The organism is Caballeronia pedi, assembly GCF_001544915.2.
Classification (GTDB): domain Bacteria; phylum Pseudomonadota; class Gammaproteobacteria; order Burkholderiales; family Burkholderiaceae; genus Caballeronia; species Caballeronia pedi.
The window spans coordinates 1-56,255 of sequence record NZ_FCOE02000042.1 but is presented as its reverse complement, the minus strand read 5'-3'; the positions used below and the strand labels follow the sequence as shown (position 1 = coordinate 56,255).

Sequence of the window (56,255 nt, the reverse complement as noted above, 5' to 3'; positions counted from 1 at the left end):
CGCGATCAGGCGGCGTGACGTTGAGGCGCAAGCGCCTCGTCCGCATAGACGCCTTCAGGCATGTTCGCCAGTTCCTGCTTCAATTCGGCCGGCACGCGCATGCGCGAAGTCATCAGCGCATAGAGCGATTCGCCCGCCGGCCCGAACAACTGCGTCATGACGCGCAACAGCACACCCGATTCGTGCCACGTCTTGAAGCGCCGATGACACGTCTGATACGACGGATATTTGCGCGGCAGCGTGGACCACGACGCGCCGCTGTACATCACCCAGAGCACACCGTTGAGCACGGCGCGGGTATTGGCGAGGGGGCGGCCACGCAGTTCCGAACGCGGGCGCAGTTCGGGAAGCAGCGGAGCGACCATCTGCCATTCTTCGTCGGACATGTCGCGGTAGGGCTTCACGGTAATTTCTCCAATTTTGCTGACTGAAAACTGGTACCGACGATACCGAGTCCCCGAAAGCCGGCAAATCAGAGAGGTCCGAATCTTGAAAAAGCCGCAAAAGCCTTATGCCGATTGGCTGATCACAGAATTTTGATTCTCGTATTAGGTCAGCGAAATATCCGTGACGCGCCGTGGCGCTTCCAGATACTCCTTGGACTGCATCTCGACGATCCGCGAAACAGTGCGCGCGAACTCGTTGGCCATCGGCCCTTCGACGTACAGCTCCTCCGCAGGCACGGCCGCCGACATCAGCAGCTTGACCTTATGGTCGTAGAACACGTCGATGAGCCAGGTGAAGCGGCGCGCCTCGGACGCCATGCGCGGCGTCATCTGCGGCACGTCGGACAGGATCACCGCGTGAAAGCGGTTCGCCAGTTCGAGATAGTCGTTCTGCGAGCGCGGGCCGCCGCACAGCGTGGCGAAGTCGAACCACACCACGCCGTCGGCACGGCGCAACGCCTTGATCTCGCGCTTTTCGATATGCAGGATCGGGCTTTCGTCCGGCACGGCGGCGAGCTTCGCGTAATCCGCGCGCAAGGCCTTGTCGGCGGCTGCGCCGAGCGGCGTGTGGTAAGCCTTCACCTGCGACAGCGTGCGCTTGCGATAGTCGGTGCCGGAATCGACGTTGAGCACGTCGAGATGCTGCTTGATGAGCTCGATCGCGGGCAGCAGACGATCGCGATGCAGCCCTTCCGGATAGAGCGTGTCCGGCTGGTAATTGGACGTCATCACGAACTGCACGCCGTTCTTGAAAAGCCGGTCGAGCAGGCGATAGAGAATCATCGCATCGGCGATATCGGAGACGTGGAACTCGTCGAAACAGATCAGCCGGAAGCGTTTGGCGATGCGTTTGGCGAGTTCGTCGAGCGGATCGGCTTGGCCCTTCAGCTCTTCCAGCTCGCGATGCACTTCGCGCATGAACTCGTGAAAATGCAGGCGCGTCTTGCGCTGCACGGGCACGATCGCGTAGAAGCTGTCCATCAGAAAGCTCTTGCCGCGCCCGACGCCGCCCCACATGTAGACACCGCGCGGCAAGTCCGGACGTACGAGAAACTTCTTCAGCGCATTGGAGCGGCGCGCCTTGTACGCGACCCATTCCTCATAGCAGCGCTGCAGGCGCGCGACCGCCGCGAGCTGCGCCTCGTCCGATTGATAACCCCGCGTGCGCAGTTCGTTTTCGTAGTATTCGGTGACGTTCATCTTCTGCCGTATGAAGTGACGAAGGCGAGCGGTTTGATCCGCTCGCCTTCGTGTGCGATGCCTTACTGCCCGAAGCCGAGCTTCTTACATATTCAGCGCGCGCTTGTCGACGGCGAGCGCCGCTTCACGCATCACTTCCGACAGCGACGGATGCGGATGGCAAATGCGGCCGATATCTTCCGACGCCGCCTTGAACTCCATCGCAACAACCGCTTCCGCGATCAGATCCGATGCGTCCGCCGCGATCACGTGCACGCCGAGGATTTCGTCGGTCTTCGCGTCGGCGATCATCTTGACGAAGCCTTCTGCCTTGCCGATACCCAGCGCGCGGCCGTTGGCCATCATCGGGAACTGGCCGGTCTTGATCTCGCGGCCCTCGGCCTTGAGCTGCTGTTCGGTCTTGCCGACCCACGCGATTTCCGGTTCCGTGTAGATGACCCACGGCACGCAGTTGTAGTCGATGTGCGGCTTCTGACCGTCGATGATCTCAGCCACCGCCACGCCTTCGTCTTCCGCCTTGTGCGCGAGCATCGGGCCGCGAACGACGTCGCCGATTGCGTACACGTTCGGCACGCTCGTCGCGCAATGGTCGTCGACGTCGATGAAACCGCGCTCGTTGGCCTTCAGGCCGATGCTTTCCAGGCCGAGGTTGTCGGTGTTCGGCACGCGGCCGATCGACACGATCAGGCGATCCGCTTCCAGCGTCTGCGCGTTGCCCGTGCTGTCCGTATAAGCGATCGACACGCCTTCGTCCGACGTCTTCACTTCGCCGATCTTCACGCCGAGGTGAATGTCCAGACCTTGCTTCTTGAACTGCTTCGCGGCTTCCTTCGCGAGCGACTCATCCGCCGCGCCGAGGAATTGCGGCAGCGCTTCGAGCACGGTCACTTCCGCGCCCAGACGACGCCACACCGAGCCGAGTTCCAGACCGATCACGCCCGCGCCGATCACGGCGAGCTTCTTCGGCACGGCTTCGAACGACAGCGCGCCTTCGTTGTCCGCAACGATCTTGTTGTCGACCGGAATGTTCGGCAGATGACGCGCCTTCGAGCCCGTCGCGATGATCACGTTCTTCGCCGTGACGACTTCGGTTTCGCCTTCGCCCGACACTTCGATCTGCACGCCCGCGCCGTTCTTGCCGGTGAACTTGCCGTGGCCCTTGAGCCACGTGATCTTGTTCTTGCGGAACAGAAACTCGATGCCCTTCGTCATCTTCTCGACGATGCCGTCCTTGCGAGCCAGCATCTTCGACACATCGAGCTTCACATCCGACGCGCTGATGCCGTGGTCGGCCAGATGCTTCGACGCATTTTCGAATTCTTCCGACGACGCGAGCAGCGCCTTCGACGGAATGCAGCCCACGTTCAGGCACGTGCCGCCGAGCTTCAACGCGCCGGCCGGGTTCTTCCACTTCTCGATACACGCAACCGTCTTGCCGAGCTGCGCTGCGCGAATCGCCGCGATATAACCGCCCGGGCCCGCGCCGATCACGACGACATCAAATTCCTTGGACATGACTTTCCTTTGGGGTCTATCTCCGCTCATGCGGAGCAGCCTCGTGCGGTGCGCGCGAGCCTATCGCGCGCACCGAGGCGAATTGCTTTTCTTACAGGTCCAGCAGCAGACGGGCCGGATCTTCCAGCGCGTCCTTCATCGCGACCAGCGACAGCACGGCTTCGCGGCCGTCGATGATGCGGTGGTCGTACGACAGCGCAAGGTAGTTCATCGGACGGATCACGATCTGGCCGTTCTCGACGACCGCGCGTTCCTTCGTCGCATGCACGCCGAGAATCGCGGACTGCGGCGGGTTGATGATCGGCGTCGACAGCATCGAGCCGAACACGCCGCCGTTCGAGATGGAGAACGTGCCGCCGGTCATGTCTTCGATCGACAGCTTGCCGTCCTTCGCCTTCTGGCCGAATTCGGCGATCTTCTTTTCGATGTCGGCGAGGCTCATCTGATCCGCGTTGCGCAGGATCGGCACGACCAGACCGCGCGGCGAACCGACCGCGATACCGATGTCGAAGTAGCCGTGATAGACGATGTCGTTACCGTCGATCGACGCGTTCACGAGCGGGAATTTCTTCAGCGCGTGGACAGCCGCCTTCACGAAGAACGACATGAAGCCGAGCTTCACGCCGTGTTCCTTCTCGAAGCGGTCCTTGTACTTGTTGCGCAGATCCATGACCGGCGCCATGTTGACTTCGTTGAACGTCGTCAGGATGGCGTTGGTTTGCTGCGATTCGAGCAGACGCTCGGCGATACGCGCACGCAGACGCGACATCGGCACGCGCTGTTCCGGGCGATCCTTCAGCCACTGATCAGCCGATGCCGGCGCGCTGACTTGCGGCAGCGCGGGCTTCGCGGCGCGCGCGGGCGCGGCGGCCGGAGCCGGTGCAGCAGCCTTGGCAGGCGCCGGAGCCGATGCCGAAGCGGCGAGCGCGTCGCCCTTCGTGATGCGGCCGTCGCGGCCCGAACCCGAAACCTGATCCGCCGACACGCCCTTCTCGGCCAGAATCTTCGTCGCGGCCGGCGATGCTGCGCCACCCGTCGACGCTTGCGCAGCAGCCGGAGCAGCGGCGGCAGTCGTTTCCGCGACCGGCGCGGGTTTCACTTCGGCGTCGCCCGCAGCGGCGACGGCGGCGGGCGCTTCGCCCGCTTTCGCTTCGGTGTCGATCTTCGCGATGAGCTCGTCGGCGGTGACGATATCGCCGTCGTGCTTGATGACTTGCGCCAGCACGCCAGCGGAGGGCGCGGGCACTTCGAGCACGACCTTGTCGGTCTCGATCTCAATCAGGATTTCGTCCTGGGCGACAGCCTCGCCCGGCTTCTTCTTCCATTGCAGCATGGTCGCTTCCGAGACCGACTCGGAAAGCTGGGGAACCTTGACTTCTACGATAGCCATTTCTGTATTGTCCTAATGCGTGTCTGTGTGTTCGAGCGAGAGACCGGGGAGCCGCCGTTACGCAAGCGGCTGAGCCGGTCCCATCGAGCAATGCTTACTTCGCGATGACTTGCGCGCCTTTCAGGCGGCCGAACGCGCCTTCCACGAGCGCCTTCTGCTGCTCGTAGTGCTTCGCGTAGTAGCCGACCGCCGGCGATGCCGAAGCCGGACGGCCGCTGTAGGCCAGCTTCATGCCTTCGCGCATGCCTTCGCGCAGATGGTGCTCCACATAGAACCAGGCGCCCTGATTCTGCGGCTCGTCCTGCACCCAGACCACTTCGGTCGCGTTTTCGAACCTCTTGATTTCCGCGTCGAACTGCTTGTGCGCGAACGGATACAACTGCTCGATACGCACGATGGCGACGTCGTTGCTCTTCGCTTCGCGGCGATGCGCGACGATGTCGTAATACACGCGGCCCGAACACACGATCACGCGCTTGACCTTCTTCGGCTCGATCGCTTCATCGACTTCGCCGATGACCGGCTGGAACGAGCCCTTCGCCAGTTCCGACAGATCCGACACGGCTTCCTTGTGACGCAGCAGCGACTTCGGCGTGGCGATGATCAGCGGCTTGCGGAACAGGCGGATCATCTGACGGCGCAACAGATGGAAGATCTGCGCCGGCGTGGTCGGCTGGACCACTTGCATGTTGTGGTCCGCGCACAGTTGCAGGAAACGCTCGATGCGCGCCGACGAGTGCTCCGGACCCTGGCCTTCGTAGCCGTGCGGCAGCATCATCGTGAGACCGGAGACGCGGCCCCATTTCACTTCGCCCGACGAAATGAACTGGTCGATCACGACCTGCGCGCCGTTCACGAAGTCGCCGAACTGCGCTTCCCACGCGACGAACGTATTCGGCTCGGCCGTCGAATAGCCGTACTCGAAACCGAGCACCGCTTCTTCCGACAGCACGGAGTCGATCACCGTGAACTTGGCCTGGCCTTCCGCGATGTTCTGCAGCGGAATGTAGGTGCCGTCGTTCCAGCGCTCGCGGTTCTGATCGTGCAGAACGGCGTGGCGGTGCGTGAACGTGCCGCGGCCCGAATCCTGACCGGTCAGACGCACGGCGTAGCCCGACGCCACCAGCGATGCGAACGCGAGGTGCTCGCCCATGCCCCAGTCGAGCTTGGATTCGCCCAGACCCATCGCGCGGCGGTCGTTGATCACGCGCTCGACGAGCGGATGAACCTTGAAGTTCTCGGGAATCGTCGTGAGGCGCTCGGCGAGACGCTTGAGTTCGGCGAGCGGAACCGCCGTGTCAGCCGCGTCGGTCCACTTGCGGTTCAGGAACGGCACCCAGTCGACCGCGTACTTGCTCTTGTAGTTCGAGAGCACCGGATCGATCGTGTGGTGGCCTTCGTCCATCGCCTGGCGATATTCCTTGACGAAGTTGTCCGCGTCTTCCGCCGTGATCACGCCTTGCTGCACGAGCCTCTCAGCGTAGACGGCGCGCGTGCCCGGGTGCTTCGCGATGGTCTTGTACATCAGCGGCTGCGTGACGGCCGGCGTGTCTTGCTCGTTGTGGCCGAGCTTGCGGAAGCAGATGATGTCGACGACCACGTCCTTGTGGAACTTCATGCGGAAGTCGATTGCGAGTTGCGTCGCGAGCACGACGGCTTCGGGATCGTCGCCGTTCACGTGCAGCACCGGCGCCTCGATCATCTTGACGACGTCCGAGCAGTACAGCGTCGAGCGCGCATCGCGCGGGTCCGACGTCGTGAAGCCGATCTGGTTGTTGATGACGATATGCAGCGTGCCGTGCGTGCCGTAACCGCGCGTCTGCGCGAGGTTCAGCGTTTCCATCACGACGCCCTGGCCCGCGAAGGCCGCGTCGCCGTGCACTTGCACCGGCAGCACTTGCAGGCCTTCTTCGTCGCCGCGGCGATCCATACGCGCCTTGGCCGAGCCTTCGACCACCGGATTGACGATTTCCAGGTGCGACGGGTTGAACGCGAGCGACAGGTGAACCGGGCCGCCTTCGGTCGAGACGTCCGACGAGAAGCCCTTGTGATACTTCACGTCGCCGGCCGGCAGGTCATCGACGTGCTTGCCTTCGAATTCGGCGAAGAGGTCCGCCGGCATCTTGCCGAGCGTATTGACCAGCACGTTGAGACGCCCTCGGTGCGCCATGCCGATGACGATTTCCTGCACGCCGCTCGCGCCGCCGTGACGGACGACTTCGTCCATCGACGCGATGAAGCTCTCGCCGCCTTCCAGCGAGAAACGCTTCTGGCCGACGTACTTGGTGTGCAGGAAACGCTCGAGGCCTTCGGCGGCCGTCAGGCGATTCAGGATGTGCTTTTTCTTTTCGTTCGAGAAGTTCGGCGTCGAGCGGATCGACTCGAGCTTCTCCTTCCACCAGCGCTTCTGCTCGGGATCGCTGATGTACATGAACTCGGCGCCGATCGTGCCGCAGTACGTGTCGCGCAGCGCCTTGACGATGTCGCGCAGCGACGCCTGCTCGAAACCGAAGTACAGGTTGTTCGCGTTGAACACCTGGTCCATGTCGGCTTCGGTGAAGTCGTAGAAACCGGGTTCGAGTTCGGGAATCGCGGGACGCTCGCGGCGCTTGAGCGGGTCGAGGTTCGCCCACTGCGTGCCGAGGAATCGATACGCGCCAATCAGCGATTGAACGTAGACCTGCTTGCGCGCGGTGGTGAGGTCGCCCGTGCTTTCACGCGGCAGAAAGGCGTTCGCCTTCGCGCGCTGGGCGAAAGATTCGACGATGGGGCCGTGGGCCACGTCGTTGTGAGCCGTGCCGTCGGATGCGGGCACGTTCTGCAACGCGTCGAAATAGGCGCGCCAGGTCTCGGGCACTGACGCGGGATTATCGAGATATTGCTCGTACAACTCTTCGACGTACGGAGCATTACCGCCGAACAGATAAGAGTTCGACTGGAATTGCTTCATCATTTTACGCTCACCTTTCTTCGAGTTTCTCGAGGAAGTGCGGGTTACGAAACCTTCCGCGCCACGGCCTGACCGTTTAGCGGATTGCGCGAATCAAGTCTGCTTGGAAGGACCTAATAGCGACAGCTAATCCGAGAAGCATAGCACAGAACGAATAGTCATATGACGGAACGCCGCATGTGCCCTGCCCTCGTCATCCTTTGCGCAACAAGCATGTGCGGGCCTTTGTGAGATACGCAAGGGTCTCATCCACGGCTTCGCACAAAGACAAAAGCCGCCCGAAGGCGGCTTTTGTTCTGGCGATGCGAACCGATTCCGGATACTTACTCGGCGTTGGCTTCGCGGCTCGCGCGGCGACGCTCGTGTTCCTTCAGATGACGCTTGCGCAGACGGATGGACTGCGGCGTGACTTCGACGAGTTCGTCGTCGTCGATGAACTCGACCGCGTATTCGAGCGAGAGCTGGATCGGCGGCACGAGGCGCACGGCTTCGTCGGTGCCCGACGCGCGCACGTTAGTCAGCTGCTTGCCCTTGATCGGGTTCACGACGAGGTCGTTGTCGCGGCTGTGAATGCCGATGATCATGCCTTCATAGAGCGCGTCGCCCGGCGACACGAACATGCGGCCGCGATCCTGCAGCTTCCACAGCGCATACGCCACGGCACCGCCATCGTCCTGCGAGATCAGCACGCCGTTGCGACGCTCGCCGATCGAACCTTCCTTCACCGGCGCATACGAATCGAACGTGTGGCTCATCAGGCCCGTGCCGCGCGTGAGCGTCAGAAACTCGCCCTGGAAGCCGATCAGGCCGCGCGCCGAAATCTTGTACTCGAGACGCGTGCGGCCACGGCCGTCCGACGTCATGTCGAGCATTTCGCCCTTGCGGCGGCCGAGTTCTTCCATCACGCCGCCCTGATGCTGGTCTTCGATATCGACCGTCAGGTTTTCATACGGCTCGCACTTCACGCCGTCGATTTCCTGCAGCACCACGCGCGGACGCGACACCGCGAGTTCGTAACCTTCACGGCGCATGTTTTCGACGAGAATCGTCAGATGCAATTCACCCCGGCCCGACACTTCGAACGTGGTTTCGTCGCCGGTGTCTTTCACGCGCAGCGCCACGTTGTGGTTCAGTTCCTTCGTGAGGCGATCGCGAATCTGGCGGCTCGTCACGAACTTGCCTTCCTTGCCCGCGAGCGGCGACGAGTTCACGAGGAAGTTCATCGTGAGCGTCGGTTCGTCGACGGTGATCATCGGCAGCGCTTCGGGATTGTCCGGCGAGCAGATCGTCACGCCGATACCGATTTCCTCGATACCGTTGATGAGCACGATATCGCCCGCTTGCGCTTCTTCGACCTGCACGCGCTCGAGGCCGTGGAACGACAGCACCTGATTGATCTTGCGATTGATGATCGCGCCGTCCGGACCCGAGCGCACCGCGACCTGCATGCCGGGGCGAATGCGACCGCGCGCGACGCGGCCCACACCGATACGGCCGACATACGAGTTGTAGTCGAGCGACGTGATCTGCAGTTGCAGGGGACCGTCCGGATCGGCCGGGCGCACCGGCACGTGTTCGAGAATGGCTTCGAAGAGCGGGCGCATCGTGCCTTCGCGCACTTCGGGTTCGAGACCGGCGTAGCCGTTCAGACCCGACGCATAGACGATCGGGAAGTCGAGCTGCTCTTCGGTCGCGCCGAGCTTGTCGAACAGATCGAAGGTCTGGTTGATCACCCAGTCGATGCGCGCGCCCGGACGGTCCACCTTGTTGATGACGACGATCGGCTTGAGACCGAGCGCGAGCGCCTTCTTCGTGACGAAGCGCGTTTGCGGCATCGGGCCTTCGACGGCGTCCACGAGCAGCAGCACGGAGTCGACCATCGACAGCACGCGCTCCACTTCACCGCCGAAGTCCGCGTGTCCCGGCGTATCGACGATATTGATGTGCGTGCCTTCGTATTCGACGGCGCAGTTCTTCGCCAGGATCGTGATGCCACGTTCCTTTTCGATGTCGTTCGAGTCCATGACCCGCTCGGCGACCTGCTGGTTTTCCCGGAACGTGCCCGACTGGCGGAGCAACTGGTCGACGAGCGTGGTCTTGCCGTGGTCGACGTGGGCAATGATGGCGATATTGCGGAGGGCGCGAGTCATATAGAGATGTCTTGGTTGTGCGCCGTCGGAGCAGCCTCTTCAGCGAGACTTCATGGCTCGGCAAGCCCCCCTTGAAACCGTCATGCAAGCATGACTACGCGGGCCCGGCGCGGTGAGAACCGTAAATTATAGCACGCACGGATGTCCTTTCCTCGCAATAGGACGCAACCCGTAAATCGGGCCAGCTAAGCGTGGCGTGGCGTCGCCCGGCGAATTGTTAAGCGGTTTCAGAAAAGATCCTTGCAGCGTCCGTAACGCACACCTATAATCCTGCCTAGTCAACTATTGCAATCGCATAAATATTTCCATGAGCGACGCTCCCAAATCCGCGGCGATCGGCGACTATGTGCTCGCCGAGAGCGTCGGCTACCTGATGAGCCGGGTGCGCTCGACCATGTGGAACATGGTCACCCAGCACACGACTTCCGAACTGGGCATCACGAGCACGCAGGCCAGCATTCTGTTCATGCTGGCGGTCGGCAAGTGCCTGACGGCGGCGGATATCGCCCGCGAATACGGCATCGATGCGAGCGCGGTGACGCGCCTCATCGACCGGCTGGAGAAGCGTGGCCTGCTCTCGCGCGTGCGCAGCGAGGAAGACCGGCGCGTGGTGCGTCTCGCGCTCACCGACGAAGGTCAGGCGATCGCCGAGAAGATTCCCGCTATTTTCACGCGCGTTCTGGACAACCTGCTCGCGGGCTTCACGCCCGAGGAAGTGGGCTTTCTGAAGAGCATGCTGCGGCGGATTCTCGCGAATTCCTGCGATCCGTCCATGGCGTCTCTGCTCGCCGGCAATGATAAGCCTGGTACGTCATTGCGATGACAAGCAAATTGGTCATCGCAAGCCTACAAATTGATTGCAGCGTCCATCTTTAATTCTCTTCTCAAGAGACGAGATATGAAACACCTCTCCCTGTCCGCGTTTCGCGGCGAAAGCCGTGTGAAGAGCGCAGTCGCCGTTGCGGTGGCCGCGCTCGCGCTCGCCGGTTGTGCGAACTACGCGGGCATTTCGAGCGACAAGCAGATTGCCGCGCCCGACAACTTCGAGGCCACGCAAAGCGTGCAGGGCCAGGGCGGCCAGTGGCCTGCGCTCGACTGGGCGAAGCAGTTCGGCGATCCGCAACTGCCGCAACTGATCGACGAGGCGCTCGCCGACAATCCGTCCATCGCGCAGGCGCAGGCGCGCATCGCGAAGGCGTCGTCGTATATCGAGACGTCGCGCTCGGCGCTTTATCCGAAGGTCAACGGGTCGTATTCGTGGACCCGCGAACTGTATTCGGCCAACGCCCTCTTCCCGCCGCCGTATGGCGGCACCTGGTTCAGCGAGAACAACGCGCTCGCGAGCGCGTCGTGGGAACTGGATCTGTGGGGCAAGAATCGTTCGCGGCTCAACATGGCGGTGTCGCAGCAGAAGGCCGCCGAAGCCGACATGCAGCAGGCGCGCGTCTCGCTCGCAACGTCGGTTGCGCGCACCTACAACCAGCTCGCGCTGCTCTATGCGCTGCGTGAAGTCTCCCAGCGCGAGATCGCGAACCGGCAGGACGTCGGGCGCATCACGAACGGACGCGTCGCCGCCGGCCTCGACACCAACGTCGAGCGGCGCACGGCGGAAGGCAATGTCGCGACGAGCCAGACGAACTCGACCGAACTCGACGGACAGATCGAAACCGTCCGCTATCAGCTCGCCGCGCTGCTCGGCAAGGGCCCGGACCGCGGTCTGCAGATCGCGAAGCCCGTGATCAAGCCGGACGTCAGCGTGACGCTGCCCGACAACGTGCCCGCCGATCTCGTCGCGCGCCGCCCGGATATCGTCGCCGCGCGCTGGCAGGTCGAAGCCGCGACGCACAACATCAAGGAAGCGAAGGCCGAGTTCTTCCCGGACATCAACCTCGCGGCGGCCTTCGGCTTCGACGCGTTCGGCTGGAGCCGCTTCCTGCAGGCGAGCAGCCGGCAGATCCAGATCGGGCCGGCCGTGCATCTGCCGATCTTCGACGCAGGCGCCTTGCGCGCCCAGTTGAAGGGCCGTTACGCCGATTTCGAAGGCGATGTGGCGAACTACAATCAGACGCTCATCAATGCACTGAGCGACGTCGCGACCAATATTTCCGCGATCCGCTCGCTCGACAAGCAGATGGCCGACGCCCAGCGCGCCCTCACGGCGGCGTCGAGCGCGTATCAGCTCGCGGTGATCCGCTACAAGGCCGGGCTGTCGCCGCAATTGCAGGTGCTCAACGCCGACGAAAACCGCCTCGCCAACGAGCAGACCGTGACGAATCTGCGCCTGAAGCGCACCGATCTGCAAATCGCGCTGATCAAATCGCTCGGCGGCGGCTTCGACGCGACGAGCACGAATCTCGCGGTCGACGGCAGCGGGCAGCAACAGGCGAGCGCGCAGCCGGCCAATCAGGCCGCGCCGGCGAAATAAGCCGCGCACAAGAATACGCATCAAGACCAAAACGGAATATTCGGAGTCTTTCATGAGCGACCCTCAACAAACCGCCGCCGCCGCGCCCGCGCCGAAGCAGAGCAACGGCAAACGCCGCCGGCTGATGACGCTGATCGTGCTCGTCATCGTCATCGCCGCCGTCGCGTACGGGCTGTACTACTTCCTCGTCGCGCGCTTCCACGAAGCCACCGACGACGCCTACGTGAACGGCAATGTCGTGCAGATCACGCCGCAGGTCGTCGGCACGGTCATCTCCGTGAACGCCGACGACACGCAGACCGTGAAGGTCGGCGATCCGCTCGTCGTGCTCGATCCGGCCGATTCGAAGGTCGCGCTCGATCAGGCCGAAGCGAATCTCGCCCAGACCGTGCGTCAGGTGCGCACGTTCTTCGTGAACAACAACCAGTACGAAGCGCAGATCGCGCTGCGCCGCTCGGACCTGTCGCGCGCGCAGGACGATCTGAAGCGCCGCATGACGGTCGCGCAAACCGGCGCGGTGTCGCAGGAAGAAATCTCGCATGCGCGCGACGCGGTGCGCGGCGCGCAGGCCGCACTCGACGCCGCCGAGCAGGAACTCGCGTCGAACCGCTCGCTCACCGCCAACACGACGATCGCCGATCACCCGAACGTGCTGGCGGCCGCCGCGAAGGTGCGCGATTCGTACATCAACTACGCGCGCAACACGCTGCCGGCGCCGGTGACGGGTTATGTCGCCAAGCGCTCGGTGCAGGTCGGCCAGCGCGTGTCGCCGGGCAATCCGCTGATGGCGATCGTGCCGCTCAACGCCGTCTGGGTCGACGCGAACTTCAAGGAAGTCCAACTCAAGCATATGCGCATCGGCCAGCCGGTCGAGCTGACGGCCGATCTGTACGGTTCGAGCGTCGTGTATCACGGCAAGGTCATCGGTTTCTCGGCCGGTACGGGCTCGGCGTTCTCGCTGCTGCCCGCGCAGAACGCGACGGGCAACTGGATCAAGGTCGTGCAGCGCCTGCCGGTGCGTATCCAGCTCGATCCGAAGGAACTGGAACAGCATCCGCTGCGTATCGGTCTGTCGATGAACGCCGACGTGACGATCAAGGACGAAGGCGGCGGCCAGCTCGGCAACGCGCAGAACACGGTCTATCAGACCAATGTGTTCGACAACTACGGCGCGCAGGCCGATCAGGAAATCGCGCGCATCATCCAGCAGAACGCGGGCACGGGCGCGGGCGCGCCGGCGTCGAGCACGTCGTCTGCACACGGCCGTGCGACGAAGTCCGCATCGGCCGCGAAGCTGATGTAAGCGGATTCGCCACATGTCTTCGCAAAACGTCGTCCATCCGCCGCTGTCGGGCGGAAAGCTCGTCATCGGGACGATCGCCGTGTCGCTCGCGGTGTTCATGAACGTGCTCGACACGTCGATCGCGAACGTCTCGATTCCGTCGATCTCCGGCGACCTCGGCGTGTCGTCGGATCAGGGCACGTGGGTCATCACGTCGTTCGCGGTCGCCAACGCGATCTCGGTGCCGCTCACCGGCTGGCTCACGCAGCGCGTCGGCCAGGTGCGACTCTTTCTCGGCTCGATCATCCTGTTCGTGCTCGCGTCGTGGCTCTGCGGCCTCGCGCCGACGCTGCCGTTCCTGCTCGCCGCGCGCGTGCTGCAGGGCGCGGTCGCCGGCCCGATGATCCCGCTGTCGCAAACACTGCTGCTCGCGAGCTATCCACGCGAAAAGGCGCCGATGGCGCTCTCGATGTGGTCGATGACCACGCTCATCGCGCCGGTCGCGGGCCCGGTGCTCGGCGGCTGGATCTCCGACAACATCTCGTGGCCGTGGATTTTCTACGTGAACATTCCGGTCGGCATCGCGGCGGCGCTCGCCACGTTCGCCATCTTCCGCGACCGCGACTCGGCGATCCGCAAGGCGCCGATCGATACCGTCGGGCTCGGGCTGCTCGTCGTCTGGGTCGGCTCGCTGCAGATCATGCTCGACAAGGGCAAGGATCTCGACTGGTTCAACTCGACGACGATCGTCGTGCTCGCGCTGATCGCGGTGATCTCGTTCGCGTTCTTCATCGTGTGGGAGCTGACGGCGGAGCATCCGGTCGTCGATCTGTCGCTGTTCGAGCTGCGCAATTTCACGGGCGGCACGATCGCGCTGTCGATCGGCTACGGGCTCTACTTCGGCAATCTCGTGCTGTTGCCGCTGTGGCTGCAGACCGACATCGGCTATACGGCGACGAACGCCGGTCTCGTGATGGCGCCGGTCGGGCTGTTCGCGATCCTGCTCTCGCCGATCACCGGCAAGTTCCTGCCGCGCACCGATCCGCGCTACATCGCGACTGCGGCGTTTCTCGTGTTCGCGCTGTGCTTCTGGATGCGCTCGCGCTATACCACCGGCGTCGATACCTGGGCGCTCACGGTGCCGACCGTGATTCAGGGCATCGGCATGGCGGGCTTCTTCATTCCGCTCGTGTCGATCACGCTGTCGGGCTTGCCGGGACATCGGATTCCGGCGGCCTCGGGCTTGTCGAACTTCGTGCGGATCATGTGCGGCGGTATCGGCACGTCGATCTTCTCGACGGCGTGGGAGCATCGGTCGATCGTGCATCACGCGCAACTGGTCGAAGGCGCGAATTCGTATAACCCGGTGTTCGCCAACTCGATGCAGCAGATGCACGCGCTCGGCTTCTCGCAAGAGCAGACCGTCGGCCTCTACAACAGCATGGCCACGCAGCAGGCCGCGCAGCTCGGCGTGAACGACATGTTCTATATCTCGGCGGGGATTTTCGTCGCGCTGATCGTGCTGATCTGGATCACGCGGCCGGAACGTTCGGGCGGCGGAGATTCGGCGGCGGCCGCATCGGCGGCGCATTGATCGACTTGCCGCCTGCGAAAAGCCAAGAGCCCGGTTGAATCAAACCGGGCTCTTTTTCATTGCTCGGTGACGATCAGCCGTTCGGGCGCGAGTACGCCCTCGCCCGCGCGCGCGACGCCGAGCAGGCGTCCGCCCTCTTGCGCATAGACGCGCACGCGGCCTGCTTCGAGACGCGATTCCACGATATCCGCGAGCCGCAGACGCTGCCCATGCAGAAAGCGGCGCGTCGCTTCGTCGTTCAACTGCACGGCGGGAAAAGTGGACAAGAGCGCATCGACGGGCTGAAGGCGTTCGTCGCGCTCGGCTTCGCTCAGACTGCCGAGTTGATCGAGCGTCACCGCGTGTTCGAGCGTCAACGCGCCGACGCCCGTGCGCCGCAACGCCGTCAGATGCGCGCCGCAACCCAGCATCTCGCCGATGTCCTCGGCCAGCGTGCGCACATACGTGCCCTTGCTGCACGTCACGCGAAACGTGACGAGCGGCAATGCGCATGCGATCAACTGCAACGCGTGAATCGTCACCGGGCGACCTTCGCGTTCCACCGTCTGCCCTGCGCGCGCGTATTCGTAGAGCGGCTTGCCATCGCGTTTGAGCGCGGAATACATCGGCGGGATCTGCACGATGTCGCCCAGGAACTTCGTCAGCGCTTCGGCAACGGCCGCTTCGTCGCACGTGACATCGCGTGTGTCGATGGCTTCGCCTTCGGCATCGCCGGTCGTCGTGCGTACGCCCAGACGCATCGTCGCTTCGTAGGATTTATCGGCGTCGAGCAGATCCTGCGAAAACTTCGTCGCTTCGCCGAAACACAGCGGCAGCAAGCCTGTCGCGAGCGGGTCGAGCGTGCCCGTGTGGCCCGCCTTCTTCGCCAGATAAAGCCGCTTCGCCTTGATCAGCGCATCGTTGCTCGACAGCCCGAGCGGCTTGTCCAGCAGCAGCACGCCATCCAGCGCGCGGCGCGGGATCTTCGGCCGCGCTTCTTTCTTCGGACCGCCCATCGCTCAGGCGCCTTCCTTGTCGTCGTCCGCATCCTTCGCGCGCGACGCGTTCGCTTCGTCGATCAGGCGCGACATCTCGACGGCCTTCTCGATCGTCTGGTCGTAGTGGAAATGCAGCGTCGGGACCGTGTGGATGTGCAGGCGCTTGAACAGCATATTGTGCAGATGCCCCGCCGCGTGATTCAGACCTTGCTCGGTCTGCTTCGGATCGCCGGTGAGCGTCGTGAAATACACCTTCGCGTGCGCGTAGTCGGGCGTCAGCTCGACGCTCTGAATCGTCACGAGACCCACGCGCGGGTCCTTGACCTCGCGCATGAGTTCCGAAAGGTCGCGTTGAATCTGATCCGCGATCTGCACGTTGCGGTTCGCGGATGTCCGTCTTTTAGCCATGATGTCGTTTCCGTATTTCTTTTTCCGCCGCCCGATACAAAAAGGGCGGAGCGAGCCGCCAGGCTCACCCCGCCCTTTTATCAGCGGCTAGCGCATTACAGCGTGCGAGCCACTTCCGTCACTTCGAAGACTTCGAACTGATCGCCTTCCACGATGTCGCTGAAGTTCTTGACCGACATACCGCACTCGAAGCCCTGACGCACTTCCTTGACGTCGTCCTTGAAGCGCTTGAGCGAATCCAGCTCGCCCGTATGGATCACGACGTTGTTGCGGATCACGCGCACCGACGAGGAACGCTTGACCACGCCGTCCGTCACCATACAACCCGCGATGAGACCGACCTTCGGCACGCGAATCACCTGACGCACCTCCACCATGCCCGTCACCGTTTCGCGTTTCTCCGGCGCGAGCATGCCGGACATCGCCGCCTTCACCTCATCCACGGCGTCGTAGATGATGTTGTAGTAGCGGATGTCGATGCCGTTCGACTCGGCCAGCTTGCGGGCTTGCGCATCCGCACGCGTGTTGAAGCCGATGATGACCGCCTTCGACGCCGTCGCCAGGTTGACGTCCGACTCGCTGATCGCGCCGACCGCGCTGTGCACGATCTGCACGCGCACTTCGTTGGTCGAAAGCTTCTGCAGCGATTGCACGAGCGCTTCCTGCGAGCCCTGCACGTCCGCCTTGACGATGAGCGGCAGGTTCTGCACTTCGCCTTCGCCCATCTGCTCGAGCATGTTTTCGAGCTTCGCGGCCTGCTGCTTGGCCAGCTTGACGTCGCGGAACTTGCCCTGACGGAACAGCGCGATTTCGCGCGCCTTGCGCTCGTCCGGCAGCACGATCACTTCCTCGCCCGCCGCCGGCACTTCCGACAGACCCTGGATTTCCACCGGGATCGACGGACCCGCCGACTTGGTCGGCTTGCCGGTTTCGTCCAGCATCGCGCGAACGCGGCCGTAGGCGCTGCCCGCGAGAACCACGTCGCCGCGGTTCAGCGTGCCCGACTGCACCAGAATGGTCGCGACCGGGCCCTTGCCCTTGTCGAGCTTGGCTTCGATCACGAGGCCCTTGGCGCCGGCGTCGACCGGTGCGGTCAGTTCCATCACTTCAGCCTGCAGCGACACGTTTTCCAGCAGATCGTCGATGCCCTTGCCTGTCTTCGCCGACACTTCGAGGAACGGCGAATCGCCGCCGTACTCTTCCGGCACCACGCCTTCCGCGACGAGTTCCTGCTTGACGCGGTCCGGATTGGCATCCGGCTTGTCAATCTTGTTGATCGCGACGACGATCGGCACGCCACCCGCCTTCGCGTGGGCGATCGCTTCCTTCGTCTGCGGCATCACGCCGTCATCGGCCGCAACGACCAGAATGACGATGTCGGTTGCTTTCGCACCGCGCGCACGCATGGCCGTAAAGGCTTCGTGACCCGGCGTATCGAGGAAGGTGATGACGCCGCGCGGCGTTTCGACGTGATACGCGCCGATATGCTGCGTGATGCCGCCCGCTTCGCCCGCTGCCACTTTCGCGCGACGGATGTAATCCAGCAGCGAGGTCTTGCCGTGGTCGACGTGACCCATGACGGTGACGACCGGCGGACGCGGCAGCTTCTCCGCCGTGTCCTCGGTGGCTTCGCCTTCGACGAGCAGCGCTTCCGGATCGTCCAGCTTCGCCGCGACCGCGCGATGGCCGAGTTCCTCGACGACGATCATCGCCGTTTCCTGGTCCAGCACCTGGTTGATCGTGACCATCTGGCCGAGCTTCATCATCACCTTGATGACTTCCGAAGCCTTCACCGACATCTTGTGCGCGAGGTCCGCCACCGAAATGGTTTCCGGCACGTGCACTTCACGGATGATCGGTTCGGTCGGCGCCTGGAACGTGGTCTGTTCCTGATGCTTGCCACGACCCTTCGGGCCGCCGCGCCAGCCGCGATCGACACCGCCGCTGCTGTCGCCGCGCGTCTTGATGCCGCGCCGCTTCGATGCGTCGTCCTGCTGCCAGCCGCCCTTGCCGCCGGCCTTCTTCTTGTCGCCGGCGCCAGCCGGAGCCGTCGATGCGGGCGCAGCCGCGCCTGCAGCCGGCTTCTTCGCTGCGGGACGTGCCGCCTGCGCGCCTTCCGGCTTCGCGGGCTTGTGCAGCGTGCCCTTCGCTTCCGCGGCCTTCGCCGCTTCCGCCGGCTTCGGTGCGGGCGCCGGTTCCGGCGCCTTCACCTGCGCCTTGCGCGGCGTGTTCATCATTTCGCGGATCGCGCGTGCTTCGGCCTCGGCGGCCGCACGGCGCTTCGCGATGGCTTCCTGTTCGAGGCGTGCCTTTTCGGTCGCCGCTCGCGCGTCTTCCTCCGCCTTTTTGGCGGCTTCGCGTTGCGCTGCACGCTCGCTCGCAGCTTTTTCTTCCGCTGCCTTTTCGGCGGCTTCGCGCCGCGCGTCGTCGTTCTGCTTCGTGTCCTGCTTGGCTTCCGCAGTGACCTGGGCGCGCACTTCCTGTCGCGCGGCCTGTGCCGCACGCGAGATTTCCGCCGCCTGGGCCTGGGCCGCCGCACGGCGCGCCGCTTCTTCTTCCTGCTTGCGACGTTCGGCTTCGGCCGCCTCCTCGCGCGAACGGCGCTCGGCTTCCTCGGCTTCGAGACGCGCCTGACGCTCCTTCAGCTCGCGCTCTTCGCGCTCGAGCTGTTCGGCGGCATGACGCGCTTCTTCCTCGCGGCGCTGCAGTTCGGCCTCGTCGACTTCCGGCTCTTCGACGTGATTCGGCGCCGCTTCGGCCTGTTCCACACCGGCTTCGTCGCGCTTCACGAACACACGCTTTTTGCGCACCTCGACCTGAATGGTGCGAGCCTTACCCGTTGCGTCAGATTGCTTGATTTCCGACGTATGCCGGCGGGTCAAAGTGATCTTGCGCTTGTCGGCGTCGGCGGAACCGTGCGACTTGCGCAAATGATCGAGCAGACGCGCCTTGTCCGTTTCAGACAGGTCGTCATTCGCGCTCGCTTTCTGGACGCCAGCCGCCTGCAACTGCTCGAGCAGGACGCCCGCAGGCATTTTGAGTTCCGCGGCAAATTGGGCTACGTTGTTACTCGCCATTCATTCCTCTTGATGCAAGGACAGATCCTTGCGGTTAGATCGGGGTCACGCGGCCAGACAGGCCGCCAAATATCAGTGCGCCATGGTCATTTCTCACTGGAACCAGTGTTCACGTGCTTTCATGATCAACGCCTTAGCGGCATCCTCTTCCATACCGGTCATTTCGACCACTTCATCGACTGCCAGCTCCGCGAGGTCGTCGCGGGTCTGAATCTGGTGCTCCGCGAGCTTGGCCAGCAGCTCGTTGTCCATGCCGTCGAGGCTCTTCAGATCGAGCGCGACGCCTTCCACTTTCTCTTCGTTTGCGATCGCCATCGTGAGCAGCGCGTCGCGCGAGCGGTTACGCAGCTCGTGCACGGTGTCTTCGTCGAAGGCTTCGATTTCGAGCATTTCGTTGAGCGGCACGTAGGCGATTTCTTCGAGGCTCGTGAAGCCTTCGTCGATCAGGATGTCGGCGACTTCCTCGTCGACATCCAGACGCGCCATGAACAGTTCGCGCAACTTGCCGCGCTCTTCGTTTTGCTTTAGCGCAGACTCGTCCGGCGTCATGATGTTGATCTGCCAGCCGGTGAGTTCGGAGGCGAGCCTCACGTTCTGGCCGGCACGGCCGATGGCGACGGCGAGTTCGTTTTCGTCCACGACGACGTCCATCGCATGCTTTTCTTCATCGACGACGATCGACTGGACGGCTGCCGGCGCGAGGGCGCCGATCACGAACTGCGCGGGGTCTTCCGACCATAGCACGATGTCGACGTTCTCGCCACCGAGCTCGTTGCGCACGGCCTGCACGCGCGAGCCGCGGATGCCGACGCACGTGCCGATCGGGTCGATGCGCTTGTCGTAGGCAATCACACCGATTTTCGCACGCACGCCGGGATCGCGCGCGGCTGCCTTGATTTCCAGCAGACCTTGTTCGATTTCCGGCACTTCCAGCTCGAACAGCTTCATCAGGAACTCGGGCGCGGTGCGCGAGAGTTCGATCTGCGGGCCGCGCGCGGTGCGGTCGACCTTCGCGATATACGCGCGCACGCGGTCGCCCACGCGCAGGTTTTCCTTCGGGATCAGCTGGTCGCGGCGCAGCAGCGCCTCGACGCGGCCCGATTCGACGATGAAGTTGCCCTTGTCCAGGCGCTTCACCGAGCCGGTCATGATCTTTTCGCCGCGCTCGAGGAAGTCGTTCAGGATCTGCTCGCGCTCGGCGTCGCGCACCTTCTGCAGGATCACCTGCTTGGCGGCCTGCGCGCCGATACGGCCGAATTCGATCGACGGAATCGGCTCCTCGATGAAGTCGTCCACCTCGGCGTCCGGCTTCTGTTCCTTCGCTTCGAACAACAGGATTTCCTGATCCGGCTCTTGCAGGCCGGCCTCGTCCGGCACGACACGCCAGCGTCGGAAGGTTTCATGCTCGCCGCTCTCACGGTCGATGGCGACGCGGATATCCACGTCTTCCTCGAAGAGCTTCTTCGTTGCGGAAGCAAGCGCAGCTTCCAGCGCTGCGTACACGACGTCCTTGTTGACGTTCTTTTCGCGTGCCAGCGCATCCGCCAGCATCAATACTTCGCGACTCATTGTTTGCGGCTCCTAAAATCAACCTTGGGAACGAGACGTGCCTTATCGAGGTCCGCGAGCGTGAAATCGAGCATCGCGGCGCCGTCCTTCCCTTCAAATTCCAAACCGATCTTTTCGCCGTCCGGCGCGTGCAAGATGCCACGGAACGACTTGCGCCCGTCCAGCGGCTTTTTCAACGTGATGGAGACTTCGCTCCCCGCGAAGCGCTCGAAATGCGCCAGTTTCCTGAGCGGACGATCGAGTCCCGGCGACGATACTTCGAGCCGGTCGTAATCGATATTTTCGACTTCGAGCAAGTATTGGAGCTGACGTGTGACCTTCTCGCAGTCTTCGATGGCGATACCAGCCGGCTGGTCGATATATATACGCAGCATGCCGCCTCCCGAACGCTCGAGATCGACAAGCTCGTAGCCCAGGCCCGAGACCGTGGTTTCTATCAATTCCGTCAGTTGCACAGTAACTCCAAGGTGTTCGCGCGCTCCACGCCGAAACACCTGCGGGCGAGCGCCTTCATGCGGGCGCGCACCCCTGCTCCCGAGATGCCGAACCGAAAAGCCAAAAAAAAATGGGCGCAACGCCCATCTTCTTCAACCGAGGCCGCACTTGGGGCAGAAAAAACTACGTGCCCAGCGACTTCATGATTTTAGCCATTTTTCAGGATAAACGCAAACGTACCACGCGCTTTCGGGTCCGTTGTGACCGATTTCACGTCGTTTCGATTGCGCTATCCCGAGGCGCGCAGCGCGTGTTTTTCGTCGCCGGCAGCAGGTCCGATGCCTCGCACCCGCGCGCCCGCGACGTCTTTACATTTCTCTGCGCTTTTCTCGCGATCAGCGTCCGCGCGAGCGATTGCGCGTGCCACGGTTGGCGCCGCCTCCAGCCTTGCCTTGCCCGGCGCCCTGCTGTGCACCGCCCTGGCGATTGCCGCGCGGTGCGTTGCCGCCGCCCGCGGCGCGCTTGCCCGCGCCGCCCACGCCCTGCGGCGCGCCTTGCGGACGAGGACCGCGCGGACCCGGACGGGCGCCGTTCGCACGATTGCCGTTCGGCTCGTTGCCGACGCGGTTGCCGTTCGCCTCGCGACCGCCGCGGCGGCCCATGCCGCCGGCATTGCCGGCGCCCGCGTTGCCGCCGAATCCACCCGTGCCGCCGAGTCCGAAACCGCCGGCCACACCGCCCGGCTGACCGCGCCTCCCGCCACGTCCCCCCGGCGTCTGCTGCTGCGTCATGCGCGAGTGCGAACTCAGCACCGGCTCGCGCGTGATGAAGCCCATCGACGTCTGCATCGGGTCGGGTTGCACACGCGGCGCGGAACTGCGTGCGCCCTTCTCGGCCGTCGGCAGCTTCAGACCGACCGACTCCATCAGGCTGCGCACCTGATTGTCCTCGAGCTCTTCCCAGCGGCCACGCTTCAGGCCTCGCGGCAGCGCGATCGGGCCGTGACGCGTACGGATCAGACGGCTCACCATCAGACCGGCCGCCTCGAACATGCGACGCACCTCGCGGTTGCGACCTTCGGCCAGCGCGACGTGATACCAGTGATTCGTGCCTTCGCCGCCGCCGTCCTGAATGCGCAGGAAGTTGGCGGGACCGTCATCGAGTTCGACGCCCTTCAGGAGCTTCTGCTTCATCCCCTCCGACAACTGGCCGACCACGCGCACCGCGTATTCACGCTCGACGCTGTAGCGCGGGTGCATGAAGCGGTTCGCCAGATCGCCCGAGGTCGTGAGCAGCAGCAGGCCTTCCGTGTTGAAGTCGAGGCGCCCGACCGCGAGCCACTTGGCCGTTTTCATCGACGGCAGTTTATCGAACACGGACGGACGGCCTTCCGGGTCCGCGTGGCTGACGATCTCGCCCGTCGGCTTGTGATAGAGCAGGATGCGCGGCGGCTTGCTCGCGAGCTTGCGCTTGAGCGGCTTGCCGTTGATGCGCACCTGATCCGACGGCATGATGCGCTGGCCGATGTGGGCCGGCTCGCCGTTCACCGAGACGCGCCCGGCGATGATCAGTTCTTCCATGTCGCGGCGCGAGCCCATGCCCGCGTCGGCGAGCACCTTGTGCAGCTTCGGTGCGTCGTCGTCCGGTTCCAGCACGCGCTTCTGCTGCGGGGCGTTGCGGCCGCGTCGCAGCATCGGAGCGCGCACGCCGCCCGAGCCGTTGTCGGCGTCGAAGGCCGGCGAGGTCACGTAGGCGAAGACGTCGTCGACGGCGGCAGCGGCCGCGCTCTCGACCGTCGCGGGGCCCGCGTCGTTGCGCTTGCCGCGCTTGGGCTGCTGCGGGCTCTTGCGTCGGCCGCCTTCACGCGGCGCGGGCGCGGCGGCTTGCGGCACGGCTTCATCGGTTGCTTCGACGGGGATCTCGCCAGCCTCGGCGGCGCGCGCGTTCTTGCGGCCGCGCGGATTCGCCCCTTCGCTCTTGCGCGGCCTCGCGGCCGGGTCCTTGCGCGGTGCGCGCACCGGCGCGGCGACGACGCCATCGGGCGGCGTCTCGTCGACGGCGGCCGGCGCGCCTTCGGCACCCTTGGTCTTCGCGACAGCGCGACGCCGTGCGATCAGACTGCGCGGCCCGCGGCGCAGTCCGCGGCGCGGACGGTCGTCGCCCTCGCCGCCTTCATCGGCGCGATCGGTGCGCGTGCGTTCGCCGGCGTCGGCCGACTCAGGTGCGTCCGCGGCGTGCACGGGGCGCGCGGATTCAGGCGAATCGCTGTCGTGGGAGTGTGTCAAAACAACCTCAAATGTCGAATCGCGCGCCCGTCGCGGGCGCGTCTAAAAATCCGCTGATCGCTCCGGCTGGTCGTCTCGAAATGATCTTTATGGAGAGCCGGGTTGCGAAATCAGGGGCCATGCAATTTGCGTCAGGCGCGGCGCGCCGTCGGTTCTTCGGAGTCGTCGTCCAGTTCGGCGTCGTTCGATGGACTCGCTGCTGCTTCCTCTTCACGCGGCATCGGCACGGGCGCGGCGTGCGTCTCGTGCGCGGCGCTCAGCGGCTGCGCGTGAATCCCGGACGGCGATGCGACGCGCTCATCGCGCGCGTGCACATGTTCCGTTCCGAGTCTGTCTTGCGGTTCTTCTGTTGCTTCTGGCTCCGCGGGCACGCCGGCGGCGCTCTCATCGCTGCCGGATGCTTCGGTTTGCGCCGGTTCCACCGCCGCATCGGCGTTGACCTGCGCTGCGGCATCGTGTTCCCCGGCGTTCGGCGCTTTCGCGTCGCCAGCGACGCTATCGGGAAAGTCGATCGAATGCTGCGCGAGCAGCGACGCCTCGAATTGCGCCGACGGATTGTCCAGCGCCGGCAGTTCGTCGAGCGCGGTCAGGCCGAGGTCGTCGAGGAACTGCTTGGTCGTCGCGTACAGCGCCGGGCGGCCCGGCACGTCGCGATGTCCGATCACCTCGATCCAGCTACGGTCCTCCAGCTGCTTCACGACCTGCGTGTTGACCGTCACGCCGCGAATCTCTTCGATATCGCCCCGCGTCACCGGTTGACGATACGCAATGATCGCCAACGTTTCGAGTACGGCCCGCGAATACTTGGGCGGCTTCTCCGGATGCAGCCGGTCGAGATAGGTCCGCATCGCGGGCTTGCTTTGAAAACGCCAGCCCGAAGCGAGCGTCACCAGTTCCACGCCGCGGCCCGACCAGTCGGTCTTGAGCGCTTCGAGCAACGTGCGAACGGTGTCCGCCGAGATGTCATCGGCGAACAGCTTGCGCAATTCATTCAGCCTCAGCGGTTCCTGCGCGCAAATCAAGGCAGTCTCGAGGACGATCTTCGCCTCTTGGGTATTCATGCAGCTTGGGTCAACCCTGTATGGTCAATGATTCAATTCAAATCGAGCTTGCGCGCGACCGAACGCTACCAAAATGGTGCGAACGATAAAACTGGACGCGGAGTTTCAAGACGCGCTCGCCCGATTGTAATCGGTCATATTGATTGGGAGCACGCACCGGGGAGAGGCAGATTCGGGCGACCGGTGAGCGATCGCCGGGCCATCCCAGCCGGACGAGGTGGCGCTTTCATAGGCGAAAGCGCGTGACTGAGCGCCATATTACGCAAAAACAACCGGGGCGTAAAGGTGAACGCTTCATTGCGTTCGAACTCACTTGACGCCCACACGGCTCAAGCGACGCCGCGCGCCGCCAGGAAACGCTGCAACCGCTCGACGCCCGCGTCGAGCCGCACGGGATCGCACGCATAACACCAGCGCACGAACCCTTCGCCTTCCGGTCCGAACGCGCTGCCCGGCGCAAGCCCGAGGCCAGCCTCGCGCACGAGCGACTTGCACAGCGCCAGGCTGCTCCGCGCGCCCGGCAGCGAAAAGAACAGATACATCGCGCCGTCGGGCGCACGCACGTCGACGCCTTCGACCGCCTGCAAGGCCGCGACCAGATGATCGCGGCTCGCGCGCAGATCGGCGACGAGCGCCTGGGTGAAGCGCTCGCCCTCGTCCACCGCGACGACGCCCGCCTGCTGCACGAACGACGGCGCGCACGACGTGTTGTATTCCACCAGCTTGCCGAGATCGTCCATCAGTTGCGTCGGCGCGACGAGCCAGCCGAGCCGCCAGCCCGTCATGAGCCATGCCTTCGAGAACGAGTTCACCGCGATCACGCGTTCGTCGCGTGCGGCGAGATCGAGAAACGACGGCGCCGCCTGCCCGGGCGCGCCATTTCCGTAATACAGACGCTCGTAGACTTCGTCGGCGACGATCCAGATGCCGTGACGCCGGCAATGCTCCAGTACGGTGCGCTGCTGCTCGCGGGTCATCGTCCAGCCGGTCGGATTGTTCGGCGAGTTGATCATCAGCATCCGCGTGCCCGGGGTGAGCGTCGCGAGCAGGCGATCCAGATCGAGCGTCCAGCCGCGCGCGCCGTAGTCCAGCGCAACGGTATCGACGCTCGCACCGAGGATCTTCGGAATCTCGACGAGGTTCGGCCACAGCGGCGTCACGGCGACGACGCGATCGCCCGCGCCGACGACGAGTTGCGCCGCCAGCATCAGCGCATTCACGCCGGCGCTCGTCACGGCGATGTGCGCGGGCGTGGTCGGGCCGTGCAGCGCGCTCACGTAGCGGCTGAGCGATTCGCGCAGCGGCGCGATGCCGAGGTTGTGCGTGTAGAACGTGGCGCCGTCGGCGAGCGCGCGGCTCGCGGCGTCGCGGATGAATTCGGGTGTCACGCGATCCGATTCGCCGAACCAGAACGGCAGCACGTCCGCGACGCCGAAGCCGGCGTTCGCGACCTCGCGGATCTGCGACGGCCTCAGCGCCCGCACGGCGTCCCGCGCATTGGGCGCACCGAACCCGTGCGCGCCTGCCAGCTGGCTCAGTTCGCTGACCACCGCTCCTTCCGATTCGCTCATCGCCTGCCCCGTCGTCTTGTCTTAAAAATAGAGTCTAACGCGCGCGCCGTATCTTTCGGGACGCGCTGCGGCGTCATTCGAGGTCTTCCGCACGCGCGGGCAGCGACGCGATCAGCGACCAGACCGATTCCGCCGCGGGCGACAGCGAACGGTCGCGCCGCCGCACCAGCTCCACGGTCCGTTCGGCGCGCGGCACGAGCGGCAACGCGACCAGCGACGAATCCGCCGGCAGCGGCAGCGCGAGCCACGGCAGCACGCTCACGCCGACGCCCGCCTCGACGAGCCCGAATACCGTCGCCGAGTGGCCGAGCTCCTGCACCACATGCGCCTCGACGCCATGCTCCTGCATCACCGCGTCTATGATCGGCCGGCTCCCGGATGCGTAGTCGAGCATCACGAGCCGCTCGCCGGCGAGTGCTTCCCACTGCACCGCGGCCTCACGCCCGAGTCGATGATCGCGCCGCACGACAAGACAGAAGGAGTCGGTCATCACGGGCTCGCCGTGCAGCTCATCCGACGAAAACGGACCGATCACTACACCAAAGTCGACCTCGCCGGACTTGACCTTGCGCAGCACATCGGACTGGACATCGTCGCGCAGACTCAGATTGATCAGAGGAAACTGCCGCAGACATGACGCGATTACACGCGGCATCAACCGGCACGCAACGGTCGGGCTCGCCGCGACGATCACGCGCCCGCGGCGCTGCTGCCCGAGATCGCGGACTTCGCGCAGCGCTTCGTCGAGATCCGCCAGCAGGCGCGACACGGTGCCGACGAGATTCACGCCGACATCCGTCAACTGGACTTCGCGCGTGGTCCGGTCGATCAGCTTGAGGCCGATTTCGCCTTCCAGTTCGCGGACGCAGCGGCTGACCGCCGATTGCGTCAGACCAATCTCATCGCCCGCGCGGCTGAAGCTGCGCAGTCTCGATACCTCGATGAAGACGCGCAGCTGCCGCAACGTCACGTTCAAAGGCGCGCTCATTCCGAATGCTCATCAATGACCCTGTTTCATGCGGAATTATAGACCGTCATTGGTGTGATTTCATGCGCGAACGTACGTTTCGCTGCGGTGCAGCAAATTGCGCAAACGCACGTCTGCTGGGCCTATTGCACTTGATTGGTGATTGTCCCGATTTCTTAATCAGTCTGTTTCGGGTCTGATACGGGCCATGCTGACATCGCGTCAGCCTACTGCCATGCGGGTTTCCCGGATTTCGCAACATGCATGGCACGGTTCTCGCATTTCATTGCGCACAGAGGTCGGAGTCATTACGCGGTTATATCGAAACATCGTCCGCCGCAACCGCTCCGGCCTTCCCAGGTATTCGTTCATCGGATTCCGACCAGAGTGCGCGGCGCGGGGCAGCGCACCGGGGTTAGCTTCGCTGAGGTGAGATATGGTGCTGTTCGACGATTTGAGAGATAACGAGTGGGCGCTGGTTGAGGCGTTGTTCTGTTCCGAGCCGGCGCGTAGCGAACGGCGCGGACGGCCGCGCGTCGAGGCGCGAGCCGTGGTCAACGCGGTGTTGTGGGTGCTGTCGACGGGCGAAGGCTGGTCGAAGCTGCCCGGACGCTATCCGTCCCCGCCGACCTGCCGCCGTCGCTTCGACGAATGGCAGGCGGACGGCACGCTGGCCGAGATCGTGAAGCGCCTTTCCAGCAACGGACGTGAAGTGTCGTTGCGCGGACGTATCGGTTCGAGCGCCGCGAAGCCGCCGGCGCCGCCGAGCCGCGATCGCCTGCGCGGCGCATTCTGGACGAACCCGGAATCGTGGCGCGCGCCGGCCAAGATGGCCTGAGTATCTTTGTTCCCGCCGGGAGCCGGCGCTCGCTGGCTTCACTGAGACAATTCACCCGCTCGCGCAGACCACGCCCTGCGCGAGCTTCCTCTTCGCCGAAATCAGCGCCTCGGGCTATGAGCCGTTGCGCGCTATGATCTGCTGCGCAGCCGCCGATGTTACGTCGTAACACGGACAAGCCGCACACGGCCTACGGCGAAACAACTCTTTACTATTCCTTACAGCGCTCCGGCGGCTCGAAGCATAGCTTGGTGAATAATCGAACAAGCCTCACGAAGGCTTCGAGGATTCCCACCATGAAGGCATCGACTCTGCTCGTCCACGGCGCTTTCATCGCCCTCACGAGCACTGCGGCGATGAGCCAGGCCCAACCTCCGCCTTCGGCTTCCGATTTCCATGTGAGCACGAAGGCTTCGATGGCCGCGTCGCAAAACGCCGGCCGCAATCGCGATGCTTCTCCTCCCGCGCCGCGTGGCGATCTCCGGGGAGACATCGCGAGTAACGTGCGCGCTCGTCCTGATCCGGAGCGCGAGTCGCGCTCGCAACACCATTGATGTTTGCGTGACGATATCGAACGATCTTGTGCGTGCACGGAACCACTCCGGCGCGCGCTAGTCACATCCAATGCCATGAACAGCGTGGCAACAGTGAGATCCGGTCTGCCCGTGTCCTTCGCGATACGGGCATTTTTTTGGCGGCTATCTGTCAGCCTTTCTGTCAGCCTTTTTCGTTCGACGACAATGTGCCCTCGACCCAAACGTCGACTGTCGACCGCGTCCGGACGTGCCCGGCAGTCCCCTAGACTCGCGCTTCCAGAACCGCTTCCTGACCACCGAACGTATAACGCTCCGCGCGGCGCAAATCCCAGTCGCTGGAGCGCTCGTCGCGGCAAAGCCGGGAAAACTCATGCTTGCCGCGATCGGTGACCACCGCGATGTCGACCGGTGCATGAAATCCCGGCGCGGGCGCCACGGTGCGCTGCCGTGCGAGTTCGAGCAAGCCGAGCGCGCGCAAGAGATCGAAAACGTTGGGGCGTTTCGCCCAGGGAACCTGACGATACTGCGCTCGGCGAAGTGCCTCGAGTACAACTTCGTTGGAATACGTGGTCATCTCGTTCTTTCTTCCTGTGCAGCCATGACGACGCTCGTGACGGTCGCACGACGGTCCGCGACGTCGACTAAACGCGGCGCGCCGAATTCCGTCTGCGAAGCCAACTGAATGAATCACAGTCGAATGTTTGGCCGCCGCTTGCGTTAGGTGCTGCTTTCTATTACAAGCCCCCGTTGAGAGCGCGCTGATCACGCGCTTTACTGCGACACCCGCCGATGCGTTCCGAAGTACGCGATGACGGAGCGAATTGCCCTTAAACCAATACGTTACCCCAATCAAATTGGTTCTATTCACTTTATTGCTGCTTTTTTTTGCATTATTTGCGCTATGGCGACGCCGCCGCGCGCAGATCGCGATCGTCGTGGCGGCCCTCGCATGGGCCATCGGCGCGGGCTGGCTGGCGACGCCCCTGCTCGATCTTGCCCAGCACGGCTATCGTCAGACGGACATGCCCGCGTTCGCGCCGAACACGACGATCGTCATGATGGGCGGTGGCACCGATCGCAGCGGTTCGGCACTCGTCCCGAAGCACAACGCGATACGGCGCATCGCGGCCGTGGGCACGCTGTACCGGCAGTGCCGACAGACCGGCGCTTCGTGCAAGGTGATTCTGAGCGGCGGCGATCCGCAGCGCCACGGTCAGGCGGAAGCCGATAATTACGCTCCCTACGTGCTCGCTGAAGGCGTCGCGCCGGGCGATCTCGTGCGCGAGAACCAGAGCCTCAATACCTACCAGAACGCGCGCAACGTGAACGCTATTCTGGGTGCCGCACATGACAACCGTTTGATCGTCGTCACATCCGCATATCACATGCGGCGCTCATTGCGCGCCTTCGAGGCCTTCGGCTACGCGCCCGTGCCCTACGTGTCCGACGTGCGCAGCAACCGCGTCACGTTCTTTCCGCGCATCCGGGGCTTCACGAACAGTGAACTCGCCATGCATGAACTGGTGGGACTCGCGCGTTTCAACGTCTATCGCTGGCTGCATCTCTATTGAACGCGAGTCTTCCTGACAAAGCGCAATGGTAAGCACTCGGAAGTAACCCACCCTACGTGCTGGCTTCAAATCGACGCACGACACACCGCTGCCCGATTCCGGGCTTATCATTCGGTTTGTCTGATCGTCAGGCGCGCAGGATCGGCGCTCGGCGTCTCGCGCAGCAGCGGGAGCGATTTTTGCTCAGACAGACCGTCATTCCACTGGATCTGACAGGCAAATTCCGGGTTCAACTACTACTAGGAGGTAACAATGAAGAAAGTGTCCCTGGCTGTTCTGTTGTCCCTCAGCGCGGTCGCATCGGGCGCGTACGCCCAGAGCGATCAGGGCGTGACGATGAGCACCGATCCCGCGAAGATCGCTGACATCGAATCGCGCGCGCAAACCTTGCAAACGCAGCAGGACAACGCGCAAAGCGCCCGCATGCAGGCGCCCGCGCACAAGTCGATGCAACACAAGAAATCGCATGGCAAGTCGGCGTCGGGCTCGAGCCAGTAAGTCCGGACGCCAATAAGGCGCGGGGCCATTACGCCGCGTTGGGTCGATGCATCGATCCAACGCGGCGCGGACTTTCATCGACAAACGTGTGGCAACGTCACACGCGCGCCGCCCGATGCGCCACCCAGTCGCCGCTTTCGATACGCGGCCGACCCGTTACGGCCGCAGCCGCAACCGGATAGATCAGGCAATCGATCCGATCCTTTCTGCCCTCGACATCGACCTCCACATGCAGGCGATGTGAGCGGAACAAGCCTTCCACACCGGGATACACCTCCTCGATCTCGTCGAGCACCGGCACGAGCGCATCCTCGATCCGGTAGACATCGCCGCGAATCGGCGCACCTGACTCGTCGATCACCAGCCCCGGATACGTTCCGAAGTCGAAAAGCCGCCCCTGAACATGCGCGGCGCCGAGCCATTCGGGTGTCGCGATGTCGTGCCGCTCGGCGGCGCGGTTGATATCGTTGACTTCGCCCGCGCGCAGCGTGCCGTAGACAAAAACGTATTGCATCGAAACAGGCGCTCCTGATGTCGTAAGGATGAACGACGGCATTATGCGCCGCGCAAAAATCGTGGCGCGCTCCGGCACGCGCTTTCGGCTACCATCGGCGCGTGGCTCGAAGCCCATTTCAACCCCAACCAATATGGCTACGTTTGTCGAATCCAGATCGTCGAGTGAGGAAGTCGAGCATCTCGACATTCCCATCGAGCATTCGCCGACCCTCGATCATCCGATTCGCGTGCGATCGCGGCCGGTTGCCTACGGCGTGCGTATCGCGCTGCACACGCATCCGTGGGCGCAGGTCGCCTACACGTCGCGCGGCGTGCTGCGCGTCGCGACCGTCGATTCAACCTGGATGGTGCCGCCCTCGCGCGCGATCTGGGTGCCGCCCAACGTTACGCACGAAGTGGTGATCGTCGAGGACGCGTATCTGCGCACGCTTTATGTCGATGCGAGCGTGGTGCCGGCCGGGCTCGGCGCGTGCCGTGTCGTCGAGGTGTCGCCGCTCCTGCGCGAAGTCATCGCCGCGCTCGACGAAGAACCGATTTCCCGTCAGCGCGAACGGCTGCTGGGCACGCTCGCGCTCGACGAAATCATCCGCTCGCAGCCGCTGCCGCTTTCCGTGCCGATGCCCAACGAAAAGCGTCTGCGCGCCCTGTGCAACGCCGTGCTGGCCGATCCATCGCATTCCGATCTCGAACGATGGTCCTCGGAAGCCGGCGCGAGCACGCGCACCATCGCGCGGCTTTTCAGGCGCGAGCTTGGTGTGAGTTTTTCGCAATGGCGCCAGCAAGCGGTGCTCGCGCGCGCGATTCCGCTGCTGAGCCAGGGCCGCCCGCTCGCGCAAGTCGCGCGAGAACTGGGCTATCAAAGCCAGAGCGCGTTTTCCGCGATGTTCCGTCGCGCGTTCGGCGAAAGCCCGCGGGCATTTTTCGCGCGTGACGGCCACGACGATCGCGACACGCGCGATGTCGACGGCGCCTGAAGCACTGCCCCTACATGCGCCGCACCATATGCCGGATGGCGCCGAGCTGCGCGAGACGCGATCCGGCCGGCCGATAGCCCAGACGGATGTAGAGACGCGCCGCCGGATTATCGACGAACACTCGCAACTGGCATTCGGCGAGCCCGCGCGAGCGCGCCCAGCGATGGGCGGTGTTGAGCAGAAACGTCCCCGCGCCGCGCCCGCGATAACCCTGCGCAATCTGCACGTCGCGAATATGCAGCGAGTTGTCTTCCTCGGTGACGCGCATTACGCCGATCGGCATGCCGTCCGCCTGCAGGATGAAATTCTCGGATTCGCGCCAGCTGGAGAGGAAGAGATCGCCGCGCCACACGAGATTGTGACGCCGGTAGTAGCCGACCATGTTGTCGTGCGTGAGCGCTTCGGCGAAGGCGAAGTCGGCCATGGTCGCCTGGCGCAGTTGAAAGAGCGAGAGGTCTTCGGTCGGATCGAGCATCGCACGGGCACGAGAACAAGTGCCTAAACACTAAGACAGTGCGCGCGGACTGGCAATGGCCATTATTACGGCCCCGAGGCAGGCCCGTAGCGGATCGGGCAAAACGCGGACAAAAAAAATCCAGCCGTCGGGCTGGATTTTTCGAACAACGATTTGGCGGAGCGGACGGGACTCGAACCCGCGACCCCCGGCGTGACAGGCCGGTATTCTAACCAACTGAACTACCGCTCCACTTCTTTTCATCGATTCGCAGTGTCATCTACGAATCTTGCAGCGCTTTTTACTGGCAGCCGCCGATGTTCTGGCGTCCCCTAGGGGATTCGAACCCCTGTACTCACCGTGAAAGGGTGATGTCCTAGGCCTCTAGACGAAGGGGACTTCAACTTCTACGCACGCTGCGGCGAAAAAAAACCGGCTCTCATTAGCCGGAGTGTTCCTGCGCGCAAGTGTTGGCGGAGCGGACGGGGCTCGAACCCGCGACCCCCGGCGTGACAGGCCGGTATTCTAACCAACTGAACTACCGCTCCACTTCTCTTCATCGACCCGCAGTGTCACCTGCGAATCTTGCAGCGCTTTACTAGCAGCCGCCGATGTTCTGGCGTCCCCTAGGGGATTCGAACCCCTGTACTCACCGTGAAAGGGTGATGTCCTAGGCCTCTAGACGAAGGGGACAGAAACTTGTGATTCTGTCTTTACCACTGTCTCGCCGATCTGCTCATTTACTTGCCGCATATCAGCGAAGACCGAAATTCTATACAACTTCATGCTGCTTGTGAAGTATTTTTTGCGACTTCCATTAATCTGGAAAACTGCTTCGCATACTTCATTCTGTTCTTTGGTGGAGGTAAGCGGGATCGAACCGCTGACCTCTTGCATGCCATGCAAGCGCTCTCCCAGCTGAGCTATACCCCCTTGCAGAACAGAAACGAGATTGTATAGGGCGTTTTTGAAGTTGTAAATACCATCTGACGACTGAAGCGAAATTTTTTACCTCGCTTCTCGCGATCACGCGCAATGGATGACGCGCCGCCCTTTTCGGCCCGTCATCCTTCGCGGCGCGTTCAGGCCGCCGCCCTTTCCAGACGTTTCAACACCGTTTCGCGACCGAAAAGCATCAGCACGGCATCGATCGACGGCGTGTGCGTCGTGCCCGCCACCAGCAGGCGCACAGGCATCGCGAGTTGCGGCATCTTGAGCTTGTGCGCGGTGAGCGTGGCTTTCAGCGCTGCCGAAATCGCTTCCTTGGTCCAGTCGATATCCGCGAGCGCCGTACGCAGTTCCGCGATGGCCGGACGCACGGCGTCGGTGACGTGCTGCGCGAAGGCGTCCGGCTCGATGGCGGGCTCGCGATAGAACATCGCGGCGTTATCGGCGATTTCCTTGACCGTCGACGCGCGATCCTTCAGCAGCGCGATCGCCTGATCGAGCGGCGCGCCGCCGTCGATGGCCGCGGCATCGATGCCCGCCTGCGCCAGGAACGGCCTGGTCAGCTCCGCGAGACGCGCGTTGTCCGCTTCCTTGATGTAGTGGGCGTTCAGCCAGTTGAGCTTGTCGTGGTCGTACTGCGCGGGCGACTTGCCGAGATGCTCGAGATCGAACCATTCGACGAACTGTTCGCGCGAGAAAATCTCCGCGTCGCCATGCGACCAGCCCAGACGCGCGAGATAGTTCACCACCGCTTCCGGCAGATAGCCGTTGTCGCGATAGCCCGTCACGCTCATCGCGCCGTGGCGCTTGCTCATCTTCTCGCCCTGCTCGTTCAGCACCGTGGGCAAATGCGCGTAGACCGGCACTTCGCCGCCGAGCGCGCGCAGGATGTTGATCTGACGCGGCGTGTTGTTCACGTGATCGTCGCCGCGAATGACATGCGTGATCTTCATGTCGAGATCGTCGACGACCACGCAGAAGTTATAGGTCGGCGTGCCGTCGGGACGCGCGATCACGAGATCGTCGAGTTCCTCGTTCGAGATTTCTATGTGGCCTTTCACCGCGTCGTCCCACGCGACCGCGCCCGTCAGCGGGTTACGGAAACGCACGACCGGCGTCACGCCTTCCGGCACCGGCGGCAGCACCTTGCCGGGCTCGGGACGCCACGTGCCGTCGTAGCGCGGCTTCTCGCCCGCGGCGCGCTGGCGCTCGCGCAGCGCGTCGAGTTCTTCCGTCGACATATAGCAGTGGTACGCGAGGCCCTTCTCCATCATCTGCGCGACGACTTCGCGATACCGCTCCATGCGCTGCATCTGATAGAACGGGCCTTCGTCGAAATCGAGCCCGAGCCACGCCATGCCTTCGAGGATCGCATCGACCGATGCATCGGTGGAGCGTTCGAGATCCGTGTCCTCGATGCGCAGCACGAAAGTGCCCTTCATCTTGCGCGCGAACGCCCACGGATAGAGCGCGGAGCGGATGTTGCCGAGATGGATGAAGCCGGTCGGGCTCGGTGCGAAGCGGGTACGGACTTGGGTGGTCATTGCGGTTTGCTCGATGGATGGCGGGCGCGCGTTCGCGCTTCAGGCCCGCGCAAAATGAGACGAAATTATACTCGCCACCCGCTTTGCGTCGGTCCGCAGGCCTTTTGTTTTATGATGTGCGCGCTTTTCCCGATCTCCCGCAACGCCCGCATGGACGGCGCGCGCGGGACCCGCTGCACCGCTGGAGCACACCTTGAATTCATCGTCACCCCGTTTTTCGCGCCGCGCGTTTTCGCTCGCGGCCGCTTCGTCCGTCCTTGCCGCCTGCACGACCACGAGCGGCGGCGTCTCGGGCGGAACCGCTGCCGTCCCGCCGACGAAGACCGAACCGCAGCAGCCGATGCGCATCGGCCTCGCGCTCGGCGGCGGCGCCGCGCGCGGCTTCGCGCACATCGGCGTGATCAAGGCGCTGGAGGCGCGCAACGTGCGCGTCGATCTGGTGGCGGGCACGAGCGCGGGCTCGGTGATCGCGGCGCTATACGCGTCGGGGATGAACGGCATCGCGATCAACAAGCTCGCGCTGACGATGGACGAAGCCTCCATCAGCGACTGGGCGATGCCCTTTCGCGCGCGCGGCATTTTGCAGGGCGTCGCGCTGCAGAACTACCTGAACAAGACGCTCGACAATCGTCCGATCGAAAAGATGACGAAGCCGCTCGGTATCGTCGCCACGGATCTGAAAAGCGGCCAGCCGATCCTCTTTCAGCGCGGCAACACGGGCGTCGCGGTGCGTGCGTCGTGCAGCGTGCCGTCGATTTTCGAGCCGGTGAAGATCGGCGAGCGCGAGTATGTCGACGGCGGTCTCGTGAGTCCGGTGCCGGCCGCGTTCGCGCACAAGATGGGCGCCGATTTCGTGATCGCCGTGGATATCTCCGCGCGGCCTGAGAGCGGCCTCACGTCGAGTTCCTTCGACGTGCTGATGCAGACGTTCACCATCATGGGCCAGACGATCAAGGCCTACGAACTCGATAAATACGCGGACGCGGTGATCCGCCCGAACCTCGCCGCGATGAGCAGCGGCGATTTCAGCCAGCGCAACGCATCGATTCTCGCGGGCGAGGAAGCGGTGGCGAAAATGTGGCCGACGCTGCAACGCCAATTGGCGGAACGCGGCGCGCGGGTCTGAGCTTTCCCCCCGAAATGCGACGAGGCCACGCAATTCTGCGCGGCCCCGTGCTTTTCGCCGTCGTGCGCTAGCGCAGCGACTTCACCCTTTCGGCGGTCACATCGGCGCTCTGGCCGCCCCATGTCGCGCGAAGGTAGTTCGCGAGCTGTTCATCGTTGTAGACGCCTGCGAAACCGGGCATCGCCTGCATGCTCTCCACGCCCGCGAAACGCTGCGCCTCGATGCCGTCGAGCATCTACGCGATCAGGTTGCGCGGATCGCTCTGGCGCAGGGTCGAATTTCCATTCATCGCGACCGCGACGTGCGGCTTGCCCTGACCGTCGAAGCCATGGCAGCCCGCGCATGAATCGAGGCCTTGCTTCGCGATGCCCGTGGCGAAGGACGCCTGAAGGTCCGCGCCCGTCCAGCCGCGCGCGGCGAGCGCGGCGGGCGTGATGTCCGGCGCGCCGATGCGGCCCAGATCGCCGCCCTGCAAGGTCTTCGCGTCCTGCATCTGGCCGAACGCGCCCCGCGGCGTGTGGCATTCCGCGCAGTGGCCGAGCGCGTGGGCGAGATAGCGCCCGCGCGTCCAGTCGGCGGATTGTCCCGTCGATGCATCCGGAAGCGTGTCTTTCAAAAACAGCATGTCCCACAGGCGCACGGCAAAACGCACGTTGTACGGGAATCGCAGATCGGCCTCGACGCTCGGCGCCGTCACGGGCTTCTGCGTCATCAAATAAGCGTAGATCGCGTCGCTGTCCTCGCGCGACATCTGCCGATACGACGTGTACGGCATCGCGGGATAGAGCTTGTGCTTCGGCGTCACGCCGTCATGCAGCGCGGCGTAGAAATCATCGGCGCTCCATGTGCCGATCCCGTGCTTTGCGTCGGGCGTGATGGGATCGCCCGAAGGCCGTCCGCGCGCGACGTGGCCTCACGAACGCGCGGTCGCGATCGCGAGATTGATTTGCATTGCAAAATGATGACGCGCGATGTCCGAGCGGCTACCGCGCTGCGAATGGATGCGTGTGAATTGATTGCCGCCAAATGGCAGAGGCCGCGATTTTAAGTGCGCGACATGACGGCAACAACGCTCGGGGCGTCAAGTTTCGTCAAGATTGCAAATGACGGAGCAACACGAGCGACGCGCAGAAAACAAAACGGCGGCTTCTTGCGAAGCCGCCGTTGCCGAGCCGAAGCTGGAACCGGAGATCAATAATCCGCGTCTTCGATCCACGCTGCCTGGATCGCTTCCAGAATCTTCTCGTTGGATTTTTGTGGATCGTCGTCGAAACCGTCCAGTTCCGTGATCCAGCGATGCAGGTCAGTGAAACGCACATATTGGGGATCGATATCCTGATGCGCGTCGGTGAGTGCCATCGCGATGTCCTGAGTATCTGTCCACTTCATGGGCGAGCCTCCTGTCAGTGATTTTCTTTGGCGTGATTGATGGAGTACCGCGGGATCTCCACTACCAGATCCTCGTCGGCAGGCACCATTGCCTGACATGATAACCGCGATGTCGGTTCGAGACCCCACGCTTTGTCGAGCAGATCGTCCTCGTCTTCTTCGGACGGTTCGAGCGCGTTGAAGCCCTCGCGAATGATGACGTGGCACGTCGTGCACGCGCACGATTTCTCGCAGGCGTGCTCGATCTCGATGCCGTGTTCCAGCAGGTTGTCGCAGATGCTCTTGCCGAGGTCGGCGTCGATCACCGCGCCATCCGGACAAAGCTCCACGTGAGGCAGCACAACGATTTGAGGCATGGGACTGATTTTCCGTAAATGCTTGTTTGTTCGATATCGGCGCGACGATCAGACGTCGTCGAGCTTGCGGCCCGCGAGCGCGCGGCGAATGCTCTTGTTCATGCGGCGCGCGGCGAATTCGTCGGTGCCGGTGGCGAGCGCCTTGGTCGCGTCTTCGATGCTCTCGACCGAATCGCCGTTCGCGAGCGCCGCCAGTGCGGCCACGAGCGTCTGGATCTGAACGCGCTCGTCGTCGTCGAGCAGTTCGCCGTCGGCTTCGAGCGCGACGTGCGTCGCTTCGATCAGGCGCTCCGCTTCCACCTGCGCCTCGCGCAACGCGCGCGCGCGCATGTCGACATCCGCGGTCCTGAAGCTTTCTTCGAGCATCCGGGCGACTTCGTCGTCGGCGAGGCCGTACGACGGTTTCACCACCACCGACGCCTCCACGCCCGACATCTGCTCGCGCGCGAACACGGACAGCAGACCGTCCGCATCGACCTGATAGGTCACACGAATGCGCGCAGCGCCCGCGGCCATCGGCGGAATGCCGCGCAGCTCGAAACGCGCGAGCGAGCGGCAATCGGAGACGAGCTCGCGCTCGCCCTGGACGACGTGAATCGCCATCGCCGTCTGGCCGTCCTTGAAGGTCGTGAAATCCTGCGCGCGGGCGGTCGGGATCGTCGAATTGCGCGGCACGATCTTCTCGGTCAGGCCGCCCATCGTTTCGACGCCGAGCGACAGCGGAATCACGTCGAGCAGCAGCCAGTCGTCGCCTTCGCCGCGGCGGTTGCCGGCGAGCAGATCGGCCTGAATCGCGGCGCCGAGCGCGACGACCTGGTCCGGATCGAGATTGATCAGCGGCGGCTGGCCGAAGAACGCCTCGACCGCGCGGCGGATCACCGGCATGCGCGTCGCGCCGCCGACCAGCACGACGCCCTTGATATCGCCGGCCGCTACTTTCGCGTCGCGCAGCGCCTTTTTCGTCGGCGCGAGCGTGCGCGCGACGAGCGCTTCCGTCAGCGCGGCGAATTGTGCTTCGGTCACGGCGACGTCGATTTCGCGGCCGGTCGAAAGTGTCGCCTGCACGCGCGTTTCGGGCGCATCGGACAGCGCTTCCTTCGCGGTGCGCACGCGATCGAGCAACAGGCGCACGTCTTCCGGCGTGTCGAGCGCGACGCCCGCCTGCGCCAGCACATGGCGATACAGCGCGTGGTCGAAATCGTCGCCGCCGAGCGCGGAATCGCCGCCCGCCGCGAGCACTTCGAACACGCCCTTCGTCAGTTTGAGAATCGACAGGTCGAAGGTGCCGCCGCCGAGGTCATAGACCGCGTACAGGCCTTCCGAGCCGTTGTCCAGACCGTAGGCGATCGCCGCCGCGGTCGGCTCGTTCAGCAGTCGCAGCACGTTGAGGCCCGCGAGCTTAGCCGCGTCCTTGGTCGCCTGCCGCTGGGCTTCGTCGAAATAGGCGGGCACCGTGATCACCGCGCCGACGAGATCCTCGCCGAGCGTGTCTTCCGCGCGATATCGCAGCGTCGCGAGAATTTCCGCCGATACTTCGACCGGGCTCTTCACGCCGTCGACGGTACGGATCTGCACCATGCCGGGCGCGTCGATGAAATCGTACGGCGCGTTCTCCGCGCCCTCCACTTCGCTCTTGCCGCGGCCCATGAAGCGCTTGACCGAGACGATCGTGTTGCGCGGGTCGGTGACGGCTTCTTCCTTCGCGGTGCGGCCGATGCGTCGCCCGCCCTTCTCCAGATAGCGCACGACCGACGGCAGCAGCACGTGACCGTCCTCGTCGGGCAGCGCTTCGGGCACGCTGCTGCGCACGGCCGCGACGAGCGAGTTCGTCGTGCCGAGATCGATGCCGACCGCCACGCGCCGCTGATGCGGCGCCGGCGCCATGCCGGGTTCTGAGATTTGCAGTAAAGCCATCTTTGGTCTTATGGGGTTGGGTGCGGCTGTGTCGTCTTACGCGTGTTCCAGCCGTTCGATTTGCGCGCCGATTTCATGCGCCACGCGTTCGATGAACATCAACTGGCGCACTGCCTCGCTCGCGGCCTGATCCGACCGGCTGTCGACGAGCGCCGCGAGTTTTGTGAAGCGCACGCGCTCTTCGTCGCGCAGTTCGTCGAGCAATGCTTCGAGTGCGCCGATATTCTTCGCGCCCGCCGCATCCTCGATATTTTCGCGCCATTCCATCTGCTGCATCAGGAACGCGGGCTCCATCGCGGTGTTGTTCTCCGCATCGACGTCGATGCCGCGCAGCGACAGCATGTAGCGCGCGCGCTTCAACGGATCGCGCAGCGTCTGGTACGCCTCGTTCGCGTGCGTCGCCCACTGCATCGCGACACGCTTCTGCGCGTCGCCGGCGGCGGCGAAACGGTCGGGATGCACTTGCGTCTGCACGGTGCGGTAAGCGTCGTCGAGTTTCTGCTGGTCGACGGCGAAGGTCTGCGGCAGATCGAAGAGATCGAAGTGACTGTCGGTAAGCGAGGCCATGCTATGTCAATGGATTCAGTGTGCGCTAATGAAAAAGGCGGCACGCGCCGCCTCTTTTGCCGATGCCGCCGGCGTCGTCCACGTCAGATGCGGAACGATTCGCCGCAGCCGCACTCGTCCTTCGCGTTCGGATTGTTGAACTTGAAGCCTTCGTTCAGGCCTTCGCGGGCGAAGTCCAGCTCGGTGCCGTCGAGATACGGCAGACTCTTCGGATCGATGATGATCTTCACGCCCGCTGTCTCGAACACGGTGTCTTCCGGCGCGAGTTCATCGACATATTCGAGCTTGTACGCCAGACCCGAACAGCCCGTCGTGCGCACGCCCAGCCGCAGGCCGACGCCCTTGCCGCGCCGCGTCAGATACTTCTGCACGTGTTGTGCCGCTTTATCCGTCAACGTGATTGCCATAGTCTTCGCTTCTCTCTTCGCGGCGCCTTGCTCATGCATGGCGCCCGCTTTCGTCACTTACGCCGCGTGCTGCTTCGCTTCCGACGCCTGTGCTTCCGGCGCTGCAACGCCATGACGCTGCTTGTAGTCGGCCACTGCGGCCTTGATCGCGTCTTCCGCGAGGATCGAGCAGTGGATCTTCACCGGCGGCAGCGCCAGTTCTTCGGCGATCTGCGTGTTCTTGATGGTGAGCGCCTGATCCAGCGTCTTGCCCTTCACCCACTCGGTGACGAGCGAGCTCGATGCGATCGCGGAACCGCAGCCGTACGTCTTGAACTTCGCGTCCTCGATCACGCCATCCGCGCCCACGCGGATCTGCAGTTTCATCACGTCGCCGCAAGCCGGCGCGCCGACCATGCCGGTGCCGACCGTGTCGTCGTCCTTCGAGAAGGAGCCGACGTTGCGCGGGTTTTCGTAGTGGTCCAGAACCTTGTCGCTATAAGCCATGATTCAAACTCTCCTTTATTCGGTAACGCGCGTCGCTCAGTGCGCGGCCCACTGGATGGTCGAGATGTCGATGCCGTCCTTGTGCATTTCCCAGAGCGGCGACAGATCGCGCAGCTTCGCGATCTTGGTCTTCAGCAGGTTGATCACGTAGTCGACGTCCTGCTCGGTGGTGAAACGGCCGACCGTGAAGCGGATCGAGCTGTGCGCGAGTTCGTCGTTGCGGCCGAGCGCGCGCAGCACATACGAAGGCTCCAGCGACGCCGACGTGCACGCCGAACCCGACGACACCGCGACATCCTTCACCGCCATGATCAGCGATTCGCCTTCGACGAAATTGAAGCTGATATTGAGGTTGTGAGGCACACGCTGTTCCATGTCGCCGTTCACATACACCTCTTCCATGTCCTGCAGTCCCTTCAGCAGACGGTCGCGCAGCATGCGGATGCGCTCGTTCTCCGTCGCCATTTCTTCACGCGCGATGCGAAACGCCTCGCCCATGCCGACGATCTGATGCGTCGCGAGCGTGCCCGAACGCATGCCGCGCTCGTGACCGCCGCCATGCATCTGCGCCTCGATGCGAATGCGCGGCTTGCGGCGCACGTACAGCGCGCCGATGCCCTTCGGGCCATACGTCTTGTGCGCCGAGAACGACATCAGGTCGACCTTCAGCTTTTGCAGGTCGATCTGGATCTTGCCGGTGGCCTGCGCCGCATCGACGTGAAAAATGATGCCCTTCTCACGCGTGATCTCGCCGATTGCCTCGATGTCCTGGATCACGCCGATTTCGTTGTTCACGCTCATGACCGACACGAGGATCGTGTCCGGGCGGATCGCCGCCTTGAGCTTGTCGAGATCGATGAGACCGTCGTCCTTCACGTCGAGATACGTGACTTCGTAACCTTCGCGCTCCAGCTCACGGGTGGTGTCGAGCACGGCTTTGTGCTCGGTCTTCACCGTGATGATGTGCTTGCCCTTGCTCTTGTAGAAGTGCGCGGCGCCCTTGATGGCCAGATTGTCCGATTCCGTTGCACCCGACGTCCAGATGATCTCGCGCGGGTCGCAATTGACGAGCGCCGCGACGTTCTCGCGCGCTTCCTCGACCGCACGCTCCGCATCCCAGCCGTATTGATGGCTGCGCGAGGCCGGATTGCCGAACTGCTCGCGAAGATACGGGATCATCTTGTCCACCACGCGCGGGTCGACGGGCGTCGTCGCGCTGTAGTCCATGTAAATGGGCAGGTGGGGAATATCGTTGTTCATCAGTCGCTCCGGGAAAATCGGTCAAAGCTCTTGGCTGGGACGCTCTTTCTATGCGCGCGGCTCGTGCCGGCGCGGCGTTTGTGTCATCCAGCCAGGTTGAAAATGGAATTCGGACCCTTCGGCACGACGCGCGCAGCCTCGACGGCCGATTCGGCGCGGCGGTCGCGCAGGACAGTAGCCGAGCCTTCGCGTGCGCGCTGCTGGTCGACCAGATCCTTCAACGAGACGGAATCGAGATACTCGACCATCTTCTGGTTGAGTGTCGCCCAGAGCTCGTGCGTCATGCAGTGGCCATCGTGCTGCTTGGTGCCTTCGCAGGTGCCCTTGCCGCCGCATTGCGTGGCGTCGATCGGCTCGTCGACCGCGATGATGATGTCCGCCACCGTGACGTTTTCCGCGCGGCGCGCGAGGTTGTACCCGCCGCCCGGTCCGCGCACGGATTCGACGATCTCATGCCGCCGCAGCTTGCCGAAGAGCTGTTCGAGATAGGAAAGCGAGATGCGCTGGCGCTGACTGATGCCTGCCAGCGTCACCGGGCCCTGCTCCTGGCGCAACGCCAGGTCGATCATCGCCGTGACGGCGAAACGGCCTTTCGTGGTGAGTCTCATAATTGGGGGCTACCGCTAATACTCGATGATTTTCGTCAAGTATAAATATCCCACAGTTTTAGTCAAGTATCCCGGGCGAGATAAGTAGTTTTTTAACTTAGTTTTTTGCGATGGCACGGCCGGCGCGCTAACGCCTGCCGTCAGGCTGTCAGTTGGGCGCGCAAGGCGTTCAGCAAGCCCTCGCACGCGTCCTCGCACTGATCGAGGACTTTCTCAAAGCCTTCTGCGCCGCCGAAATAGGGGTCGACCACGACGCGACTGTCGTCGCGCGTGGCGAATTCCATCAGCAGACGAATCTTGTCGCGATGCTCGGGCGGACAGACGGCCGTCAACGCGGCTGCGTTGGCGTCGTCCATGACGATGAACAGATCGAAGCGTGCGAAATCGGCAGCGGCGACCTGACGACCGCGCAGGTTCGACAGATCGTAGCCGCGATTCTTCGCCGCCTTCTGGGCGCGCTCGTCGGGTGGTTCGCCGATATGCCAGTCGCCCGTGCCCGCCGAATCGATGACGATCCGGTCCGCCAGATTCGCGCGCTCGACGAGTTCGCGCATCACCGCTTCCGCGCTGGGCGAGCGGCAGATGTTGCCGAGACAGACGAAGCAGACCGCGATCGAGTTCATCTAAAGCCGGGAGAAGTCGTGAAGCCCGGCGGCGTCAGCCAAAGCCAGCCGCCGGAATGCGTCCCGGATTATACAAAAGGGCACACTTTCCCGCCCGATCGGCTCACTCGCCGCGATGGATGTCGTGCGTGACGAAGCGGGATTCGCCGTTGGGCATGTCGAGCCAGTCGCGATGCGCGAGCGTGCGGCGGATATCGGTGAGACCGCTTTCCCAGTGCTCGCGCATCGTCGAGAAACCGAACTGGTAGTCCTTGTAGTGGCCCTCGTATTCCTTGTGGCGGTAGATCAGGTGAATGATGTTGTAACGCTTCGAACACGCGAGTTCGGCAGCGAGGCGGCACCATTCGTCGTTCTTGCGAGTCTCTTCGGGCACGAGGTCGAGCACGTGCTGCAACACGTTCCGGTAGCGCTGCGAGCGCTGCATCTGATCCGTGACGAGACGCGTGCGGCTCGAATACTGCACGTCCTTCATGCGCCCCATCACGTCGACGATACTGTCCGGCACCGGCCCGCGCGCGCTCCACAGATCGACCTGAAAGGCGAGCGTGTCGCGGCGCGGCGTCGCCTGCGCGATCTCGTAGAGCGGCGTGTTCGACATGAGGCCGCCGTCCCAGTAGAACTGACCGTCGATCTCGACCGCGGCGAAACCGGGCGGCAGCGCGCCCGAAGCGATGAAATGCTCGGCGCGCAGTTTGATCTGCGCGTTGTCGAAATAGGCGAAATTGCCGGTCGCGACGTTCACCGCGCCGACCGACACGCGCGTCTCGCCGGAATTGATGCGGTCGAAATCGCACAGACGCTCGAGCGTGGCCTTGAGCGGCGTCGTGTCGTAGTAGCTCGCGGTTTGCGGCGAACTCGATGCAATCGGCGACGGCGTCGGCAAGCGTGGCACGAAAAAGCCCTTCTGCCCTTCGACGAGCGCACCGAACGCCTGCATCGCGGTGAAAGCCTTGCGGATCTCATCGGCGGAATCGAACAGCGCGCGCTCGACGAACGCCGGCAACGGGAAACCGAATGCGGGCTGGCAGATCGTCTCCCAGAACTCCACGAGACGCGTCACGCGATGCTCCGGCGCGTTGCCCGCGATGATCGCCGTGTTGAGCGCGCCGATCGAGATGCCGGCGATCCAGTTCGGATGAATGCCCGCTTCGTGCAGCCCCTGATAGACGCCTGCCTGATAAGCGCCGAGCGCCCCGCCGCCCTGCAGCATCAGCGCGATCGTTTCGTAAGGCGGCAACCGGATGCCAGATTGCGTGCGCGCCTCGTTCTGGTTCCGCGCGCTTCCCCGTTGTACTGCTTGTTCGTTTTCGATTTCCGACATCCCGCGTCTTCTCCCTTATTGCATGAACCAGCCGTGACTCACGACGAACGATTGTCCCGTCAGCGCCGCCGTTTCGAACGCGGAAAGGAACAGCACGGTCTGCGCGACATCGTCGACGGTCGTGAACACGCCGTCCACCGTGCCGCCGAGCATCACGCGCCTGATGACTTCCTCTTCGCTGATCTTCAGTTCCTTTGCCTGTTCGGGAATCTGCTTGTCGACGAGCGGCGTGCGTACGAAACCCGGGCAAACGACGTGCGAGCGCACGTTGTGCGCGGCGCCCTCCTTCGCGAGCACGCGCGCGAGGCCGAGCAAGCCGTGCTTCGCGGTCACATAGGCCGACTTGAGCGGCGAAGCCTCGTGCGAATGCACCGAACCCATGTAGATCACGACGCCGCCGCGATCGTCCTTGTACATGTGCTTCAACGCGGCTTTGGTGGTGAGGAACGCGCCATCGACGTGGATGGCCAACATCTTCTTCCAGTCGGCATACGCGTAGTTTTCGATCGGGTTGACGATCTGGATGCCCGCGTTCGACACGAGGATGTCCACCGCGCCGAGTTCCGACGCGACGCGATCGATGCCCTGATTGACGGCGTCTTCGTTGGTCACGTCCATCGCGATGCCGATGGCCTTGCCGCCCTTGCCGCGAATTTCCTCGGCGACGGCGTCCGCACCCGCCTGATTCAGATCGGCGATGGCGACCGCCGCGCCCGCGCCCGCGAGCGTAAATGCGATCGCGCGGCCGATGCCGCTCGCCGCGCCCGTCACGACCGCGGTCTTGCCGTCGAGCTTTCCGTTTGATGACATGCGACACTCCTTTCCAGTGGAAGACATCGGGTGTATGACACCATTCATCGGCGCGGCCATCCAGCTGGCCGTTCGGCGTAGGAAACTTCTCACCGCGTCGGAACGCCTAGGCCTTTCGGCCGGCTGCTCGCGCATGCCCGGCAGCGGTTATTGTGCATGAAGGACGTGACGCGCTGCAGTGAAAGCTGGCGTCACGAACATTGCGTCGGACGGCGTGGGCTAGAATGGGCGCCCTTTCGCCGCAGCTTTTCCATCCTGTTTTTTACGCCCCGCGCGGGCCTCTCGTCATGCTCAGTTATCGTCACGCCTTTCATGCGGGCAATCACGCCGATGTGCTGAAACACGCGATCGTCATCCAGATGCTTCGCTATCTCGGCCTGAAGGACAAATCGTATTGGTATATCGATACGCACGCCGGCGCCGGTGTCTACTCGCTCACCGAAGGCTTCGCGACAAAGAACGCGGAGTTTCAGACGGGCATCGGCAAGCTTTGGGATCGCGGCGATCTGCCGCCGCTCCTCGCGGACTACGTCGATGAAGTGAAGGCGTTGAATCCCGAGGGCGATCTGCGCTTTTATCCCGGCTCGCCCTATCTTGCCTGGCGCGCGATGCGCGAGCAGGACCGCATGCGGCTTTTCGAGCTGCACAGCACGGAAATCGACGTGCTGCGCCACAATTTCCGCGATGCCGGCCGGCGCGCGATGATCTACGAAGGCGACGGCTTCGACGGCATCAAGGCGCTTCTCCCGCCACCGTCGCGCCGGGCGCTCGTGCTGATCGATCCGTCGTATGAGGACAAGCGCGACTATGCGCGCACGCTCACGTGTCTCGAGGAAAGCCTCAAGCGTTTCGCGACGGGAACCTACGCAGTCTGGTATCCGATCGTCACGCGCATGGAGTCGCAGCGTTTCGCCGACCAGTTGAAGGCGATTCAGCCGAACGGCTGGCTGCACGCGGCCCTGATGGTGAGAAAACCGCCGACGGACGGCTTCGGCCTGTTCGGTAGCGGCATGTTCGTGTTCAATCCGCCGTACACGCTGGCGAAGGAACTGAAGACGTCACTGCCCTTTCTCGTCGACGCGCTCGGCGAAGACGGCGATGCATCCTTCAAGCTGGAACATCGCGCGGATTGAGTGCAGCTCACTATCAGGGATAAGGAGTACGCGGGTTCCTCGGCCGCACTCCGTGGCCCGGCTGCACAGGAACGCTGCTCTGTCCGCTCGAATACTCGACGTACGGCGACACCACGATCGGCTGGTCCGCCTGCTGCGGGAGGCCGGGCAAGGTTGCCATCGGCACCATGCCGGGGCCGCCGAGCGGCCCGCTCTGAAGCACCGTTCCGCCGCTCACGCCGCTGTGAATGCCGGTCTGCGTATCGAGCACGAGGGGCTCGCCGCCCGGCTTGGCGAATGTCACTTGCGACGCGGACAGAGTCAGCGCAAGCGTGATCGCAAAGCGCATGCGGCGGCGGATAGTCGTCGTGTGATTGATGTGGCCTCGCATCGCTCGCTCTTTTATGTAGACAAAACTGCTTTACCTTACCCCGGTGGCAAGCTTTAGGCTAGGCGTGCCGATCTGGAAGCATGTTGGCAACCGCCCTTTCACAGGAGATTCGATGAAATCCATAAGAATCGCGCTCGCGATCTTCACCGCCCTCTGCAGCGCGACCGCAATCGCACAGACCACCGCGCCCGCGAGTGACGCGATGCCCGGTATGAACATGGAGCAGCACGCGCCCAAGCCCACGGATGTCTCGTCCACCGCGGCGTTTCAGGCCGCCGATCAGAAAATGATGTCGGGCATGTCGAGCATCGAATACACGGGCGACGCCGACCGGGATTTCGTCGCGCACATGATTCCGCATCATCAGGGCGCGGTGGAGATGGCGAAGGTCGAATTGAAGTACGGAAAGGACGCGAAGCTGCGCAAACTGGCGAAGGATGTCATCGCCGCGCAGGAAAAGGAAATCGCATTCATGAAGCAATGGCTGGAGCAGCATCCGCACAAGCATTGATGGTAGATGCCCGGCCCGGCGACGCGCGTGCCGCGCGCCAAAGCAAAAGCCCCGCATTGCGGGGCTTTTCAACTTTCACGTTCGGCGGCTTTTACGCCACGAACGAAACGCTTACGCGTTGTAGCCGTTCGTTTCGAGCGAGCGGATGCGCTGTTCGAGCTGGACGATGTCCGTCGATTGCGCAAGATACGCTTCGCGGCGACGCTGCTCGGCAGCTTCAAACCACATGCTCAGTTTTTCGATCAGGAATGCAAACATGATGTTCTCCAAGGTCTCTAGAAGATCCCTGGCAGTTCGGGTCAGGGATTACCCGCATCAGGGAATACCCGGATTATAGATGAAAACCCTGACGGAGTGCTAGTGAAATGCTTGAATACTGTGCATACGGATTCGGAATGGTGCGGGCAGAGTCCTTGCTTAAATCGCTGATTTTTCAGATGATTAGTTGATTTGCACACATATCTGCTGTCGGATACGCACCAGCACGGTGCGTTTACTGCGCAAGCTTGTCGAGAATCGGGCAATCCGGCCGGGCGTCGCCATGACAGTGGTTCGCAAGATGCGACAGCGTGTCGCGCATTTCCGTCAGTTCGGCAATTCGCCGGTCCAGTTCCGCGACGTGTTCCAGTGCGATCGACTTCACTTCGGCGCTTGCACGCGACCGGTCCTGCCATAAGGCCAGGAGTTTTCGAATATCCTCGACGAGAAAGCCGAGCCGGCGCGCCTGTCGCACGAAACGCAGCGCGTGCACTTCCTGGTGGCCGTACACGCGATATCCCGCCGATGTCCGCCCGACCGGATTGAGCAATCCGACGCTCTCGTAATAGCGAATCATCTTTGCCGTCACGCCCGACGCGCGGGCCGCTTCGCCGATATTCATGCCTGTTCCTCAAAAAATGTCGCTTCGACTCTACACCTTCCCATCATGGCAAGGTATACGATGTCGCCGATCAACGCTTTTTCAAGAGGAAACCGCTATGACCGAATTCGAAGTCCAAGGCATGAGTTGCCAGCACTGCGTCGCGGCCGTGACGCGCTCGATCCAGGAAATCGATCCGCAGGCGCAGGTTCGCGTGGATCTGGAGCGAGGCCGGGTCGCCGTTGAATCGGCGCAATCGAACGATGCGTTGAAAGACGCCATCGACGAGGCGGGCTACACGGTCGTCGGCGTCGCGTCCGCATGAGCGCGGGCGGGCGTTTTACCGTCGCCCTCATTGGCGCGTCGGGACTTCTGGGCCGTGCCGTCGCCGCCGAACTGGCGAGCGCGCCCGGCGCAGAGGAATGGCGCATCGTGCGCACGGCCCGCAGCCGCGCCGACGCACAGAGCGTGAAACTCGATCTGCTCGATCATGAAGCGGTGCGCGCGTTCCTTCGCGAACTCGCGCCCGATGCGATCGTCGTCGCGGCGGCGGAGCGGCGTCCTGACATCTGCGAAAACGATCCGGCGCTCGCTCGCGCGTTGAACGTGGAGGCATTGAGCGTGATCGCGAGCGAGGCGCGCTCGCTCGGCGCGTGGGTGCTGTCTATTTCGACCGACTACGTGTTCGACGGCGCCGCTCCGCCCTATCTTCCCGACGATGCGCCCGCGCCGCTCAACGCCTACGGCCAAAGCAAACTGGACGGCGAACGCGCGTTGCTCGCGGGCGATCCGGCGTCCTGCGTGCTGCGCCTGCCGTTGCTTTACGGTCCGTTCACCGAGTGGAACGAATCGGCGGTAACGAGCCTCACGTCCGCGATCGTCAAGTGCGCCGATCCAGCGAACCCGCCCGCTTCGATGGACGCCTGGGCGACGCGCTATCCGACTTTCACGCCGGATGTCGCCGTGGTGATTCGCGGCATGCTCGAACATCACGCGAAGGGCGCGACGATCTCCGGCATCACGCAATGGTCCGGCGACGAACCGATGACGAAGTTCGATATCGCCCGACGCATCGCGCGCGTGCTGAACGTGGACGCGAAGCTCGTCGCGCAGCGCACGCCGACCGACGCGACCCCGCGCCCGCGCGACTGCCATCTCGATTCCGGCCGGCTGGAAGCGCTCGGCATCGGCCGGCGCACGCCGTTCGATGTCGCCATCGCCGGACTGCTCGCACGGTATCCGGACGTCTCGTCTCAGTGAAAATCGCGGCTCGGCGCGGCAAGGCGGCCGAGCAGCGCGCTATGGTCTTCGAGCCGCTGCGCCACCAGATGCCGCACCTCGCCCTCCATTTGCCAGACGCCATGTACGCCGAGCAGCGACGCCCCTAGCAGCACCTTGCGCTGCTTCTCGACGAGTCCGGGCCAGACGATCACGTTGATCGCGCCGGTTTCGTCTTCTATCGAGACGAAAATCGTCCCGTTTGCCGTGCCCGGCCGCTGCCGCACGGTCACGATGCCGCACGCTCGCACGAAGCGTCCGTTTCTGATGTCCGCCAGTTCGGCCGCTGTCTTGAAACGCATGTGCGCCAGCTTGCCGCGCAGAAGAGCGAGCGGATGACGATTGAGCGTGAGCCCGAGACTCGCGTAATCGTCGACGATTTCGCGGCCTTCCGATGCCTCCGGCAGCAGGAGCGGCGCCTCGCTCATCGGCGCATCGCGCAGCAATTCGGGCGCGCGCTGCTGCGCCGTGACCGCCCACCACGCCTGACGCCGATGCCCCGCGATGCTCGCGAGCGCATTCCCCGCCGCAAGCTCTTCGAGCTCGCGGCGCGACAAGTCCGCACGACGCGTGAGATCGTCGACATCGGTGAACGGCGCTTGCGCGCGCGCGGCCATGATGCGCTCGGCCGCCGCCTGCGGGAGACCCTTGATCAGTTGCAGACCGATCCGCACGCCCGGCCCTTTCGCGCCGTATTGCCGTCCATCCAGTTCGACGCGCTTTCTGAGCTTGCGCGCCCCGCGCCGCACCGTCTTCCGAAACACGCGATCCGACTCGGCCGCGCCGTAGAACTGCTGACGCCGCCGCTCCTTGCCGGCATCGAACACGATGCGCTCGCCGTTGCCGGGCCGCGCTTCCAGCACCGATTCCCAGTCGCTCAGCGAAACGTCGGGCGCGAACACCGGCACGCCGTGGCGCTTTGCGTCCTGAACGAGTTGCGAAGGCGAATAAAAGCCGAGCGGCTGGCTGTTCAGCAGACCGGCGAGAAAAGCCGCGGGCTCGTAACGCTTGATCCACGCGCTGATATAGACGAGCAGCGCGAAGCTCGCCGAGTGACTCTCCGGAAAACCATACTCGCCGAAACCCTCGATCTGCTTGCACACGCGCGCTGCGAAATCGTGCTCGTAACCGCGCGCGAGCATCTTTTTCATGAGATCGGCCTGATATTTCTCCAGATGACTGCCGCGACGCCACGCGGCCATCGCGCGGCGCAACTGGTCGGCCTGCTCCGCCGTGTAGCCGGCCGCGACCATCGCGAGCTTCATCACCTGCTCCTGAAAGATCGGCACGCCGAGCGTGCGGCCGAGCACCGGCCGCAATTCCTCTTTCGGATAGTCCTCCTCTTCCAGCCCCTGCTTGCGGCGCAGATACGGATGCACCATGCCGCCCTGGATCGGGCCGGGCCGCACGATCGCCACTTCGATCACGAGGTCGTAATACTTCTGGGGCCGCAAGCGCGGCAGCATGCTCTGCTGCGCGCGCGATTCGATCTGAAACACGCCGATGGTGTCCGCGCGGCAGCACATCTCGTAGACCGCCTTGTCCTCGCGGCGAATATGCGCGAGACCGAAGCCCGGCACGCCGCGCCGCAGCGCGACGAATTCGAGCGCGCGCCGGATCGCGGACAGCATGCCGAGCGCGAGCACGTCCACTTTCAGGAGCTTCAACTGATCGATATCGTCCTTGTCCCACTGGATCACGCAGCGGTCTTTCATCGCGGCGTTTTCGATCGGCACGAGCCGCGACAACCGCTCCCGCGCGATCACGAAGCCGCCGACGTGCTGCGACAGATGTCGCGGAAAGCCGCGCAACTCGCGCGTCAAGCGGATGAGATGCTTCGTGACATGCGAATCGTCGCTGAAGCCCGCTTCCCTGAGATAGCCCGCGACCGCCGACGGTCCGTCCCACCACTGCTGCGACTTGCCGATGCGCTCGATCAGCGACGCATCGAGCCCGAGCGCCTTGCCGACATCCTTCAGCGCACTGCGCGTGTGATACGTGATGAGCGAGGCCGCCAGCGATGCGCGATGCCGTCCGTATTTTTGATAGATGTACTGGATCACTTCCTCGCGCCGCTGATGCTCGAAATCGACATCGATATCGGGTGGCTCGTTGCGCGCTTGCGAAATGAAGCGCTCGATCAGCAAGTCCATCCGGACCGGATCGAGCTCGGTGATGAAAAGGCAATAGCAGATGATCGAATTCGCCGCCGAGCCGCGCCCCTGACACAGAATCCCTTTGCTGCGCGCAAAAGCGACGATGTCATAGACCGTCAGGAAGTACTTCTCGTATTCAAGCGCGGCGACGAGCGCCAGCTCTTTTTCCATAAGACCGATCGTCTCGGCATCCATGCCGTTCGGCCAGCGTTGCAGCGCGCCCGCGATCACCTGCTTGCGCAGATAACTCGCGGGCGTCTCGCCGGGCGGCACCAGTTCTTCGGGATATTCGTACCTGAGTGAGTCGAGCGTGAACGTGCAGCGTGCGGCCACCTTCAGCGTTTCCCTGATCGCCTCCTTGGGATACAGCGCGCCGATACGCAGCCGCGTGCGCAGATGCCGCTCCGCGTTCGCTTCGAGCGCATAACCGCAGTCGGCGAGCGGCCGGTTCAGGCGAATCGCGGTCAAGGTGTCCTGCAAGGGCTTGCGCGAACGCGCATGCATCAGCGCGCCGCTCGCCGCGACGAGCGGCAATCCGCTCGCTTCGGCCATCACGCGACACGAAGCGAGACGTTCGTCGTCGCTGCCGTCCTGCCAGAGTTCCAGCGCGAGCCACGCGCGGCCCGCGGCGAAACTGGCCAGCCAGTGCGCGCGATCGAGCGTATCGGCGAGCGTCGCTGAGCGCTGCGGCACGAGAATCAGAAGGCAATCGGGCAAGTGCTTCAGATGCGCGATATCGCCGCGCAGATCTGCCGTATTGGATGAGGCGGCGGGATTGGTGAAGTCTTCCGGGCCCAGCTTGTAGCTGCCTTTGGGCGCACGCGAGCGCGCAAGCGAAATCAGCTCCGACAGGTTGCCGTAGCCTGCGCGATTCGTCGCGAGCGCGATCAGTGTGCAGAATGCTTCGCCGTCTTCATCGGTGAGATGCAGTTCGCTGCCGATGATCAGCTTCAGTTCTTGCTTCTTCGGCGGCGGTTCGCCGGCAAGCCGCGCGGCTTCGGCATCGGCTTGCGCTTTCGCTTCGATGTCCTTGATCGCGGCATGCGCACGCACGACGCCCGCGAGCGAGCATTCATCCGTGATCGCGAGCGCGGTATAGCCATGTTCGAGCGCGGCCGCAGCCAGTTCCTGCGGATGCGACGCGCCGCGCAGGAACGAGAAGTTGCTCAGGCAATGCAGTTCGGCGTAACCGGGCAACAACGCCGACGAGCCCAGCGATGCCGCCTTGTCATTGTTTTCGTCGCCTTCGCTCAGGCCGATGATGTCGCTCAAATCATCCATGGCGGCGTCATCCGAAAAAACCGTGCAGAAACCAGCATCCGCTCAGACGTTCGCGATAGAGCCAGAACATGCGGCCGCGATCGTCGGCGGCGACGTAGTAATCGCGCTGGACGCCGTTGCCGTCCCACCATCCCGCCTCGATGCGCTCGGTCCGGCTGATGAGCTTAAGCGGACGTTGATAGAACGGCCGCTCGTTGCGCAACATCAGCTTTTGCGGCGTTTCGAGTATCCACGCGGGCCGCGGCTGCGAAGGAACAGCCAGGTCGGGAAGTGCGAGCGGTCCATCGGATTCGGTTGGCGCTTCGGGTTCTGTCTCGATCGGCGCGTCCGCTTTTGCTGTTTGAGTCTCCGGTGACTTCTTGCCTCGCTTCGGCTTTGCTTCGCGCTCGGGTTTATAGGCTTCGACCGTCATCGCCGCTTCGGGCCGATGATCGTCCCGTGCGACCAGTTGCACGACATTCTCGGCGCCGAGCCGCGCGCTCAGGCGTTCGAGCAGTTGCGCCATCGATTCGCTGTCGGAGCCCGGCATCGGAAACAGGGTGTCGGGCGGCGGCGCGTGTTCGCTGACCTTGTCGGCCAGAAGCTTCATCTCGATCACGGGCGCTGCGAGCTTCGTCTGATTCAGCTTCTCGCGCAACAGCCAGAGGATGTGATCGGCTTCGCGCGTCGGCACGGCCCACGCCACCTTGAACGTCGACGTTTTCGGCGCATGACGGGCGGCCAGTTCGTGCTCGAGCAACAGCGAGAATTCGCTGACGGCCGCATGATGCGCGCTCAGCCAGCCTGCGAGTTGCAGCACGAGACGGCGGGCGGCGAACAGCAGCGCGTCGGCGTTTTCCACGCGTGCCTGCAGTTCGAGCCGCGCTTCGAACGACGCCGGCGCGCAAAACGCCTCGCGCGGGTCGGGCGCCTGTCCGTATGCCTGCGCGAGCCATTGCAGGATGCCTTGCCCGAACCGTCGCGCGACACCCTTGCGCGGCAGACGGCGCAGATCGGCGAGCGTAGTACAACCGATCTGTTCGAACACGTTGCCCTGCGAATGCGCCGACGGCACGAGCGATACGGGTAGCTCATCGAGCACGCGTACGAGCGTCGTCTCTTTCACGATACGCACGCGACGCGCCACACGGCGCGTGCGCGCGTGCGCCAGCAACCATGCGCCCCACGCAGTCGGCGCGCAACCCATGCGCGAGGTGAAGCCGCATCCTTTCACCGTCGACGTCGCCCTGGACAGCAACGCGCGCAGTCCGCCGAAGAGCCGCATGCTCGCGCCGACTTCGAGCAGCACCGTGTTCGCATGGGCCAGCACGACTTTGGGCGTGAACGCGAGCAGCGCCAGCGCAACGGCTTCGAGTGCGCGCTGCTCTTCGCGAATATCGACGGCGAGCAACGTCAGCTGGGGCGCCAGCGCGAACGCATGCGAGCGCGTGGAGCCAGGCCGCACGCCGAGCCGAAACGCGACGAGATCGGGCATCAGGATGCGCGCGTGATCGGCGAGCGCGAAGCATGGCTGATCGATATCATTCGGCGTCGATGCGGCTCCAGGCGAGATCGAACTCGCTGATGCCGAGGGCATCGATGGCGGCCTGACTGCTTCGAGCGATAAAAGCGGCAATGTCACCGCTATCCACAACATGTTTGACCTCTCGTGCTTTCCTTGCCTGATGCGCACGACGAATATGTTCGGGCAGCGCAGGCATCTGCAACGGCACGCTCAACCGCAACGGCTTGCCCAGCAATGGACCGCGCCGCTTGATGATGTCGATTTCGAGCATGACGGCCTGCATCCATTCGCGACGGTTCATCGTCTGCGCGTTGGCAGGAAGTATCGGCTTGCAGACCATGCGCAGCGGCGCAGCGGATGATTGCTTCGCCGCTTTGAGCGGGCGGAACAGGAACGCCAGCGACTGCGCGTCTTGAGCCGCCACTTGCAACCTTCGCAGCGCATCGGAACGCACTTGCGGTAGCCAGATCAGCACAGCGCCGATGCCGTCCTGCTTCAGCGACTGTTCCGCCGCCCAGAGCACCTGATCCTCGGGCGCCTTGACCCAGACGAGTTTGTTCACAGAGATGTTCATCGCCCGAAGCGCGGCCAGATTGGGCTTCCACGGTGGCGCGACGAAGATGACGGAGCGGCCTTTGCTTGCCGTCAGTTCACGAAGCGTGTGCGCGAGCAGCCTGATTTCACCGACGCCACTCTCCTCGATCAGCAATTCGGTGACTGAGCCGGGCATCCATCCCGCACCTGGCAAGGCGAGATCGAGCGCCCGAAAGCCGCTCGAGATGATGTTCGAGTCGGGATCGTTGATCGGACTGCCCTGCCAGACCTGACGCTGCAGATGCGATGTCAGCCCGATATCGAGCAATGAAAGTGCTGCGCCCATGAGTTTCCCCGTCCAGCGAATGCAAGGGCCTGCTCATGGTTCGAGCGCTCGGCGACCTCTGGTTTTACTGTATATTTATACAGTATTTTGATGCGGGAAGGTAAACAAGAGGACGAGGAGGAAGAAATGGGGCTGAAACGCAAAAACCCCACCTTTGCGGGGTGGGGTTTTTGTTTGTAGCATGAGGAGCCTGACGATTACCTACTTTCACACGGGAGCTCCGCACTATCATCGG

Annotated in this window: 50 protein-coding genes, 5 tRNA genes and 1 pseudogene; 14 read left to right on the top strand and 42 right to left on the bottom strand. The window is 63.6% G+C overall.

The window, feature by feature from the left end; genetic code table 11:
• Window positions 1-5: 5 nt before the first annotated feature.
• The 6 genes from AWB80_RS35765 to typA form a co-directional block, all read right to left on the bottom strand.
• Entirely contained in the window at window positions 6-404 is a 399-nt protein-coding gene (locus AWB80_RS35765; protein WP_061179360.1) for a transposase, read from the bottom strand.
• A 144-nt stretch (window positions 405-548) separates the two neighbouring features.
• Entirely contained in the window at window positions 549-1,646 is a 1,098-nt protein-coding gene (gene zapE / locus AWB80_RS35760) for a cell division protein ZapE (RefSeq protein ID WP_061179359.1), read from the bottom strand.
• Between the two features lie 84 nt (window positions 1,647-1,730).
• Window positions 1,731-3,161 carry a dihydrolipoyl dehydrogenase gene (lpdA, locus tag AWB80_RS35755; protein WP_061179358.1) on the bottom strand — a complete coding sequence of 477 codons (1,431 nt, stop codon included), beginning with the start codon at window positions 3,159-3,161 and terminating at the stop codon, window positions 1,731-1,733.
• A gap of 91 nt (window positions 3,162-3,252) precedes the next feature.
• Entirely contained in the window at window positions 3,253-4,551 is a 1,299-nt protein-coding gene (gene odhB / locus AWB80_RS35750) for a 2-oxoglutarate dehydrogenase complex dihydrolipoyllysine-residue succinyltransferase (RefSeq protein WP_061179357.1), read from the bottom strand.
• Between the two features lie 94 nt (window positions 4,552-4,645).
• Window positions 4,646-7,504: a 2-oxoglutarate dehydrogenase E1 component gene (locus AWB80_RS35745; RefSeq protein WP_061179356.1), complete on the bottom strand. Its 2,859-nt coding sequence runs from the start codon at window positions 7,502-7,504 to the stop codon at window positions 4,646-4,648.
• Window positions 7,505-7,824: 320 nt separating this feature from the next.
• Window positions 7,825-9,651, bottom strand: coding sequence for a translational GTPase TypA (gene typA / locus AWB80_RS35740; protein WP_061179355.1), 1,827 nt, complete (start codon window positions 9,649-9,651; stop codon window positions 7,825-7,827).
• A 307-nt stretch (window positions 9,652-9,958) separates the two neighbouring features.
• Between typA and AWB80_RS35735 the strand changes: the two genes are divergently transcribed.
• From AWB80_RS35735 to AWB80_RS35720, 4 genes are all read left to right on the top strand, one after another.
• The gene (locus AWB80_RS35735) at window positions 9,959-10,474 is read left to right on the top strand and encodes a MarR family winged helix-turn-helix transcriptional regulator (RefSeq protein ID WP_061179354.1); all 516 of its coding nucleotides are present in this window, start codon (window positions 9,959-9,961) and stop codon (window positions 10,472-10,474) included.
• Window positions 10,475-10,549: 75 nt separating this feature from the next.
• Window positions 10,550-12,076 carry an efflux transporter outer membrane subunit gene (locus AWB80_RS35730; protein WP_061179353.1) on the top strand — a complete coding sequence of 509 codons (1,527 nt, stop codon included), beginning with the start codon at window positions 10,550-10,552 and terminating at the stop codon, window positions 12,074-12,076.
• A gap of 52 nt (window positions 12,077-12,128) precedes the next feature.
• A complete protein-coding gene (locus AWB80_RS35725; RefSeq protein ID WP_061179352.1) occupies window positions 12,129-13,379 on the top strand; it encodes an HlyD/EmrA/EmrK family protein in 1,251 nt (416 codons plus the stop codon).
• Window positions 13,380-13,392: 13 nt separating this feature from the next.
• Window positions 13,393-14,952, top strand: coding sequence for a DHA2 family efflux MFS transporter permease subunit (locus tag AWB80_RS35720; protein ID WP_061179351.1), 1,560 nt, complete (start codon window positions 13,393-13,395; stop codon window positions 14,950-14,952).
• Between the two features lie 56 nt (window positions 14,953-15,008).
• Here the strand turns inward: AWB80_RS35720 and truB are convergent, their stop codons facing one another.
• From truB to AWB80_RS35675, 9 genes are all read right to left on the bottom strand, one after another.
• Window positions 15,009-15,947 (bottom strand): tRNA pseudouridine(55) synthase TruB, encoded by a 939-nt coding sequence (truB, locus tag AWB80_RS35715; protein WP_061179350.1) that lies wholly within the window; start codon window positions 15,945-15,947, stop codon window positions 15,009-15,011.
• Between the two features lie 3 nt (window positions 15,948-15,950).
• A complete protein-coding gene (gene rbfA, locus AWB80_RS35710; RefSeq protein WP_061179349.1) occupies window positions 15,951-16,337 on the bottom strand; it encodes a 30S ribosome-binding factor RbfA in 387 nt (128 codons plus the stop codon).
• A 95-nt stretch (window positions 16,338-16,432) separates the two neighbouring features.
• On the bottom strand, window positions 16,433-19,414 hold the full coding sequence (gene infB, locus AWB80_RS35705; protein WP_061179348.1) for a translation initiation factor IF-2: 2,982 nt from the start codon (window positions 19,412-19,414) through the stop codon (window positions 16,433-16,435).
• A 93-nt stretch (window positions 19,415-19,507) separates the two neighbouring features.
• A complete protein-coding gene (nusA, locus tag AWB80_RS35700) occupies window positions 19,508-20,983 on the bottom strand; it encodes a transcription termination factor NusA (protein ID WP_061179347.1) in 1,476 nt (491 codons plus the stop codon).
• Window positions 20,980-21,438, bottom strand: coding sequence for a ribosome maturation factor RimP (gene rimP, locus AWB80_RS35695; RefSeq protein WP_061179346.1), 459 nt, complete (start codon window positions 21,436-21,438; stop codon window positions 20,980-20,982). Before rimP ends, nusA begins: the two co-directional genes overlap by 4 nt.
• 375 nt (window positions 21,439-21,813) lie before the next feature.
• Window positions 21,814-23,703 (bottom strand): 23S rRNA pseudouridine(2605) synthase RluB, encoded by a 1,890-nt coding sequence (gene rluB / locus AWB80_RS35690; protein ID WP_061179345.1) that lies wholly within the window; start codon window positions 23,701-23,703, stop codon window positions 21,814-21,816.
• 131 nt (window positions 23,704-23,834) lie between these two features.
• Window positions 23,835-24,764, bottom strand: coding sequence for an SMC-Scp complex subunit ScpB (gene scpB / locus AWB80_RS45635; protein WP_061179344.1), 930 nt, complete (start codon window positions 24,762-24,764; stop codon window positions 23,835-23,837).
• 329 nt (window positions 24,765-25,093) lie between these two features.
• Window positions 25,094-26,335 (bottom strand): pyridoxal phosphate-dependent aminotransferase, encoded by a 1,242-nt coding sequence (locus AWB80_RS35680; protein ID WP_061179343.1) that lies wholly within the window; start codon window positions 26,333-26,335, stop codon window positions 25,094-25,096.
• Between the two features lie 73 nt (window positions 26,336-26,408).
• Window positions 26,409-27,311, bottom strand: a complete 903-nt coding sequence (locus AWB80_RS35675) for a LysR family transcriptional regulator (RefSeq protein WP_061179371.1) — start codon at window positions 27,309-27,311, stop codon at window positions 26,409-26,411.
• A 427-nt stretch (window positions 27,312-27,738) separates the two neighbouring features.
• On the opposite strand from AWB80_RS35675, the gene AWB80_RS35670 reads away from it, so the two are divergent.
• Complete coding sequence (locus tag AWB80_RS35670; RefSeq protein WP_008349224.1) at window positions 27,739-28,140, top strand: transposase; 402 nt, start codon at window positions 27,739-27,741, stop codon at window positions 28,138-28,140.
• 296 nt (window positions 28,141-28,436) lie between these two features.
• On the top strand, window positions 28,437-28,694 hold the full coding sequence (locus AWB80_RS35665) for a hypothetical protein (protein WP_087131850.1): 258 nt from the start codon (window positions 28,437-28,439) through the stop codon (window positions 28,692-28,694).
• A 244-nt stretch (window positions 28,695-28,938) separates the two neighbouring features.
• Here AWB80_RS35665 and AWB80_RS35660 read toward each other — a convergent pair whose 3' ends face one another.
• A complete protein-coding gene (locus AWB80_RS35660; protein ID WP_061179341.1) occupies window positions 28,939-29,250 on the bottom strand; it encodes a hypothetical protein in 312 nt (103 codons plus the stop codon).
• A 361-nt stretch (window positions 29,251-29,611) separates the two neighbouring features.
• Here AWB80_RS35660 and AWB80_RS35655 point away from each other — a divergent pair, with 361 nt between their 5' ends.
• On the top strand, window positions 29,612-30,247 hold the full coding sequence (locus AWB80_RS35655) for a YdcF family protein (RefSeq protein WP_244206909.1): 636 nt from the start codon (window positions 29,612-29,614) through the stop codon (window positions 30,245-30,247).
• Window positions 30,248-30,499: 252 nt separating this feature from the next.
• Window positions 30,500-30,745, top strand: a complete 246-nt coding sequence (locus AWB80_RS35650) for a hypothetical protein (protein ID WP_061179339.1) — start codon at window positions 30,500-30,502, stop codon at window positions 30,743-30,745.
• A gap of 97 nt (window positions 30,746-30,842) precedes the next feature.
• Here the strand turns inward: AWB80_RS35650 and AWB80_RS35645 are convergent, their stop codons facing one another.
• Window positions 30,843-31,259 carry a gamma-glutamylcyclotransferase family protein gene (locus AWB80_RS35645; protein ID WP_061179370.1) on the bottom strand — a complete coding sequence of 139 codons (417 nt, stop codon included), beginning with the start codon at window positions 31,257-31,259 and terminating at the stop codon, window positions 30,843-30,845.
• A 133-nt stretch (window positions 31,260-31,392) separates the two neighbouring features.
• Between AWB80_RS35645 and AWB80_RS35640 the strand changes: the two genes are divergently transcribed.
• Window positions 31,393-32,235, top strand: a complete 843-nt coding sequence (locus tag AWB80_RS35640) for an AraC family transcriptional regulator (protein WP_061179338.1) — start codon at window positions 31,393-31,395, stop codon at window positions 32,233-32,235.
• A gap of 10 nt (window positions 32,236-32,245) precedes the next feature.
• Here AWB80_RS35640 and AWB80_RS35635 read toward each other — a convergent pair whose 3' ends face one another.
• The 7 genes from AWB80_RS35635 to gltX all read right to left on the bottom strand — a co-directional run bounded on the left by AWB80_RS35635 (window position 32,246) and on the right by gltX (window position 35,181).
• Window positions 32,246-32,710 carry a GNAT family N-acetyltransferase gene (locus AWB80_RS35635; protein ID WP_061179337.1) on the bottom strand — a complete coding sequence of 155 codons (465 nt, stop codon included), beginning with the start codon at window positions 32,708-32,710 and terminating at the stop codon, window positions 32,246-32,248.
• Between the two features lie 154 nt (window positions 32,711-32,864).
• A tRNA-Asp gene (locus tag AWB80_RS35630) sits at window positions 32,865-32,941 on the bottom strand.
• A gap of 71 nt (window positions 32,942-33,012) precedes the next feature.
• A tRNA-Glu gene (locus AWB80_RS35625) sits at window positions 33,013-33,088 on the bottom strand.
• Between the two features lie 72 nt (window positions 33,089-33,160).
• A tRNA-Asp gene (locus AWB80_RS35620) sits at window positions 33,161-33,237 on the bottom strand.
• Between the two features lie 69 nt (window positions 33,238-33,306).
• Window positions 33,307-33,382: transfer RNA gene (locus AWB80_RS35615), tRNA-Glu, on the bottom strand.
• A gap of 164 nt (window positions 33,383-33,546) precedes the next feature.
• Window positions 33,547-33,622 (bottom strand) — tRNA-Ala (locus tag AWB80_RS35610).
• Between the two features lie 149 nt (window positions 33,623-33,771).
• Window positions 33,772-35,181, bottom strand: a complete 1,410-nt coding sequence (gltX, locus tag AWB80_RS35605; RefSeq protein ID WP_061179336.1) for a glutamate--tRNA ligase — start codon at window positions 35,179-35,181, stop codon at window positions 33,772-33,774.
• Between the two features lie 193 nt (window positions 35,182-35,374).
• Here gltX and AWB80_RS35600 point away from each other — a divergent pair, with 193 nt between their 5' ends.
• Window positions 35,375-36,307 carry a patatin-like phospholipase family protein gene (locus AWB80_RS35600; RefSeq protein ID WP_061179335.1) on the top strand — a complete coding sequence of 311 codons (933 nt, stop codon included), beginning with the start codon at window positions 35,375-35,377 and terminating at the stop codon, window positions 36,305-36,307.
• 67 nt (window positions 36,308-36,374) lie between these two features.
• Here AWB80_RS35600 and AWB80_RS35595 read toward each other — a convergent pair.
• From AWB80_RS35595 to AWB80_RS35540, 12 genes and pseudogenes are all read right to left on the bottom strand, one after another.
• Window positions 36,375-37,193, bottom strand: a pseudogene (locus AWB80_RS35595) (c-type cytochrome); the annotation flags it as partial.
• A gap of 305 nt (window positions 37,194-37,498) precedes the next feature.
• Complete coding sequence (gene iscX, locus AWB80_RS35590) at window positions 37,499-37,696, bottom strand: Fe-S cluster assembly protein IscX (RefSeq protein WP_061179333.1); 198 nt, start codon at window positions 37,694-37,696, stop codon at window positions 37,499-37,501.
• A gap of 14 nt (window positions 37,697-37,710) precedes the next feature.
• On the bottom strand, window positions 37,711-38,052 hold the full coding sequence (gene fdx / locus AWB80_RS35585; protein WP_061179332.1) for an ISC system 2Fe-2S type ferredoxin: 342 nt from the start codon (window positions 38,050-38,052) through the stop codon (window positions 37,711-37,713).
• A 48-nt stretch (window positions 38,053-38,100) separates the two neighbouring features.
• On the bottom strand, window positions 38,101-39,966 hold the full coding sequence (gene hscA, locus AWB80_RS35580) for a Fe-S protein assembly chaperone HscA (protein WP_061179331.1): 1,866 nt from the start codon (window positions 39,964-39,966) through the stop codon (window positions 38,101-38,103).
• Window positions 39,967-40,002: 36 nt separating this feature from the next.
• On the bottom strand, window positions 40,003-40,533 hold the full coding sequence (gene hscB, locus AWB80_RS35575) for a Fe-S protein assembly co-chaperone HscB (RefSeq protein ID WP_061179330.1): 531 nt from the start codon (window positions 40,531-40,533) through the stop codon (window positions 40,003-40,005).
• A gap of 83 nt (window positions 40,534-40,616) precedes the next feature.
• Complete coding sequence (iscA, locus tag AWB80_RS35570; protein ID WP_061179369.1) at window positions 40,617-40,940, bottom strand: iron-sulfur cluster assembly protein IscA; 324 nt, start codon at window positions 40,938-40,940, stop codon at window positions 40,617-40,619.
• A 57-nt stretch (window positions 40,941-40,997) separates the two neighbouring features.
• Window positions 40,998-41,426, bottom strand: coding sequence for a Fe-S cluster assembly scaffold IscU (iscU, locus tag AWB80_RS35565; RefSeq protein ID WP_061179329.1), 429 nt, complete (start codon window positions 41,424-41,426; stop codon window positions 40,998-41,000).
• 36 nt (window positions 41,427-41,462) lie between these two features.
• Complete coding sequence (locus AWB80_RS35560) at window positions 41,463-42,686, bottom strand: IscS subfamily cysteine desulfurase (RefSeq protein ID WP_061179328.1); 1,224 nt, start codon at window positions 42,684-42,686, stop codon at window positions 41,463-41,465.
• An 83-nt stretch (window positions 42,687-42,769) separates the two neighbouring features.
• Entirely contained in the window at window positions 42,770-43,294 is a 525-nt protein-coding gene (iscR, locus tag AWB80_RS35555; protein WP_061179327.1) for a Fe-S cluster assembly transcriptional regulator IscR, read from the bottom strand.
• 140 nt (window positions 43,295-43,434) lie between these two features.
• A complete protein-coding gene (locus AWB80_RS35550; RefSeq protein WP_061179326.1) occupies window positions 43,435-43,917 on the bottom strand; it encodes a low molecular weight protein-tyrosine-phosphatase in 483 nt (160 codons plus the stop codon).
• Window positions 43,918-44,020: 103 nt separating this feature from the next.
• Complete coding sequence (locus AWB80_RS35545) at window positions 44,021-45,238, bottom strand: DUF3734 domain-containing protein (protein WP_061179325.1); 1,218 nt, start codon at window positions 45,236-45,238, stop codon at window positions 44,021-44,023.
• Window positions 45,239-45,253: 15 nt separating this feature from the next.
• Window positions 45,254-46,048, bottom strand: coding sequence for a 3-hydroxybutyrate dehydrogenase (locus AWB80_RS35540; RefSeq protein ID WP_061179324.1), 795 nt, complete (start codon window positions 46,046-46,048; stop codon window positions 45,254-45,256).
• Between the two features lie 287 nt (window positions 46,049-46,335).
• Here AWB80_RS35540 and AWB80_RS35535 point away from each other — a divergent pair, with 287 nt between their 5' ends.
• Entirely contained in the window at window positions 46,336-47,181 is an 846-nt protein-coding gene (locus tag AWB80_RS35535) for a 23S rRNA (adenine(2030)-N(6))-methyltransferase RlmJ (protein ID WP_061179323.1), read from the top strand.
• 13 nt (window positions 47,182-47,194) lie between these two features.
• Here the strand turns inward: AWB80_RS35535 and AWB80_RS35530 are convergent, their stop codons facing one another.
• Window positions 47,195-47,551, bottom strand: coding sequence for a hypothetical protein (locus AWB80_RS35530; RefSeq protein ID WP_061179322.1), 357 nt, complete (start codon window positions 47,549-47,551; stop codon window positions 47,195-47,197).
• Window positions 47,552-47,663: 112 nt separating this feature from the next.
• Here AWB80_RS35530 and copM point away from each other — a divergent pair, with 112 nt between their 5' ends.
• On the top strand, window positions 47,664-48,062 hold the full coding sequence (gene copM, locus AWB80_RS35525; RefSeq protein WP_061179321.1) for a CopM family metallochaperone: 399 nt from the start codon (window positions 47,664-47,666) through the stop codon (window positions 48,060-48,062).
• 111 nt (window positions 48,063-48,173) lie between these two features.
• Here the strand turns inward: copM and AWB80_RS35520 are convergent, their stop codons facing one another.
• Window positions 48,174-48,320 (bottom strand): DUF3563 family protein, encoded by a 147-nt coding sequence (locus tag AWB80_RS35520; protein ID WP_087131847.1) that lies wholly within the window; start codon window positions 48,318-48,320, stop codon window positions 48,174-48,176.
• 235 nt (window positions 48,321-48,555) lie between these two features.
• Entirely contained in the window at window positions 48,556-48,942 is a 387-nt protein-coding gene (gene cueR / locus AWB80_RS35515) for a Cu(I)-responsive transcriptional regulator (protein ID WP_061179320.1), read from the bottom strand.
• A 97-nt stretch (window positions 48,943-49,039) separates the two neighbouring features.
• Between cueR and AWB80_RS35510 the strand changes: the two genes are divergently transcribed.
• Window positions 49,040-49,246 carry a heavy-metal-associated domain-containing protein gene (locus AWB80_RS35510; RefSeq protein ID WP_061179319.1) on the top strand — a complete coding sequence of 69 codons (207 nt, stop codon included), beginning with the start codon at window positions 49,040-49,042 and terminating at the stop codon, window positions 49,244-49,246.
• Window positions 49,243-50,181: a dTDP-4-dehydrorhamnose reductase family protein gene (locus AWB80_RS35505; RefSeq protein ID WP_061179318.1), complete on the top strand. Its 939-nt coding sequence runs from the start codon at window positions 49,243-49,245 to the stop codon at window positions 50,179-50,181. The genes AWB80_RS35510 and AWB80_RS35505 overlap by 4 nt, the downstream gene beginning before the upstream one ends.
• On the opposite strand, the gene AWB80_RS35500 is transcribed toward AWB80_RS35505, so the two are convergent.
• The 3 genes from AWB80_RS35500 to imuA are packed head-to-tail and all read right to left on the bottom strand — an operon-like array spanning window position 50,175 to window position 56,020.
• A complete protein-coding gene (locus tag AWB80_RS35500) occupies window positions 50,175-53,636 on the bottom strand; it encodes an error-prone DNA polymerase (RefSeq protein ID WP_244206908.1) in 3,462 nt (1,153 codons plus the stop codon). The two genes, AWB80_RS35505 and AWB80_RS35500, sit on opposite strands and share 7 nt — an antisense overlap.
• A 7-nt stretch (window positions 53,637-53,643) precedes the next feature.
• Window positions 53,644-55,212: a Y-family DNA polymerase gene (locus tag AWB80_RS35495; RefSeq protein WP_061179317.1), complete on the bottom strand. Its 1,569-nt coding sequence runs from the start codon at window positions 55,210-55,212 to the stop codon at window positions 53,644-53,646.
• Entirely contained in the window at window positions 55,157-56,020 is an 864-nt protein-coding gene (gene imuA / locus AWB80_RS35490) for a translesion DNA synthesis-associated protein ImuA (protein ID WP_061179316.1), read from the bottom strand. The genes AWB80_RS35495 and imuA overlap by 56 nt, the downstream gene beginning before the upstream one ends.
• Window positions 56,021-56,255: the final 235 nt, after the last annotated feature.

What these genes read in the sequence shown, in the direction of transcription:
- AWB80_RS35505 (WP_061179318.1), top strand. Translation starts at nt 49,243, where the DNA reads ATGAGCGCGGGCGGGCGTTTTACCGTCGCCCTCATTGGCGCGTCGGGA.
- AWB80_RS35510 (WP_061179319.1), top strand. Translation starts at nt 49,040, where the DNA reads ATGACCGAATTCGAAGTCCAAGGCATGAGTTGCCAGCACTGCGTCGCG.
- AWB80_RS35730 (WP_061179353.1), top strand. Translation starts at nt 10,550, where the DNA reads ATGAAACACCTCTCCCTGTCCGCGTTTCGCGGCGAAAGCCGTGTGAAG.
- lpdA (WP_061179358.1), bottom strand. Translation starts at nt 3,161, where the DNA reads ATGTCCAAGGAATTTGATGTCGTCGTGATCGGCGCGGGCCCGGGCGGT.
- AWB80_RS35520 (WP_087131847.1), bottom strand. Translation starts at nt 48,320, where the DNA reads ATGTTTGCATTCCTGATCGAAAAACTGAGCATGTGGTTTGAAGCTGCC.
- AWB80_RS35725 (WP_061179352.1), top strand. Translation starts at nt 12,129, where the DNA reads ATGAGCGACCCTCAACAAACCGCCGCCGCCGCGCCCGCGCCGAAGCAG.
- zapE (WP_061179359.1), bottom strand. Translation starts at nt 1,646, where the DNA reads ATGAACGTCACCGAATACTACGAAAACGAACTGCGCACGCGGGGTTAT.
- hscB (WP_061179330.1), bottom strand. Translation starts at nt 40,533, where the DNA reads ATGGCCTCGCTTACCGACAGTCACTTCGATCTCTTCGATCTGCCGCAG.
- AWB80_RS35535 (WP_061179323.1), top strand. Translation starts at nt 46,336, where the DNA reads ATGCTCAGTTATCGTCACGCCTTTCATGCGGGCAATCACGCCGATGTG.
- AWB80_RS35560 (WP_061179328.1), bottom strand. Translation starts at nt 42,686, where the DNA reads ATGAACAACGATATTCCCCACCTGCCCATTTACATGGACTACAGCGCG.
- AWB80_RS35680 (WP_061179343.1), bottom strand. Translation starts at nt 26,335, where the DNA reads ATGAGCGAATCGGAAGGAGCGGTGGTCAGCGAACTGAGCCAGCTGGCA.
- AWB80_RS35645 (WP_061179370.1), bottom strand. Translation starts at nt 31,259, where the DNA reads ATGCAATACGTTTTTGTCTACGGCACGCTGCGCGCGGGCGAAGTCAAC.
- fdx (WP_061179332.1), bottom strand. Translation starts at nt 38,052, where the DNA reads ATGCCTCAAATCGTTGTGCTGCCTCACGTGGAGCTTTGTCCGGATGGC.
- infB (WP_061179348.1), bottom strand. Translation starts at nt 19,414, where the DNA reads ATGGCGAGTAACAACGTAGCCCAATTTGCCGCGGAACTCAAAATGCCT.
- iscU (WP_061179329.1), bottom strand. Translation starts at nt 41,426, where the DNA reads ATGGCTTATAGCGACAAGGTTCTGGACCACTACGAAAACCCGCGCAAC.
- AWB80_RS35660 (WP_061179341.1), bottom strand. Translation starts at nt 29,250, where the DNA reads ATGACCACGTATTCCAACGAAGTTGTACTCGAGGCACTTCGCCGAGCG.
- AWB80_RS35640 (WP_061179338.1), top strand. Translation starts at nt 31,393, where the DNA reads ATGGCTACGTTTGTCGAATCCAGATCGTCGAGTGAGGAAGTCGAGCAT.
- AWB80_RS35745 (WP_061179356.1), bottom strand. Translation starts at nt 7,504, where the DNA reads ATGATGAAGCAATTCCAGTCGAACTCTTATCTGTTCGGCGGTAATGCT.
- odhB (WP_061179357.1), bottom strand. Translation starts at nt 4,551, where the DNA reads ATGGCTATCGTAGAAGTCAAGGTTCCCCAGCTTTCCGAGTCGGTCTCG.
- iscX (WP_061179333.1), bottom strand. Translation starts at nt 37,696, where the DNA reads ATGAAGTGGACAGATACTCAGGACATCGCGATGGCACTCACCGACGCG.
- iscR (WP_061179327.1), bottom strand. Translation starts at nt 43,294, where the DNA reads ATGAGACTCACCACGAAAGGCCGTTTCGCCGTCACGGCGATGATCGAC.
- AWB80_RS35550 (WP_061179326.1), bottom strand. Translation starts at nt 43,917, where the DNA reads ATGAACTCGATCGCGGTCTGCTTCGTCTGTCTCGGCAACATCTGCCGC.
- hscA (WP_061179331.1), bottom strand. Translation starts at nt 39,966, where the DNA reads ATGGCTTTACTGCAAATCTCAGAACCCGGCATGGCGCCGGCGCCGCAT.
- truB (WP_061179350.1), bottom strand. Translation starts at nt 15,947, where the DNA reads ATGGGCGGTCCGAAGAAAGAAGCGCGGCCGAAGATCCCGCGCCGCGCG.
- gltX (WP_061179336.1), bottom strand. Translation starts at nt 35,181, where the DNA reads ATGACCACCCAAGTCCGTACCCGCTTCGCACCGAGCCCGACCGGCTTC.
- AWB80_RS35500 (WP_244206908.1), bottom strand. Translation starts at nt 53,636, where the DNA reads ATGGATGATTTGAGCGACATCATCGGCCTGAGCGAAGGCGACGAAAAC.
- typA (WP_061179355.1), bottom strand. Translation starts at nt 9,651, where the DNA reads ATGACTCGCGCCCTCCGCAATATCGCCATCATTGCCCACGTCGACCAC.
- scpB (WP_061179344.1), bottom strand. Translation starts at nt 24,764, where the DNA reads ATGAATACCCAAGAGGCGAAGATCGTCCTCGAGACTGCCTTGATTTGC.
- AWB80_RS35495 (WP_061179317.1), bottom strand. Translation starts at nt 55,212, where the DNA reads ATGCCCTCGGCATCAGCGAGTTCGATCTCGCCTGGAGCCGCATCGACG.
- copM (WP_061179321.1), top strand. Translation starts at nt 47,664, where the DNA reads ATGAAATCCATAAGAATCGCGCTCGCGATCTTCACCGCCCTCTGCAGC.
- cueR (WP_061179320.1), bottom strand. Translation starts at nt 48,942, where the DNA reads ATGAATATCGGCGAAGCGGCCCGCGCGTCGGGCGTGACGGCAAAGATG.
- AWB80_RS35635 (WP_061179337.1), bottom strand. Translation starts at nt 32,710, where the DNA reads ATGCTCGATCCGACCGAAGACCTCTCGCTCTTTCAACTGCGCCAGGCG.
- nusA (WP_061179347.1), bottom strand. Translation starts at nt 20,983, where the DNA reads ATGAGTCGCGAAGTATTGATGCTGGCGGATGCGCTGGCACGCGAAAAG.
- AWB80_RS35540 (WP_061179324.1), bottom strand. Translation starts at nt 46,048, where the DNA reads ATGTCATCAAACGGAAAGCTCGACGGCAAGACCGCGGTCGTGACGGGC.
- AWB80_RS35650 (WP_061179339.1), top strand. Translation starts at nt 30,500, where the DNA reads ATGAAGAAAGTGTCCCTGGCTGTTCTGTTGTCCCTCAGCGCGGTCGCA.
- AWB80_RS35545 (WP_061179325.1), bottom strand. Translation starts at nt 45,238, where the DNA reads ATGTCGGAAATCGAAAACGAACAAGCAGTACAACGGGGAAGCGCGCGG.
- iscA (WP_061179369.1), bottom strand. Translation starts at nt 40,940, where the DNA reads ATGGCAATCACGTTGACGGATAAAGCGGCACAACACGTGCAGAAGTAT.
- AWB80_RS35735 (WP_061179354.1), top strand. Translation starts at nt 9,959, where the DNA reads ATGAGCGACGCTCCCAAATCCGCGGCGATCGGCGACTATGTGCTCGCC.
- rbfA (WP_061179349.1), bottom strand. Translation starts at nt 16,337, where the DNA reads ATGGCTAAAAGACGGACATCCGCGAACCGCAACGTGCAGATCGCGGAT.
- AWB80_RS35720 (WP_061179351.1), top strand. Translation starts at nt 13,393, where the DNA reads ATGTCTTCGCAAAACGTCGTCCATCCGCCGCTGTCGGGCGGAAAGCTC.
- AWB80_RS35670 (WP_008349224.1), top strand. Translation starts at nt 27,739, where the DNA reads ATGGTGCTGTTCGACGATTTGAGAGATAACGAGTGGGCGCTGGTTGAG.
- imuA (WP_061179316.1), bottom strand. Translation starts at nt 56,020, where the DNA reads ATGGGCGCAGCACTTTCATTGCTCGATATCGGGCTGACATCGCATCTG.
- AWB80_RS35665 (WP_087131850.1), top strand. Translation starts at nt 28,437, where the DNA reads ATGAAGGCATCGACTCTGCTCGTCCACGGCGCTTTCATCGCCCTCACG.
- AWB80_RS35530 (WP_061179322.1), bottom strand. Translation starts at nt 47,551, where the DNA reads ATGCGAGGCCACATCAATCACACGACGACTATCCGCCGCCGCATGCGC.